A 57671-nucleotide genomic window follows, 5' to 3' on the forward strand; every position below is an offset into this window, starting at 1 on the left:
TCGGATCCGGCTCATAGCCGTCAATGGCAATACGGGGAATTTCACGCTTCAGCACGCGCTCGATATCGCGCAGGAGTTTATGTTCATCAACGCAGACCAGCGATAATGCTTCACCGGTTGCTGCCGCACGGCCGGTACGTCCGATACGGTGCACATAATCTTCCGGCACGTTAGGCAACTCATAGTTGACCACATGCGGTAACTCTTCGATATCCAGCCCACGAGCGGCAATATCGGTTGCCACCAGCACGCGAATGCCGCCTTCTTTAAAATCGCTCAGCGCACGGGTACGCGCGCCCTGGCTTTTGTTACCGTGGATCGCGGCAGCAGTTATGCCATCTTTATTCAACTGCTCTGCCAGGTGATTAGCGCCGTGTTTAGTACGGGTAAAGACCAGTACCTGCTGCCAGTTGTCACGCCCGATCAGGAATGACAACAGCTCACGCTTACGCTTTTTATCCACCATGTGGACATGCTGTGTGACCTGCTCTGAGGCAGTATTACGGCGTGCAACTTCGACCTGTTCAGGATTGGTCAGCAGCTTTTCGGCCAGCGCTTTGATTTCATCAGAGAACGTCGCGGAGAACAGCAGGTTCTGACGCTTCACGGGCAGCTTCGCCAGTACGCGGCGGATATCATGGATAAAGCCCATATCAAGCATCCGGTCGGCTTCGTCAAGCACTAAAACTTCAACCTGAGAGAGATCGACCGCATTTTGGTGTTCCAGATCGAGTAATCGACCCGGCGTCGCCACCAGAATATCCACGCCACCGCGCAGTTTCATCATCTGTGGATTAATGCTCACGCCGCCGAAAACCACCAGCGAACGGATATTTAAATATTTACTGTAATCCTGAACGTTTTCACCGACCTGTGCAGCCAATTCCCGCGTTGGCGTCAGGATTAAAGCACGCACCGGGCGACGCCCTTTCGGGTGTGGATTACTGCTGCTTAAGCGTTGCAGTAATGGCAACGTAAAACCGGCGGTTTTACCGGTACCGGTTTGCGCGCTGGCCATCAGGTCACGGCCGCTCAACACTACCGGGATAGCCTGCTGCTGGATAGGCGTAGGCTCACGATAGCCCTGCTCTTCAACCGCGCGCAAAATGTCGGCACTCAGGCCGAGAGAATCAAATGACATAAATTAGAATAACTCCGGATCCGCCTGACCGCATTCAGCGGTGTAGTTTCCAGGGGATGTCTTGACGCCAGGCGAACCTAACGTTTGAAAGGAGGCACAAACTACGGTGCGTAAGAGCAGGAGTGTAGCATTGAGTGCCGCAACACTCTAATTATTCCTGCTTTACTTTTGTAACTAAGCGCGTGATAAAATGTTCAATCGTTCAATTAGCACGGTCAAATCCGCTCCAGCACGGAGTCCCGATACTTAAACAGTTCCACATCGCTGCGAATACTCATTTTTTTCAGAGCAGACTGTTTTTGACCGCTGATCGTTTTACGGCTGCGTTTAAACTTCAGCGCAATTTCTCCCACGCTCATCCCATCAAGAAAACAGCGGATAACCTCGGATTCTCGTGCGGTAAGCTGTATCGACAGGCTGATTTCACATTTGTCATTGTCTGTATCCGGCGTGGCAGTCTGCATTTCAGCATGGTGCATGGTTTCCAGATCTGATTTTTTCAGCGACAGTTCCCAAATAATACCCTCAGAAAGGTAGTATTTATCCATCGCAATGATGCGAATAGCCTTCACCAGTTCCGCCGGATCACGACTTTTACCAATGAACCCACGGATCCCAGCCATGAGCGCCATTTTGATCACCGCACGGCTCTCTACGGAGGACATCAAAAGGATTTTTAGCCATGGAAAACGATTTCGTAGAATGCGAATCAGCGCGAGACCATCAATTTCACCCTCCTCAAGCATGTAATCCAGGAGCAGGACGTCTACGCGCTCGCCTTTTAACAACGCAATAAGTTGGTGCGAATGGCCGAAACTGCCAATCAGTTTGAAATCTCTTTCTTCTTTTAAGCATGACTCAAGGCCCCGACGTACAATGGGGTGGTCATCCAGTAGTGCAATACGAATCTGAAAATGTGAAGTCCTTGTCATGATATTTTCCTTGCTATGACAGATAAAGCGTATCCTGGGATCATTCTCCTCATCCCACCACTGCATTATAATGTTATTCACACAATAAAATTGACTGAAATAAAAAAACTACACCAACATTGCTGGCATGGTTGTACAAAAGAAAGGGAATAACCGTAAATGTTACTCTGCCGGATAACATCGGCAGCGACGTTACGCATAGAGACAAGAACGGATAAAAATGATGATATGGATATCGCTCGCACTGATTTTTTTATTGACTATGGGGTTACTTTATCGCCGTTTCCGAACAGGTTCCGGGATGACGCCCACATGCCCTTCCGCCGTTACCCAACGGGTTTGCCTGATCCCACAGTTTGAAGCATGGCTGGCAGATCTCCGGCCACTCGCGGATGAGAAAAATATTACTGTGACGCTCGAGTGTGATCTCCTCTTCGAAGAGATTGAGATCAACGCAGAAGTGCTGCATCAGATTACTCAAGAGCTATTACAGAATGTTCTTGCTGCAATGCCATCTGGCAGCCTGGATGTATTGCTTTACCAGGTTGCCGCACGGCCTGTTAAAGAGACCATCACGCTGGCCCTGGAAATCACCGATAGCGGGCCTCCCTGGATTGCCAAAGCGGCTTCCGCGTGCATCGCGCGTACGGTGTCTCGCTGCGAGCCGCTGGCCAGGCGTATGGGCGGGACAGTCCGGGGCGAAAAAGGATCGGCGCACAGTATATCTATTGGTGTTTATCTGCCGGCACACCCCTTTATATTGCCGGCACCTGATGTTGCCAAAGCGACTGAGACCACAATCCAAAGCCTTGGCGACTTACTGCTTGAAAAGGATCCCGAGGCATTCCTGCATCTAAGCCAAACCATTATCACCAGCAACCACACCGATGCACTGCAGATCAGGCGGGCAGTGGCGGAGAAAAACCGTGAAGCGCTGGCTCAGCTAGCACATCGTCAGATAGGCGGGGCCCGAATTATGGACGCCGGGTTACTCGAACAGGCTTGCCTGAATCTGCAATCCGCCGTGAAAACAGCAGTGCCAGACTGGCAACAGATAGCGCATGAAGCGGCTGATGTAGAAAAACAGATGCATTGTCTGGCCCGAAAACTTGACCAGCAAGCAGAGAAATTACGTCAGTAGCCTGCGAGTTTCCTCTTGCAAGTATTAGCTGTCCATCATCTGCCTGGCCAACTCATGCAGGGCCTGAGGCGTTTTATGGCCGATGAGCATGTAATTAAAGCCCTGCTGGCGCCAGTATGCCACGTTCATCCCGTAGCGAACTTCACTGTCCGGTTCGGTCACCTGTGCATTGTCCGCTCGGGTAATGCACAACGCCATTGGGCCGGTTTGTCGATCGAGATAAAGGATTTGTGCAATTGACTGGCGATCATACCCCAGCAGACGGACGCCCTTTAATTCACTCCCCGTAATAGCCAACTGCTGTGGTGAAAGATGCAGACCCAGTTTACTATTCGTGAACATCAGTTGCTTTTGCAATTCTGATGCCGACACATAACTTTCACTGAGCGTGTCACGGGTGTAGAGCGACATATATTGCGCCACCGAATTTCGCCAGTTGTCATCGTCATTTCCCGGCAGGAAGCGATCGGCGAAACGTCCAACCACACCCCCGACAGCCAGCGCTGCCACCGTAGCAGCCAGCAAACTCCGGCGGCTTACCCCTGGAGACAAGTGCGATGGCGTTGCACGCAATTTTTCACGTAGCATTTCTACTGGCGCATCATCAAGCATCGGTGCAAAAGCGGCGGCAAAATCCAGACTCGCCCGATCCAGTAAGGCCAATTGTTCGGCGGCTTCGGGGTCAACCTGTACACGTTTTTCTACTTGCTGTGCGACTTCAGGACTGAGTTCGCCATCAAGCCACGCCACCAAAACCTCATCAGAGAGTGGCATATCGATATTCCATTCTTTCATTGCAATCCCTCCCTCTTCCGCGTTGGCTGCGGGTCCGCGACATCTTTTGCCAGCGTACGCCGCGCATTCGCCAGGCGACTCATAATGGTACCAATCGGCACGGATAGCGTGTCGGCAGCTTCCTGGTAGGTAAATCCTTCTACATATACCAGGAACACCGCATTACGCTGCGCTTCAGGCAGTCGATTTACACGCAACATAATTTGCCGCGCCCAGAGATGGTCGGTCTCATCGTGATGCCCCGTTTCATCCGGCGAAAGCTCAACATCATCAATGCGTTGCTGCTGCATAAAATGTTGTGAACGAACATGATTAATCCAGATGGAATGGAGGATCGAAAAAAGCCAGCGGTCGAGATGACTGCCGGCCATAAACTGCGCGCTTTTTTCAATCGCCCTGACACAGGTCATCTGTACCAGATCGTCCGCAATATCACGCTTATGCGAGAGCACCATGGCATAACGCCATAGCCGCGCAAGGTATTGATCAAGCTCGGCGCGTATATCGACAATGGTAATAGGTAACACTCCTTCGGAAATCGAACCGGGCGTGACCTATCGGTGCCCGGTCAGGCTTCAGGATGTCCGGCAATAGCAGCGGAGAGATCGCGATATTCCTCACACTCTGTGCCGCACAAGTTTTTAATGATGCTTAATTGCTGCTGCGCCATCTCCGGCTGTTTCTTGATCATATAAGCTTCACCGAGATATTCACGCACTTTGGCATAATGTGGGTCAAGCGCAATCGATTTCTGATAATAGCCAATCCCCTCATCGGTACGTCCCAGTTTGCGTGTCGCATATCCGCGATAGTTCCAGGCCTTGGCGGTATCCGGCTGTTCCAGCTGATCGAGCACCTGCAATGCTTCTGCATAACGGCCTGATTTCGCCAACGCATAAGCATAATCAGTACGATCGTTATCATCAATCATACTGCTCTTATCTACCATACAGGTTTTGGTTTTCTTATCATAAATTTGCCCTTTCGGGCAGGTCGGCGACATATCACTATCGTCACCCATCGCGTGGGCAAAACCAGTCATTAACAGCGCGGTTAATGCCATCAGACGTAAAGCATTTATAAGGTATCGAATTTTCATTACATCTACTCCGAATTGACAGGTTAATTAAAGAAAGTCTACTTCAGACGCGGGATCATTCTCCTCAGCGTTCCATCGCGCAGTAGGTAGTGGTGCGCGAGTGCGGCAACCGCATGCCCACCAGCGAGAATGATGATGATCCAGGCATTATCAAAGTGCAGAGTGGCAAGCATACGTCGGGTCAGCAGGGTAAACTGCAGCAGATCGGGGATGGTAAAAAGGTCAAAGAAGCTGAGCGGCTCTTCCTGTGCCCAACGCAACAGAAAACCCAGCGCTACCTGCGCCAGAATCAGTAAATAGAGCAAACCGTGGGTAGCTTTCGCGACAATGTGCATTTTTCGCGATGTGCTGGCTGCAGGCAGACGGCGTCCTTTAGTCAGACGCCATATTAGCCTGCCAACAATCAACAAGGCTAACACGATGCCCGCCGAAACATGCAGCGACTGCAATAAATGACGAACCGGCGTACCACGCGGCAGAAAGGACCAAACCTGATAGCTGACGAACAGGAAAATAACAATAAAAGCGGTAAACCAATGCAGGGTAATCGTTAGGGGATCGTAGGTATTAGCAGGTTGGGTATTGCGCATGGTCGGTTCTCATTTCAGGTTTGATAATGAGTTAACAGCGCAGTCGTCAATTTATTCAGGTCGTTTTGATATAAGAAAAGTTTTTTTATATTAAAAAGGAGCCATTTCAGGCTCCTTTTATGTTCCCGCTTAGCTGCGTTTTTTCTGCGGCGCGTGCCGTGGCTCTTTTGCCATTAGCGATAACAGCGCTGGCCCAACCAGCATTACAATGCCAGTACACCCCACTAACAGGTTGTTGTGGATCACGCGTGATAACAAGAACAGAACTAACATCGCGGCACCAAAATAATAAGTTGTGGAAACATCTTCAAGGAAGTCTCCCACATTACGCAACCGCGCAATACGCTGCGTCAGCAGCATGGCAATAAATACCGCACCATACATCGCAAGCATGATAGCACTGACCTGGATTAATGATTGATGCTTCCATCCCCAAACCAGCGCAGCGATAAGCAACAGATGGAGGGTAATATGTACGCAGGTTTGTCCAGTGACAATCTGAATACGGTTCGACCATTTCATCTTTTTCTCCTGGCAGACTCAATCGCGGAGCCGCCCAAGCTATAACCGACAATCGTCGGTTACTCGTTCCTCAGACTAACGTAATTTTCGGATAATGCCGCAAATTACCGCTCATATCGGCACTCTTTTGTGACAAAGACTACACTTTGTCCTTAATGGTCCGAAAAGGAGAGCGCGCACAGTATGCCACAAAAAGCGCAAATTTTTTCATTTAAAGTCCTGACGATAAACACACATAAGGGTTTTACCGCTTTAAACCGCCGTTTCATCCTGCCCGAATTACGGGACGCGGTGCGGGCAACCTCGGCCGATATTGTTTTACTACAAGAGGTGATGGGAGTGCATGAAACGCATCCATTGCGCGTTGAGAACTGGCCTGATACGCCTCATTACGAATTTCTCGCCGATACCATGTGGAACGATTATGCTTATGGCCGTAACGCGGTTTATCCGGAGGGACATCATGGCAATGCAGTACTTTCACGCTTCCCTATTATCGCGTATGAAAATCGTGATATTTCAGTCGAAGGCACCGAAAAACGCGGCATGCTGCACTGTAAACTGCGCGTACCGGGGCGCGACATTATTCTGCACGTGATCTGCGTTCATCTTGGCCTGCGCGAGGCTCATCGCTCCGCGCAGTTGGCGATGCTGTGCGAGCTGATCCATGCGCTTCCTGCCGATTCACCTGTCGTGGTTGCCGGCGATTTTAATGACTGGCAACAACGCGCTAACGATATTCTAAAAAAAGGGGCCGGACTTGAAGAAGTGTTTAGCCGCAAAACGGGTAAACCGGCTCGTACCTTCCCTGCCCGCTTCCCCGTTCTCCGTCTTGATCGCATTTACGTACGTAATGCTGGTATCAGCCATCCCTATGCCCTCCCGCTGAAACCCTGGTCACACCTGTCCGATCATGCACCGCTCGCGGTGGAGATTCATTTATGAATATGGAATGGCGGGAAGGCAACCGCATCCGCTTACTGGAAAATGGTGAAGAGTTTTTCCCCCGTGTCTATGGTGCGATACGCCGTGCGCAGCGAAACTTGCTACTGGAGACCTTCATCCTGTTTGAGGATGAAGTAGGTAACGCGCTACACGCGGTGCTGCTGGAAGCCGCCGGTCGCGGCGTTAAAATTGAAATGATGGTTGACGGCTATGGTTCTCCTGACTTATCCGACGATTATGTGCATAGCCTGACCTCTGCCGGCGTACGTTTTCTTTATTACGATCCGCGTCCGCTGATATTTGGCATGCGTACTAATGTTTTCCGTCGTCTGCACCGAAAAATTGTGGTGGCTGACGATGAAATCGCCTTTGTGGGTGGCATCAACTTTTCCGATGAACATAACAGCAGCTACGGCCCCCATGCCAAACAGGACTATGCGGTGGAAGTGAAGGGGCCCATCGTTGAGGATATTTCCCGCTATGTGCAGCAGGCATTAGGAAGCGAGCAGGTAACGCGCCGCTGGTGGGGAGGCCGCTCACCCCGCCTGGCGCATAACGTCAGGCCTGGCGATGCACAGGCATTATTCGTTTACCGTGATAATGATGAACATCGTGACGATATTGAGCAACATTATATCGATATGTTACGAAACGCTGAACACAGCGTAATTATCGCGAATGCCTATTTTTTCCCGGGCTACCGGCTGCTGCGTGAAATGCGTCATGCTGCACAACGTGGCGTCAACATGAAGCTAATCGTACAGGGCGAGCCGGATATGCCGATCGCCAAAGTAGGAGCTGAACTGCTCTATAACTATCTTGTTGATGCAGGCGTAGAGATCTACGAATATACGCGCCGTCCTTTACACGGGAAGATCGCAGTTAAAGATGAGCAGTGGGCTACCGTTGGGTCCAGTAATCTGGATCCGCTGAGTCTGTCACTAAATCTTGAAGCCAACTTAATCATTCACGACCACAAATTTAATCAACAGCTACGCAATAACCTCGAGCGCTTGATCGCGCAAGATTGTCAGCGCGTCAATGGAGACTTGCTCCCCAAGCGTACCTGGTGGCAATTAACCAAAAGCGTGATCGTCTTTCATTTTCTGCGCCATTTTCCCGCTATAGCCGGCTGGTTACCTGCCCATACGCCAAAACTGACACTGGTTGAGCCACCGGTACAGCCCGAAATGGAAACGCAGGATCGCGTCGACACCGACAATCCGGGAGCAAAATCCTAATGTCAAAAACACATCCGCAATGGAAAACCGCGAAAAGGGTCCTGACCTGGCTATTTTTTATCGCCGTTATCGTGCTGCTGGTGGTGTATGCAAAAAAAGTTGACTGGTCCGATGTTTACAGCGTCATTATCCACTATAACCGCACGGCCATTCTGAGTGCCGTCGCGTTGGTGGTAGTGAGCTACATGACCTACGGGGTTTACGATCTGATCGGTCGCGCCTACTGCGGGCATAAACTGGCAAAACGGCAGGTAATGATGGTTTCTTTTATCTGCTATGCCTTTAACCTTACGCTCAGCACTTGGGTAGGCGGCGTCGCCATGCGCTACCGGCTCTATTCGCGTTTGGGCCTGTCAGGCAGCACTATCACGCGGATCTTTTCGCTCAGCATTGCTACCAACTGGCTGGGTTATATTTTACTGGCTGGCGTGGTGTTCAGCGCGGGGATGGTGCCGATCCCACGCGGCTGGTTTATTGGCGAAGGCACACTGAAGATTATCGGTAGCGTCCTGCTGGCCAGTGTAGTGGCTTACCTCGCGCTTTGTGCTTTTTCAAAACGCCGCCGCTGGACCATAAAGGGGCAGAAACTGGCTTTACCATCATTGGGAATGGCGCTGTTTCAATTCGCCGTTTCCTGCGCGAACTGGATGGTTATGGGCACAATTATTTGGCTGCTCCTCGCGCAGCAAGTGGATTATCCCATCGTGCTTGGTGTGCTACTGATTAGTAGCATTGCTGGCGTGATTATCCATATTCCTGCCGGAATTGGCGTGCTGGAAGCCGTTTTTCTTGCCTTACTGAGTGGCCAACACGCTTCACATGGAACGATTATCGCAGCGTTGCTCGCCTATCGCGTACTCTATTTTATTGCACCGCTGTTGCTGGCCCTGGTGCTCTATTTATGGCTGGAAGGGCGAGCCAGCGCCCTGCGCGAAAAAAATGCGCTGCAACAGCGCAATAGTGACTAAATTTGCTTACGCGCAGCGGCCAGGGTGGTTGCTGCAGCCTGGCTGAATGAGGTTTAACGAATGTTTCGCTCGCCAGCAGAGTTGCGGCTGAATCTGCTTTCGCGTAGGCGGACGACAAGGGCCGATTAGCGTCGGCCCTTGTTGTGCGGAGGATGAACGGAACAGCCTGCCAGGCTAAGGCAAATTAACGGCGGTTGCCAAAAATCCGCAGCAACATCAGGAACAGGTTGATGAAATCAAGGTATAAGGTCAACGCGCCCATAATCGAAAAGCGACGCATATTCTCTTTATCATCGGGATTAATTCCTTCGCCGATGTTTTTCAGCTTTTGCGTGTCATATGCCGTCAGCCCCACAAATACCACAACGCCAATATAGGTTATGGCCCACATTAATGCCGGACTTTTCAGCCAAATGTTTACCAGCGATGCCAGCACAATCCCTATCAATCCCATAAACAGCATACTACCCATACCACTGAGATCGCGTTTGGTGGTGTAACCCCAGAAGCTCATCGCCCCAAACATCCCGGCAGTAATAAAGAAGGTGCTGGCAATGGATGAATACGTGTAAACGAGGAAAATACTGGCCATGGTTAAGCCCGTTAGCGCCGAATAGAGCATAAACAACCCGGTCGCTACCGCACCACTCAGTTTGTGTACCATCGCTGACAGTGCAACGACCAGTCCGAGTTGTACGATGATCAATCCAAAAAATGTAATGCGATTAGAGAAAACCATCTCCATTACCGCCGGTGTGTTGGCGGCATACCAGGAGACAAAGGCGGTTAACAGCAAGCCGCAGGTCATCCAACCATACACCTGCGCCATATAAGTTTGCAGCCCAGCACGGGCGTGCTGGACAACAGAATCGGTAGAACGGGGATATCGATCCATGATGCGCTCCTTAGCGTGAATTAAAATAGACGATGATCAGTTTGGCACAGTTCCGGTCACTTATGCTATCCGTGCAGTTTAACAATTCATTTCCTTACTCACATTACCACGACGTTATTACACGCCTGCGCCGCGGTAGAATCAGCGTGCCATACAGGCCTGGTAACGTTCATTTACCCGCTGAGCAAACCACGCGGTTGTCAGATTACGGGTTATCTTAGGGCTTTCAAGTTTTATGCCCGGTAGCATTTCGCGCGTAACACGTTTACCCGCCATTTTATCCGCCTGAGTGAAAACCTGCTGGTACAGCTCGGTTTTCTCAAATGCCAGCGAATCGCCTTTTTCCAGGGCACGGCGGATAGCGCGATCGCTGATATCCAGACGTTTGCTTAACGTACGCACTGCCAGCTCGGTCGCGCCAGCGTGATCTGAACCATAAATAATTAAATCGCCATCCAGCGCCAGTTGCACACCACTGAGGCGTGAAATTGCAGCCTGGAATGCTGCATTACGGCTGGCATACCTGCCAGCATTGAAATCAGCAAAGCGGTATAATGGTTGTGAATAATTCGCCGGGTAGCCTAATAAATGCATCGTACCGAAATAAATCCCTCCACGCCGGCTAAACACCTCGCGACGAATCGACCCGTCGATCGGCCAGGGGTAGCCGCTGGCATGCGCTTCAGCGAAGGCAATACTGACCTGCATCGGACCACCGGTATGGATAGGATTCAAATTGCCAAAAAGCGTTTGTCCCATTGGCACCATATCAATGAAATCGTCAAAAATAGCGCTTAACTCTTTCTCGGTTCTGACATTATCAAGCCGGTCAGCATACCGTTTACCATCAGGCGATTTAATCAGCAATGCGGTACGGACCAAAAACGCTGGGATATGCAATGTTGCCGCGCGTCGGTTGATTTCACTCCAGGCTATTTTAGGTAATCCTGGCACGGCAGAGTCGGCGCTAAAAGTCGATTCTTGATCGGTAACCGCGATCACTGAACAGATATGACTCTTACTGGGCTCAATGTTCTGGGTACGAAAAGCCGTATCCATATCCGCCGCCCAGGCCGATTTATTGCTGACCTTCGTCGGTATCAGTTTCACAATTTGCGCTTTGACCGTTTCCGGATTGCTCGGTGGAGTGTTGTTCCGTTGCTCACTGCTACATCCAGCCAAAATAAGCAGCGTCAGCAGGGAAAAGTGACGCAGAGGAGAAAGTGATGGCATACATGTCCTTGCTTTTGCTTATTATCAACACCTTAACCAGGCGATCGGCGGAGATCCATCAATTATTATATTGGGGTTTAGCGCAGTGATGGACCGCTTCACAACGGAAATCCATCTCCATCGGTAATGATTATTCCCAGCGCGCAGCGGCCTGTTTATCGCTATCGCGGGAATCAACCCAACGATCGCCCTGCGGTGTGGCTTCACGCTTCCAGAACGGTGCCCGCGTTTTCAGGTAATCCATGATAAATTCGGCAGCGGCAAAGGCCGTACTGCGATGAGCTCCCGTCACGCCAACCATTACGATTTCATCCCCCGGAAACAGCTCCCCGATGCGATGAATGACCGTGACGCGCTGTAACGGCCAACGCTGACGCGCTGCTTCAACAATATCCGTCAACGCTTTTTCCGTCATGCCAGGGTAGTGTTCCAGCGTTAATGCCGAGACATTATCACCCAGGTTATGATTTCTCACTTTGCCGGTAAAAGTCACCACCGCGCCATCTTCATCGCAGGCTGCCAGCCATTGATACTCTTCACCCATGCTGAACTTTTCATGGCCAACGCGAATCCGAGTCTCCATGCTAACCTCCGGTGACCGGCGGGAAAAAAGCGACTTCATCGCCATCCGTCAGTGGGTGATGCGGTGGTACCAGTGTCTGATTCACAGCCGATAGCAATTTGCCGGATTCCAGCGCCAGCGCCCAGCGTTCGCCTCGTTCGATTAACATCAGGCGCAAGGCTTCCACGCTATCGACACCAGCCTCGACGTTCAGCCTGTCCACTCCCACCAGTTCGCGTACCTGCGCAAAAAACAGTACGTTAATCATATTTCACCGCCTGAAAGTCTCCTGATTTGCCGCCGCTTTTACTTAACAGGCGCACGTTTTCAATCACAATGTCCTTTTGTACGGCTTTGCACATATCATAAATCGTTAACGCTGCAACCGATGCGGCGGTCAATGCTTCCATTTCGACACCGGTTTTACCGGTTAAACAGCAACGGGATTCAATACGTACCCGGTGATGCTCCGGCTCAGCCGTCAGTATGATTTCTACCTTGCTTAGCATCAGCGGATGGCACAATGGGATCAGTTCCCATGTACGCTTAGCGGCCTGAATACCAGCAATGCGCGCGGTTGCAAAAACATCGCCTTTGTGGTGGCTACCTTCCAGAATCATTCGAAGCGTATCTGGATGCATCACCACCCAAGCTTCCGCTCGCGCTTCACGCAGAGTTTCCATCTTGGCAGAAACATCCACCATGTGCGCCTCACCAGAGGCATTGATATGGGTTAATTGCGACATAGTCTATGGTTTCTTTACATGCGAGATGAAATTACAAGGACGAGTGCGCGCATCAAGCTGATCGATAATGATACGTTCCCAGGCGCTCTGGCAGGCACCGGTAGAACCCGGCATCGCAAAAATCAGCGTCTGGTTCGCCATACCCGCAACCGCCCGCGACTGGAGGGTCGCACTGCCGATCTCTTCGTAAGAGATCATTCGAAACAGCTCGCCAAAACCCTCGATTTCACGATCGAATAGCGGTAGCAACGCTTCAGGCGTACTGTTTTTGTTATTAAATCCGGTACCGCCATTGATCAAAATAACCTGCACATCGTCACTGGCGATCCAACTCGATACCGCTGCACGAATACGGTAGCGATCGTCTTTAACGATTGCGCTATCGACCACCTGATGTCCGGCGGCGATAACCGCCTCACGTAAATAATCGCCAGAGCTGTCACTTGACGCATCGCGACTGTCCGATACTGTTAATACGGCGATAGCCGTAGAGATAAATTCTGAATCAGCTTTGCCCATGAATATGCTCCTGGCTGCTTAGCCACCGATATAGGAAAGGTTTTGCGTAACGCCGGTATTCCCCTGATGCAAGAAATGCGTCTGCTTTTTGGTCGCAAGGCTGGCGGTAATTCGCGCCTGAAGCTCCTGTTGCTGATCGTCTGCCGCCAGCAGATCGCGCAGGGCAATCCCACCTTCACCAAACAGACAAAGATGCAGATTTCCCGTTGCGGATACCCGCAGGCGATTACAACTGGCGCAGAAATCTTTTTCGTAGGGCATGATCAGACCGATCTCTCCCAGATAATCAGGATGGTGAAATACCTGAGCCGGACCATCGCTACGTTCGCGCGACCGGCACTGCCAACCTTCAGCGATCAAACGTTCGCGGATCACTTCTCCCGAAATATGGTGCTGCCGAAATAGCGCTCCACCGTCGCCGGTTTCCATTAATTCAATAAAACGCAGTTGAATCGGGCGTGGGCGTATCCATTCAAGGAACGTATCAAGACTATTATGGTTAAGGTTACGCATCAGTACCGTGTTCACTTTCACTTGCGTAAAACCCGCGGTAAACGCGGCATCAATACCGCGCATAACCTGATAAAATTTGTCCTGACCCGTGATGGCGTGAAACTGACGAGCATCAAGGCTATCAATACTGACGTTCAGTCCGGTAAGACCCGCAGCACGCCATGCTGCAACATCGCGCTCAAGACGGTAACCATTGGTCGTGACGGCGAGTTGACGGATGGCAGGGTTTGCACGCACCGTGCCGATGATATCGATAAAATCGCGACGTAGAGACGGCTCTCCGCCGGTTAGGCGCACTTTCTCCGTACCGGAGGCTGCAAAGGCACGGGTGACTCGTCCGATTTCATCAAGTGAAAGGAAGCTTTTGTTGGTTACCCCCTGCGGCTGGTAACCATCAGGCAGGCAATACGTGCAACGAAAATTGCACACATCAGTGATCGACAAGCGCAAGTAATAAAACTCGCGAGCGAAGCTATCTGTAAATTGTGGCACCAGCACACCTTCCAAATACGGGAGATACAGTCATTTCTTCCTGTACCCTGGCAGCGCGAAGGCTGCGGCCAGCACACCTTGTCATAAAGAGTTAGGTATAAAGGCTTGAGTGTCATTTGCAGCTTATTCTGCAAACTTGGTAACTACGGATTTTAGCGCTAATCACACAACGATGCCAGAATATGATTTCGTTGTATATATTGATATATAACGTATTTTCACCGCATTTTCGCTACAGGATAAGGTAAAATCGCTAAATTAATTTGACCCAAGTCAGGCCCCCGTCTGATTCACCCTTTGGCGATAAATGACGAATATGAGAATTTATATAACAATTACCGTCTGAGCCCTCTGATTTTCAGCCCTGACAGGAAAAATCTGCCGGTCACGCGGTGGGCGCACTCGTCATCGTTAAGGTTTCAGGGCAACGTTTAGAGCACACACGATGCACATCATAAGTTTGATGCTGACGGGCCGAAATGGCGCCCCGACAGCAAATAAGGAGAAATATGCGTAACCGCACGTTGGCCGATCTGGATCGCGTTGTTGCCCTTGGTGGTGGACACGGATTAGGACGCGTTATGTCTGCATTATCACCCTTGGGCTCGAGACTGACGGGGATCGTCACCACAACCGATAACGGTGGTTCAACCGGTCGAATCCGTCGTTCCGAGGGGGGGATCGCATGGGGCGATATGCGTAACTGCCTTAATCAATTGATCACCGAGCCTAGCGTTGCATCGGCCATGTTTGAATATCGTTTCAGTGGCAACGGTGAGCTCTCCGGGCATAATCTGGGAAATTTAATGCTAAAAGCGCTCGACCATTTGAGCGTTCGCCCGGTTGAAGCCATTAACCTGATCCGTAATCTTTTGAAAGTTGATGCTTTTTTAATTCCAATGTCGGAACAGCCGGTTGATTTGGTGGCGATGGATATCGAAGGTCATGTTATTTATGGGGAAACTGATATCGATCAAATGAAAGTGCCGCCTCATGAATTAATGCTTTCACCCGCGGTTAATGCTACCCGTGAGGCCGTGGAAGCCATTGGCGAAGCGGATCTGATCCTGATCGGACCCGGGAGTTTTTATACCAGTTTGATGCCAATACTCCTGATGAATGAGATGACTCAGGCACTACGTCGTACACCCGCAACGATGGTTTTTATCGGCAATCTGGGGCGCGAACTCAGCCCGGCAGCGGCCGGAATGACATTGTCTGACAAGCTTACTATGATGGAAAAATATATTGGGAAGAAGGTGATTGATGCGGTCGTTGTCGGCCCACAGGTGGATGTTCATGGCGTGGAAGATCGCGTATTAATTCAGGAGCCGCTTGAAGCCGCGGATATTAAATATCGCCACGATCGTCAACTGCTGCGTATTGCGCTGGAACATGCTATCCAGGCGATTAGCTGATTAATGCCATTTCAAGCGTTTTAGCTGTCAGCTGACTTAAGGATGAACCCGCAGGGCCGGTGGTCGCCTCAGTCAGGCTGACGGCCTAATGCCAACGGCGTTCCGTTCATCCTTCGAATGTTCCTGGAAAGGCGACGTCAAATTCAAAAGAAATCGGTCGTGAGGCGTGGTGAACGTCGTCCACCAGCACAGCACGAAAGCAGAAGATATTTGCCAGCCTTCTGGCAAGTGAAACATTCGCTAAACCTGTGAGGCCGTCAACTCACAACCGCTCTTGCACCTATGAAGCTGCAATAAACAGTTCTCTCGCCTCGTGTAAACGGTCACGTACCGCAGCGGCTTCTTCAAACTCCAGATTCTGTGCATGCTTCTGCATCTGCGCTTCCAGTTCGTGGATTTTCTTCTGCAGTGCCTGCGGCGTGAGTGCCAGGTAATTTGCATCGCTCTCTGCTGCCTGGGTTGCCTTACCACGTCCGCGGGTTTTGTTGGTTTTGCCCGTCCCCTGCCCTATTTGCAGAATATCAGAAATCTTTTTATTCAGGCCCTGCGGTGTAATCCCATTCTCTTTATTGTACTGCTCCTGCTTCTCGCGGCGACGTTCGGTTTCACCGATCGCCTTCGCCATTGAGGCTGTGATCTTATCGCCGTAAAGAATCGCTTTACCATTAATGTTACGTGCGGCACGACCGATAGTCTGAATCAACGAGCGTTCAGAACGTAAAAAGCCTTCTTTATCTGCATCAAGTATCGCTACCAGCGATACTTCAGGCATATCAAGACCTTCACGCAAAAGGTTAATCCCCACCAGTACATCAAACTCACCCAGGCGCAAATCACGAATAATCTCAACCCGCTCAACGGTATCAATGTCGGAGTGCAAGTAGCGCACCCGTTCACCATGCTCTTCCAGATACTCGGTCAAATCTTCCGCCATGCGTTTGGTTAACGTCGTGACCAACACACGCTCGTTAATCGCTACGCGCTTACGGATTTCTGACAGCAGATCGTCAACCTGTGTCCCAACCGGCCGAACCTCAACGATCGGATCGAGCAGGCCTGTAGGACGAACCACCTGGTCAATAATATCGTCGCCTGATTTCTCCAACTCGTAATTGCCCGGTGTCGCCGAAACATAGATGGTTTGCGGGGCCAGCGCTTCAAATTCTTCAAACTTCATCGGGCGGTTATCTAACGCGGAAGGCAGCCGAAAACCATATTCGACCAGTGTCTCTTTGCGTGCCCGGTCGCCACGATACATGCCGCCAATTTGCGGGATAGTCACGTGCGACTCATCCACCACCAGCAGGCCATCAGCAGGGAGATAATCAAACAACGTGGGTGGCGCCTCCCCGGGCCCGCGTCCGGAGAGATAGCGTGAATAGTTTTCAATACCTGAGCAGTAGCCGAGTTCGTTCATCATCTCCAGATCAAACTGCGTCCGCTGCGTCAAACGTTGCTCTTCCAGCAGTTTATTATTATTGAGCAGCACGTTGCGGCGATCCGCCAACTCAATCTTGATATCTTCCATTGCCTGCAAAATACGTTCGCGCGGCGTCACATAGTGAGTTTTTGGATAGATGGTATAGCGCTGGACGACTTCCTGGACCTGTCCTGTTAGCGGATCGAAAAGAGACAAGCGCTCAACCTCTTCATCGAACAGCTCCACGCGCAGGGCAATTTCGTCAGATTCGGCCGGAAAAATATCAATTACCTCACCGCGCACACGGAAAGTACCACGCTGAAAAGCCTGATCGTTACGTGCATATTGCAATTCGGTCAGACGGCGAAGAATTGAGCGCTGATCGATAATCATACCGCGCGTTAAGTGCAGCATCATTTTCAGATAAAGATCGGGATCACCCAAACCATAAATGGCGGACACTGACGCCACCACCACCACATCCCGCCGCTCCAGCAGCGCCTTGGTCGCTGACAGGCGCATCTGCTCGATATGCTCGTTGACCGATGCATCCTTTTCAATAAAAGTGTCTGAACTCGGGACGTAGGCTTCCGGCTGGTAGTAATCGTAGTAAGAGACAAAATACTCAACTGCATTATCCGGAAAAAATTCCTTCATCTCCCCATAGAGCTGGGCCGCTAACGTTTTGTTCGGTGCCAACACCATCGTTGGGCGATTCAGATCGGCGATCACATTCGCCACGGTGAATGTTTTGCCTGAACCTGTAACCCCCAGCAGCGTTTGATGGGCAAGACCATCTTCCAGCCCTACTTCAAGACGTCGAATCGCCTCGGGCTGATCGCCTGACGGTTTAAATGCAGAGTTAAGTTTAAAGACTTTGCTCATTAATGGGCTACCTGATGAAGAAACGCGCGGACTGGCATGTAATTCTACTCCCCCTCCACGAATTTTCCAGTAAAACACACTGGATATAATGCCAGTTATTTTGCAGGCTGCATTAATCCAGGGCAAAAGCCTGAATAAATCGGTTTCAGGTTATCCCCAGAGGCTTTTTAAGCTTTAACGTTTGTCAATAGTTTTACTGCAAAAGCGGTGGCAGTAAAAAGCTGAAAAACGCGATGCTTGATTTTAACTAACCATTTGATTTTTATCACCATCACCCGTGAGATGAGTTTAGCGCCACTTCAAGCTAAAGCCGCGTCCTTACTCGCTTGCGACATGTTGTCATTATCTAATGCACAAGGTTATCCACAGGAATAGTGGATAACTGATTTCAGCGCCCGAAAAGACTGGTGTGTATAAATCGTCGCTGCGTAGCTTCTGCCGGGTGAAATATTTTTTTTTCGCTTTTTTTACGCTTACCTTATCGCCAAATTAGCAAAGCAATGCATAACTTATATCCCGCTCTCGGCCCCTTGTTCCCTCGCTCAAAGCGCTCAGGTATTCGCTAACCGCCATTAAACAGGTCATTTGCACCATAACGGCAAGTTATTGAGCACCATTGATGTGCGCATAAATTATACCTCGGGTGATTGTTTAACATTTCTGACCAATGTAATCAGAAAAACCCCGGTACTGACGGCAGTTGTGATGTATCAACAACCTGAAATCGATTCTGGCCTGCTAATTGCAACCCAATAGAATAGCCATTTTACGCTTTCAGTGTGCCCCGGCGTTACGTACGCAGCCTGGCGGCTATATCGGGGAATTCATGGGCGTTGTTCATATAGCGCAATGCGAAAGCAGGCGAGTTCGTTATCCGAAATCATTCGAGCGGCAGGATGTCGCTCTGCGTGTTAGTTCCCGAAGCTGGCACCGTAAAGTACCCCGCGCATGCACTGCACTGACCTGCTGCCTGTGATAACGGGGATATCAAAATTGTCTGAAGGAGAGTATCAGATGCTACGTTTACGTTCGGTTAATCAGTTTTATGGTCAGAACCATATTTTATGGAATGTGGATTTGGATCTGCCTCCCGGCACCTGTACCGGCGTGCTGGGCCGCCGTGGAATGGGTAAGACCACGCTGGTCAATTGTATTATGGGAAACTTACCTATCAATAGCGGCAGTATGACGTGGCAAGAGAATGGCTTACCACCGGAGAATCTGTTGCTACAACCGATGGAAAAGCGGGCGCGTTTTGGCATTGGTTATGTCCCCCAAGGCCGCCAGATTTTTTCCCAGCTTAGCGTGGAGGACAATTTACTGATTGCTCTACTTGCAGGGCAAAGCGAAAAACATCCCGCCATTCCATCAATGGTCTATGAACTGTTCCCTGCCCTTTATTCGCTGCGACATCAACGCAGTGGCGAGCTGCCGATCGATCAGCAACAGCAGCTGGCGCTGGCCCGTGCGTTGGTGCTCCAACCAAAGCTATTGATCCTTGATGAACCCACGGAGGGAATGGCCCCCTGGCTGGAGGAGGAAATGGGCAATTTGATTCATCGGCTCAACCACGATTTTGGTATGACGATTCTGCTACTGGAGCAGCGGCTTTCATTTATACGGCGGGTAGCGGATTACTTTTTACTGCTGCACCGAGGGCGCAATGTGGCCCAGGGAAAAGTGGCCCTGCTGGATGAAAGTATGGTGAATATGTGGCTGACGGTATAGATAACATACGGGCGGTGAACCATCCCGCCCGGCAGCTAATTATCGGTTAATAGCGGGCAGCATGGTGTCAGGAAGATGGATATAGTCCCCCACCTGCGCAAATGACTGCGCGTCAGTTAAATGTGGGATTTCACCTAAAAACGGCGCGTTAATACGCTGCCTGAGCGTGCTCAGATAGGCCTGATGACGCTTGCCTGCGGGCTGTATGCCGTTGGCAATCCAGCCTATCAGCGGCAACCCCGCTGTGGCGATGGCTTGCGCGGTCAGCATCGCGTGGTTGATACATCCCAGTTTTACGCCCACGACCAAAATGACCGGTAAATGTTCATGCTGCACCCAATCCGCAAAGGTCGCCTCTTCAGACAACGGCGTGAACCAACCGCCAGCGCCTTCAGTCAATACCCATTCAGCTTTGTCACTGATTGCCGCCAGCCCGGCAGAGAGGTCGCTCAGGTTAATCGGACGCTGCTCCTCAGCACTAACGATGTGGGGAGCCGTCGGCTCCGCAAATGCCAGCGGGTTTACTTCTTCATAACGTAAGGTAACCGAGCTGTAACGCTGCAACGCCAATGCATCCTCATTCCGTAACCCGTCAGGCGTTATCTCACATCCTGAAGCCACTGGCTTATACCCTGCCGTGCGATAACCGGCTTTAGCCGCGGCCTGCAATAGCGCGCTACTGGCAACGGTTTTTCCCACTTCAGTATCAGTCCCTGTTACAAAACAGCGCATTATCACAATGAAATCACTCCAAAGACTAAATGGTAACTTAGCCGGTAGCCATGCTCATCGCGTGACCAGGCTTTTTCCAGCTGCTGTAGACGCCAGCGCGTCATCAATCCACGACCACGCCCCTGGTGTAAGTGCGTCGCACCAATGCCTTTTAACGCCCGCATCGCCGACAGCACATCGGGATAGTGCAGCGTGAGCGTCTGCTGGGTCAGCTTTACCTGCTTATCAGCGCAGGCATCGGTAATCTGTGCCATGCTGAGAAACGAATTGACGTGAGGATTGCCATCCACCTGAAGCCAGGCATCGCTCACTTCCTGCAACGAGTGTGCCGACAGTGTTGAAAAGAGTACCTTGCCGCCCGAACGCGTCACGCGACACAGCTCATTCAGTGCGTGCTGCAGATCGTCACACCACTGTATCGCCAGGTTGCTCCAGCAGAGATCAACGCTATTATCCGGCAGCGGCAGCGCATCAATATCCCCCAACAGATAGCAGTTGGCCACGTGTCGAGTCTGTGCCTGCATTAACATTTCAGCTGAAATATCCAGCGCAGTGACATCGTGCCCCTGTTCAGTCCAGCGCTGGCTGAACCAGCCGGTACCACATCCCGCATCCAGTATCGTCTGTTCGCCAGCAAGCGATACCAGCGACATCAGATGGTCACCACAGCGCCGCTGTAAATTCGCATGGTGGTTATAGGTCTGCGCGGCCCGTCCAAATGCCCGCGCGACGGCGGCTTTATTGACTTTCTGCGGCATACAGCGTCTCCAGTAATGCATCAATATCCTGCTCGCTGTGCCGGGCAGTTAACGTAATCCGCAGCCGTGCTGTATCCGGTGGTACCGTCGGTGGACGTATTGCACTTACCCAACAGCCCGCCTGGCGTAAACGATCGGCCAGGTCCAGCGCCCGCACGTTGTCACCGACGATCAGCGGCTGTATAGCCGTTTCTGAATCCCCCAGCGTAAAAGACAAATGCCGCGCGCCGTAGCGAAACCGAGCAATGTTCGCAGCCAGTTGCTGCCGTAAATAATCGCCTTGCTGAATCTCAGTTAACGCGGCCTGTAGCGCGCAGGCTTGGGCTGGCGGCATGGCAGTGCTGTAGATAAGATGACGAGCACACTGCAACAAATAATCGGCAGTTTCCTCGTTACATAGCACCGCGGCACCGCTAACGCCAAATGCCTTACCAAACGTCACGACCAGTAACTCAGGTTTGATCTGCTGCTGCCAGCAACTACCACGTCCTTCCTCACCTATCACCCCGATACCGTGTGCGTCATCCACCATCAGCCAGCCTCCGGCGGCGGCGGAAATCTGATGCAATGCTACCAACGGCGCGCGATCTCCATCCATGCTAAATATCCCCTCCGTCACCACCAGCGTCTCTCCTGATACTGCTTGAGATAACAGGTTTTTCAAGCTCTGCGGGTGATTGTGCGTGAAGCGGCGCAGTTGTGCCGGGCAGTGGAGTGCGGCCTCTAACAGTGATGCGTGTGAAAGCTTATCTGCAACGATACGATCGTCACGTTGCGATAATGCGGCAACAACCGCCTGATTAGCGGCAAAACCGGAGATAAAGAGCAGCGCGCGTGAATAACCCAGCCAGTCTGCGAGGCGAGCTTCAAGCTGCGCATGCACATCACGATAACCTGTCACATGGCCCGATCCCCCGGAACCAACACCGTAACGTTCCGCGCCCTGTTGCCAGGCGCGGATCACCTGAGGATGGTGGCTGAGCCCCAGGTAATCATTACTGGAAAAGTTGCGATAGCGCCGGCCGCTTACTTCAATTTCACGCGCGTCGCTGTATTGGTTGACGATGCGTTTTCTCAGTTGTCCCTGCTGCTGACGCAGGTCCAGTGCCGCATCAATACGTTGTTGCCAGCTCATTTACAGCGCCGCGTTGTAGTACTTGTCAGTATCAGCATTGAGCAGTTGTCCAGCCAGCACCTGCTGCTGCTCATTATCTCCTGCGGCAGTAGTCGTGTGTTCCGGATTCAATCCAAGTTTACGGAACAGTTGCAGGTCGGTATCTTCTTCAGGGTTTGGCGTGGTCAGCAATTTACAGCCATAGAAAATAGAGTTCGCTCCCGCCATAAAACACATGGCCTGAGTTTGTTCACTCATTTGCTCGCGCCCGGCAGAAAGACGAACGTGAGATGATGGCATCATGATGCGTGCCACAGCGATGGTACGTATAAAATCGAAAGGATCGACATCATCGTTTTCTGCCAGCGGCGTGCCTTTTACTTTAACTAACATGTTGATTGGAACGCTTTCGGGCGGCGTTGGCAGGTTCGCCAGTTGGACCAGCAGCCCGGCACGGTCGGTTACCGTTTCACCCAATCCAACAATACCGCCAGAGCACACTTTGATCCCGGCATCGCGGACTTTGCCTAATGTATCCAGACGTTCCTGGTAGCTGCGGGTCGTGATGATGCTGCCGTAGAACTCCGGCGAGGTATCAAGGTTATGGTTATAGAAATCGAGCCCGGCATCGGCAAGGCGAGTGGCCTGGCTTTCATCCAGCGTACCCAGCGTCATGCAGGTTTCCATACCCATCGCTTTTACGCCTTTGACCATCTGCTCCAGGTAGGGTAAATCGCGATCGTGCGGATTTTTCCAGGCCGCGCCCATACAAAAACGGCTGGAACCCGCGGCCTTGGCCTTGCGCGCAGAAGCTAAGACCTCTTCCACTTCCATCAGACGTTCGGACTCCAGCCCGGTTTTGTAACGTGCGCTTTGTGGACAATATTTACAGTCTTCCGGACACGCGCCTGTTTTAATGGATAACAGCGTGCTAACTTGCACCTGCCGTGGATCAAAGTGCTGGCGATGCACCTGCTGTGCTTCAAACATCAGTTCGAGAAAAGGCTTATCAAACAGGGCCTGTGCCTGTGCGACTGTCCAACGGTTTGCCATTGCTTGCTCCAAAAAGTCTGTCGTTTTTAATCATTGCCTGGTTATACTCGTAAACTAAATCTTTTTAATTTGGTTTACAAGCACCGCTATGACGCCATCTGACCTGACTTTTGACCGTAACCATATCTGGCATCCTTATACTTCAATGACCGACCCGCTGCCCTGCTACCCCATTGTCAGCGCGCAGGGTACACAGCTGCAATTGGATGACGGACGCAAACTGATCGATGGAATGTCCTCATGGTGGGCGGCAATACATGGTTACAACCATCCGCGCCTGAATCAGGCAATGCACGCACAAATAGAACAGATGTCACACGTGATGTTTGGAGGGATTACTCATCCTGCTGCGGTCTCGCTCTGCCGTAAGCTGATTGCGATGACCGCGGAAAAACTGGAATGCGTTTTTCTGGCCGACTCGGGTTCGGTTGCTGTCGAAGTCTCCATGAAAATGGCACTGCAATACTGGCAGGCTCGCGGTGAAAAACGGCAGCAGTTTTTAACGCTGCGCCGTGGCTATCACGGTGATACGTTTGCAGCCATGTCAGTGTGCGACCCGACGAATTCAATGCACAGCCTGTACCAGGGCTATCTGCCCTCCCACCACTTTGCCGCAGCACCGCAATGTCGTTTCGGCGAAGAGTGGGACGAAAACGACGCCGACGACTTTGAACGATTGATCGCAGAACACCATTTATCATTGGCGGCAGTGATTCTCGAACCGGTGGTACAGGGCGCGGGCGGGATGCGTTTTTATCATCCACATTATTTGCAGCGCGTGCGTGAGCTCTGCGACCGCTATGATGTATTGTTGATTGCGGATGAAATTGCCACCGGTTTCGGTCGAACAGGCAAACTTTTTGCCTGTGAACACGCCGGGATCGCTCCGGATATTTTATGCGTAGGGAAAGCATTAACCGGCGGCACCATGACGCTGTCGGCAACCTTGACGACGCGTGCCGTGGCAGACACGATCAGCAACGGTGCCGCAGGCTGTTTTATGCACGGGCCAACCTTTATGGGGAATCCTCTCGCCTGTGCGGTGGCAACAGAAAGCCTGACAATACTGGAAGAGGGTAACTGGCAACAGCAGGTTTCCGCCATTGAACAACAATTACGCGCCGCGCTTCTCCCCTTACGGGCACATGCGGCCGTCGCCGATGCGCGCGTACTGGGGGCAATTGGCGTCATTGAATGTCACCGGGCAGTCAATATGGCAGCGATTCAGCACTATTTTGTTGAAAATGGCGTATGGATCCGACCGTTCGGCAAACTCATTTATCTGATGCCGCCGTACATCATTACTCCACGAGAATTGCAGCAGCTAACGGATACCATTCGTGACGCATTGGAGCACCCTCGGCTTTTTCAATCCTCGTAATGGCCTTACCGACAGGCGATCGTCCCTGTGATGCACTACGCTTTTATCACAACGTTTGTACAGGAGCCGATCATGTCACAGCAACAAGATACCAACCGCCGTGTGGTGCTGGCATCACGCCCACACGGCGCTCCGACTGAAGATAATTTCCGCCTCGAACATCAACACGTTCCTTCGCCCACTAGCGGGGAGGTTCTACTGCGCACCATCTGGCTGTCACTTGATCCTTACATGCGAGGACGCATGAGTGACGCGCCCTCCTATGTTCCACCCGTTGCGCTCAATGAGGTGATGGGGGCGGGTACGGTGGCGATAGTGGAGCGCTCCTCGCATCCTGATTACGCCCCGGGTGATTGGGTTGTTAGCCAGAGTGGCTGGCAGGACTACGCGATTTCAAAAGGAAACGATCTGTTTAAGCTGAGTGGGCCGGTACTCAAACACCCTTCCTGGGCGCTCGGTATTCTGGGCATGACCGGTTTTACCGCTTATATGGGGCTGCTGGACATCGGTAAACCACAAGCGGGTGAAACGGTAGTGGTTGCCGCAGCCACAGGTGCAGTAGGTTCAGTGGTCGGGCAGATTGCCAAACTGAAGGGCTGCCATGTGGTTGGCATTGCCGGAAGCGCGGAGAAATGCCGCTATGCTGAAGAAGTGCTGGGATTTGATACCTGCCTCGATCACCATCAGGGCGATCTGGCAGAAAAATTAACGCGCTACTGTCCTGATGGCATAGATGTCTACTTTGAGAACGTAGGCGGTAAAGTCTTTGACGCGGTATTGCCACTGATGAACACCAAAGGCCGCATTCCGATTTGCGGGCTTATTGCCGATTATAACAGCACCGGTCTATTGTCTCATGAGAATCGTCTGCCGCTTTTCCAAAGCACCATCTTACGCAAGCGATTACATGTACAGGGCTTTATCATCGTGCAGGATTACGCCCACCGCTTTGAAGAGTTTTTCCGTCAGATGAGCCAGTGGATAGCGGAAGACCGCTTTGTATTCCGTGAAGATGTCATAGACGGACTGGATAACGCACCGGAAACTTTTATTGGCATGCTGGACGGTAAAAACTTTGGCAAGGTCATTATCCGCGTAGCGGCAGATAATCCCGGGAGTTAATAATGAAAGTGCTAATGGTGTTGACCTCCCATGACGCCTTGGGTAACACCGGTAAAAAAACAGGCTTCTGGCTGGAGGAGTTTGTCGCCCCCTGGTACATATTCAACGATGCCGGGATCAATGTCGTACTGGCATCGCCAAAAGGCGGCCTGCCGCCGATCGATCCGGTGAGTGATGAACCCAATGCGCAGACCATTGATACGCAACGCTTCCATCGGGACTCTGTGGCGCAACAGGCACTGGCCAATACGCTGCGCCTTGACACAATTGATAGCAGTAAATATGACGCAGTATTTTATCCTGGCGGCCATGGCCCTTTATGGGATTTAGCCGAGGACAAATACAGTATTACGCTGATCGAAAATTTGTATGCCAATGGCAAGCCCGTCGCCGCGGTGTGCCACGGTCCTGGCGTATTGCGTCATGCTAAAAAACCTGATGGTTCGGCTCTTGTTACTGGAAAACGTGTTACTGGTTTTACCAACCACGAAGAGCACGCCGTAGGATTAACGGATGTGGTACCTTTTCTGGTCGAAGACGAATTAACGCAGTTGGGCGCTCTCTTTGAGCACACTGACGATTGGGAAGTTTACTCACTGACCGATGGGCATTTAGTGACCGGACAGAACCCCGCGTCTTCAGCCGCTGCTGCACAAGAACTGCTTAAATTGCTCAAGTTATAGCTATCAACAGGAGACATCATGCACGTTTTTAGTCAGGATTTTAACGACGGGGAAAAAATGCCTGAACGCCACGTTTTTAATGGCATGGGCTATCAGGGCGATAATATTTCTCCACAGCTGGCATGGCGTGATGCACCGGCTGGCACCAAAAGTTTCGTCATCACCTGCTACGACCCCGATGCCCCAACAGGTTCAGGCTGGTGGCACTGGGTGGTCGCCAATATTCCCGCCTCGGTGAACGAACTCCCGCAGGGCGCGGGTTCGGGTCTGGCCGACTTACCGGAAGAGGCTATCCAGACGCGAACTGATTTTGGACAAGGCGGCTATGGCGGCGCTGCTCCACCGCAGGGTGAGACACACCGGTATATTTTTACCGTACATGCTTTAGATGTAGACAACATTGAGGTCGATGAAGGGGCTAGCGGTGCAATGGTTGGGTTTAATGTGCATTTCCACAGCCTCGCTAACGCGTCGATTACCGTTACCTATAGCTAACGGTTTCATCGAAACAGCGCTCAAAGGGCGAGCGATCGCCCTTTGAGCGGTTTGCTGCAGATATGGCGGGATCTTTAGAGCGCGTGGATTACCACCCACATTGGCCCCTGCCCGACCGCGTAACGCGCGAGCGGCGTCAGTAAACCCGCTTCGCCTGCAATCCGATAGACTTCGATATGGTGGGATTTCTGTCCTGCTGCCACCAAAAACTGCCCACTGTTATCAATATTAAACCCACGCGGCTGCGTTTCCGTTGGCTGATGCCCTTCAAGGGTCAGCAGCGCGCCATCGTCACTCACGCTGAATATCGTTATCAGACTGGCGGTACGATCGCAGGCGTACAGATGACGGCCATCCGGTGTCAGATGAATATCTGCCGCCCAGCGCGTATCGCTAAAACCAGCGGGCATCATATCCACACTTTGTACCCGTGAAACAACACCGTGCGCATCTTTTAGTTGCCAGACATCAACGGTACTGTCTAATTCATTCACACAATAAGCATACTGCTGGTTCGGATGGAACACCATATGGCGCGGTCCCGCGCCTTTTACTGTGGTGACTTGCGTCTGTGGGTCAGGCGTCAGTTGGCCCTCGCGGCTCACGTTATACAGGCAAATACGATCCTGCTTAAGCGCAGGCACAAACAGTTTCTGGTTAGCGAGATCGATGCTGGCCGAATGGCAGCCATCAAGACCGTTAATCACCTGCGTGGGCGCCAGTGGGATACCATCATCGCCGATTGGACTGATACTGACACAGGCGTCATTATAGGATCCGCAAAACAGGAAGCGTCCCTCACAATCGGTGGATATATACGTTGGGCTACCGGGCAGTGGTGCATGGCCAGCTTCGCTTAGCGTACCGTCTTCAGCAATGCGAAACGCGATAACACGGAAGTCAGGACGGGCACCAACGTAGAGGAAACCTTGAGTAGGATTCACTACCATCGGCTGCACCTGGCCCGCGACGTCAACAACCTGTAACAGCTTGAGACTTCCTTCATCATTTAATCGCCAGACGTGGATCTGTTGGCTTTCCGGGCTGGCGGTGTAGACAACTTGTTTCATGAATTCTCCTTTATGCGAACCCTGATAATACGAGCCAGAACAAAGCGTAGCTTGTTTACTCTCGCTCGTCAGATTGATTTTGCTCCGCTTTCCGGCGCATTTGGTAGATCTCTACTCTACCGACTGGGGCTTATGTTGCATTGATAGTGTCAGCTTATGCACATTACGGTTCCGGACCTTTAGCATAAGATGCACTCCGTCACCGCAGAACTGCAACTTTCATCACTTTGCGTGTAATATCTGTCATCTCTGTCTCATTCTGGCGACCCACCGGTGAGTCCCTCAATACGCGTCGTGAGATGCCACTGGATTTCCGGTTCCCCGTCTGAAGGATGATGGCCACTTTTTGTAAACCATGACAATCGGACGGATTCATGAGCTACCGCATCATTGCCCTCGACCTTGATGGCACGCTGCTAACACCGCAAAAAACCATTCTCCCCGCATCACTCGATGCGCTAGCCCAGGCACGTAAAGCGGGTGTTAAGGTCCTGATCGTCACCGGCCGTCATCATGTTGCTATACATCCTTTTTATCAGGCCCTCGCGCTGGATACACCTGCAATTTGCTGTAATGGTACTTATTTGTATGATTACCATGCAAAAAAGGTACTGGCATCCGATCCACTCAGAAAATCCCAGGCGCAGCGTGTGATCCAGATGCTGGATGAACAGGCGATTCATGGCTTGCTCTATGTTGATAACGCCATGCTTTATCAAACCCCCACAGGGCACGTTACGCGCACAATAAACTGGGCACAATCGCTGCCTGAACATCAGCGTCCAACCTTTTTGCACGTCGACAGCCTGAGCGAGGCGGCACAGCAGGCGGAGTCAATCTGGAAGTTTGCGCTTTCGCACCCTGATACGCGTGCCCTGCAAGACTTTGCAGAGAAAGTTGAAGCGGAGCTGGGCTTAGCTTGCGAGTGGTCATGGCAAGATCAGGTCGATATTGCTCAACAGGGTAACAGCAAAGGTAAACGCCTGGCTCAGTGGGTAGAACACGCCGGTTTTCAGATGAGCGATGTGTTAGCCTTTGGCGATAATTATAACGATCTCAGCATGCTGGAAGCGGCGGGCTTAGGCATTGCGATGGGCAACGCGGATGACGCCATCAAAGCGCGGGCCGATCGCGTTATTGGCACCAACCTTGAGCCCGGAATTGCGGAAACCATTTATCGGGAAATTCTGTAATCAGGACGTGATAGAAACGCTTTTTATCTGCGCATAAAGCCACATACCTGGCTCGATCGCCAGTTCATCGCGGGCCCAGGGCGTAATCCTTGCCCAAAGCTCGCGTTGACCGATTTGCAGTTTAACTTCAATCTGCTCATCGATCTCAAGCAGTTCGACAACTTGCGCAGGCAGCACGTTACGAATACTACTTTGAGCTGGCGGTTGCAGAACCAGAGAAACATCGGCCGCATTGATGCGAATACGCAGCGTTGTTTTCGGCGGTGCATCAATACGGCTAACCCACAAATGTCGATCGCCCAGCGCCAGCGCCGTCATTGCATAATGAGGATGCTGCTCCAGTATCTGTACCGATAACACGCTACTCTGCTCCGCACGCGGTAGCCACGGACGCATCGCGCTGCTGGCCCACACCTTCTCCAATGGGCCAAATGCCTTAACGTTTCCCTTATCCAGCACCAAAACGTGATCGGCAAGGTGCAGAATTTCATCCAGACTGTGGGACACATAAAGCATTGGCACTTCAATCTGCTGCGCCAGCTTTTGCAAATAGGGCAACAGTTCACGTTTACGCGGAATATCCAGCGAAGCCAGAGGTTCATCAAGTAACAGGATTTCGGGTGCGGTCAGGAGTGCACGCCCAATGGCCACCCGCTGCTTTTCACCACCGGAAAGCGACCAGGGCAAGCGATTAAGCAGCGGTTCAATCCCCAGCAAGGCCACTAAATCATCAAACTGCGGCTTCATGTGCTTCGCCATTCCGTACTGCAAATTGCCACGTACACGATAGTGCGGAAACAGACGAGCATCCTGAAAAACATAGCCTATCCGCCGCTTTTCTGGCGGGAGAAAAATTCGCTTTTGCGTATCGCTCAGCACGCGATTATTCAGGCGGATACTCCCCTGCTGCGGACGTGTTAAGCCCCCAATCGCGTTAATTAAGGAGGTTTTACCGGCACCAGAAACACCAAAAATGGCGGTAATACCGCTGGCGGGCAGTTTCGCATTCACCGAAAGCAGGTGGTCGCCTAATTGCTGACTGAAATCAAGCTCCAGCATGTTCAGCCCCTCAACCGCTTGCGGCCTGCTCTGGCTAACCATTCGGATATCAACAATGAGACCAGTGCAAGGATGATGGCGATCACACACAGTCTTGCCGCCGCATTTTCCGCACCAGGTGTTTCAATCAGCGTATACATTGCCAGCGGGATGGTACGGGTTTCGCCAGGGATATTAGAAACAAACGTGATAGTTGCGCCAAACTCACCCAGCGAACGCGCGAAGCCGAGCACCGTACCGACGATAATACCAGGCAAAGTGAGCGGTAAGGTAATCGTGAAAAAAACCCGTAAACGGCCAGCACCGAGCGTTCGCGCCGCCTGTTCCAGACGGGTATCAACGGCTTCAAGCGCTAATCGGATGGCGCGGACCGTCAGAGGGAATGCCACGACCGCCGCTGCCAGAGCTGCGCCTCGCCAGCTAAACGCGAAGCTAAAACCAAACCAGTTATATAGCCATTCACCCACTACCCCACGTCGGCCAAGGGCGATCAACAACAAATAACCCACCACCACCGGCGGCAGCACCAGCGGTAGATGAATCACGCTGTCCAATAAGGACTTGCCGGGAAAGTTACAGCGGACCAGAATCCAGGCTATAAGGATCCCAAATGGCAAGCTGCATATCACGGCAACCGTGGAAACTTTCAGGCTCAGTTCAAGGGCCTGCCATTCGAGATCGCTCAGCATCATGTCCGTGGTGTAAATCCGTAACGTTTAAATACTGCCGCCGCTTCCGGCCCTTTCAGATAGTTGTAAAAAGCCTCGACGCTGGGTGAATTGTGCTCTTTCACCACGGCCATCGGATATTCAACCGGCTTATGGCTCGATTCAGGGAAGGATCCCACCACCGTCACTTTATTGCTGGCTACCGCGTCCGAGCCATACACGATGCCATACGGTGTTTCATCACGTTCAACCAGCGCCAGCGCCGCACGAACGCTATTTGAGCGCGCCATCAGCGGTGAGAGCGTATCCCATGCACCAAGGTTTTGTAAGGCTTCTTTCGCATAAATACCCGCCGGAACATGATCGGGGTCGCCAACGGCCAGCCGCTGCCCTTTCATTAGGCTTTTCCAGTCGGTCGCTTTACTGATACTGACCGGCTGAGGCTTCACCGACGTCGGGGCCACCAGCACCAGATCGTTACCCAATAAAGTAAATCGGCTCTTTTCATCCATGGTTTTTTTGTCGATGGCATAATCCATCCACTGCTGATCGGCGGAGATAAACAGATCGGCGGGCGCGCCCTGCTCTATCTGCCGTGCCAGCGTTGATGAGGAAGCAAAAGAGGAAACAATTTTAACCTCTTTCCCTTTTTCATACTGTGTCGCGATATCAGTAAGTGCGTTAGTTAACGATGCCGCGGCAAAAACAGTAATATTTTCCGCAGCAACGGCATGACCTGTAATGGATAAGGTTAAAGCTGCACCGATAAAACAGCGGTTCCAGATGACGGACATGGCAATCTCCAGGTTACGTTATGTACGTAATAATATAACGACTATTTTCGACGTGTCATGCGCTTTATTGGTGGGAAATTTCGTAGAGTTCACAGGAAAATGCAGGCGCGGATAACAAACTTAACTGCCCGGGTAACAGCGGGGGAATGAATGGATGCCCGACGCAACCGACTATCAGAAAATCGGGATGCGCTAGCCGGGCCGGAATGCGGGCGATCAGTGGCTTTTTTTAGCAGGCTGTTCTTCCCGACGACCTACTTTAGAGAGAATGTTAAACACTTCGCCCAGTCCATAAATTAAGCCGAGAATAATCGCCATTACCACAGGAACCATGATGATCGCGAATACCAAACTTTTTAATAATTCGAACATGGATACCTCATGAGAACAGTATAAAGACGCCATTGTAACGACAGCAAAAAAAAGTGCACTGACCTTTTGTGCGTTTTACATTTCTTCAACTTAATCAAGTTTACTCGGTACCGTTAATTGACAGATGTTATTCTGCCCACTTAATAAACCTACCAGCTGTTGCGCGGCAGCCTTACCCGCATGGGCATATCCCAAATCAACCGATACCGTATCCGGAAACAGAAAGCTAAGCAGTGGCGTATGCCCTATGCTGCAAATTTTCAGCGATCCGCACGGGTTATGTTGCACATATTTTATCGCCCCTAGTGCGATGGTATCTGAAGCACAGATTACCGCGCTGGTATCCGGTTTTATCACCTGTGCCGCCAGCGTAAAACCGCTCTGATAGCTAAGATCGCCCAGTGCAAATGTCGGGACAATATTTTGCTGCTGGCAGGCGTCCAGATAAGCCTGATAGCGAATGCGCCCGGTGGTCTCATCCTTTTCAGAAACACCGATATAACTGATTTGCTGGTGCCCCTGCTGCTTTAGCCGCGCCATCAATAGTGCCACAGCCCCCGCATCATCGAAGCAGACCGACGATAGCCCGGCGTATTCGCGCACCATAACCACCATTTTACTCCGCCACTCAATCAGCATTTCGCTGCTCAGTCCGGTAAAACCAAAAAGGATCACACCGTCCACATTGCGCTGATGCAGCACACGCAAATGTTCAGCAACCAGATCCACTTTCAGCAGACTTTCCATCAGGATCGAGTCATAGCCTTGCTCATACAACAGCGGCAAGATCGCCCGGACGGCTTGGTTCTCGGACGGCGAATCCAGTCGGGAAACAATGACGCCAATAATTTTATCACTTTGGCCACGCATGGCCTGCGCAGATTTCGACGGGATAAAACCATATTCACGGATCACCGCTTCAACACGCTCGCGCGTTTGCTGGCTCACCTTCCCTTCATTATTGAGCACGCGAGAGACGGTAGACTTGCCCACGCCGCTGAGACGGGCAATATCTTTGATAGTAAGACGGGGTTGTGAAGATTCCATGTTATTGAAAAATAAGCCTGATAGAGGGCAATACTGCCATAAAACCACTGGATGTATCTAGTGTACCACCTCTGGTGTTATTCGTGGCCCGCATGATGATTTATGCCGATAATCCCGAAATTTATGTGATCCACTTCATAAATGGGAACGTTCCCACTTATCATTATTCATATAAACAGATATTTTCACGCTACACAACATTCCACCTCTTATCTTTCCGTGGTTACAGGCAGGAAAAAATGAAAAAATCGAATCCGCAGGATATTGATAGCCTGATCGCATTGGTTGGCGGTAAAGCCAATATTGCTGCTGTCACGCACTGTATTACCCGTTTACGCTTTGTACTCAATGACGTCTCGCTGGCCGATCCTAAAGCGATTGAAGCATTACCGATGGTAAAAGGCTGTTTTACCAACGCAGGTCAGTTCCAGGTCGTCATCGGCGTCGATGTTGATGATTGGTATCAGTTGCTGCTGCAGCGTGCCGCGCTGAATTCCAGCGATAAAGAGAGTGCCAAGCGCGCTGCCCGCCAGAATATGAGCTGGCACGAAATTCTTATTTCACACTTTGCCGAAATCTTTTTTCCGCTGCTACCGGTGCTAATTAGCGGCGGTTTAATCCTCGGATTCCGCAACGTTATCGGCGATGTGCCGTTATTTGGCGATCAGCCATTAACCAAGGGCCATCCATTCTGGCAAACAATCTATGATTTCTTATGGCTGATTGGCGAAGCAATTTTCTTCTATCTACCCGTGGGAATTTGCTGGTCGACGGTGAAGAAAATGGGCGGGACACCTGCCCTGGGGATTGTACTCGGCGTGACGCTGGTGTCTCCTCAGTTGATGAATGCCTATCTCATTGGTCAACAGGTCCCTGACGTATGGAACTTCGGCCTGTTTACCGTTGAAAAAGTAGGATACCAGGCGCAGGTCATTCCGTCCCTGCTCGCCGGGATGATGCTGGCGTTCATAGAATTACGCCTTAAACGTTGGGTACCCGCTTATTTGTACATGGTTGTGGTACCGGTTGTTTCGTTGCTGCTGGCAGTGTTTCTGGCGCATACCATTATCGGACCGCTCGGCCGCATGGTCGGTGACGGTGTCGCCTGGGCGGTCAAATCGTTAATGACCGGCAGCTTTGCCCCCATTGGCTCGGCGCTGTTTGGTTTTCTCTATGCGCCGCTGGTGATCACTGGCGTACATCAAACCACGCTGGCTATCGATCTGCAGCTGATTCAAAACCTCGGCGGCACACCGGTATGGCCGATCATCGCACTTTCCAACATCGCTCAGGCCTCAGCGGTACTGGCCATTATTTTGATCAGCCGTAAAGAGAATGAACGTGAGATATCGGTCCCCGCGGCTATTTCCGCCTATCTCGGCGTTACCGAACCCGCCATGTACGGTATCAATATGAAATATCGCTTCCCCATGCTGTGCGCCATGGTTGGGTCTGCTTGTGCTGGTCTGATTTGCGGGAGCTTCGGCGTTCTGGCTAATGGAATTGGCGTGGGTGGCCTGCCTGGGATCCTCTCCATTCAGCCGCAATACTGGAAAATCTACAGCATCGCCATGATGGTTGCGATTGTGGTGCCACTGGTACTCACCATTGCAGTTTACAAACGCAAAACGCGCATGAATGCCTTACCCGCGATGTGATTATTATTTTATCCGGCGGACCCGCCACCGTGTGTGTTTGGTCCGCTTCACGACAACAGGAAGTTTTTTATCATGAACAGCACACTCACGCCCTGGTGGCAAAACGGCGTCATTTATCAAATTTATCCGCGCAGTTTTCAGGACAGCAGTGGCAACGGTATCGGCGATATTAACGGCATTACGCAGCGGCTTGATTATCTTCAGTGGCTGGGCGTTGATGCGATTTGGCTGACACCGGTTTATGTTTCGCCTCAGGTCGATAATGGTTATGACGTCGCCGATTACTGCGCTATTGATACCACCTTTGGCAGCATGGAGGACTTTGAACGGCTAGTCGGGGCAGCCCACCAGCGCAATATTCGCATCGTAATGGATATGGTATTTAATCATACCTCCACTGAACATGCCTGGTTCAAAGAGGCCTGTGATCCGCAGAGCCCATTGCGCGATTATTATATCTGGCGTGATGGCGTGGAAAATGGTCCCCCGAACAACTGGCAATCCAAATTTGGTGGCTCGGCATGGCAATGGCATGAGGCCAGTGGGCAGTATTATTTGCACTCCTTTGCCCCTGAACAGGCCGATCTTAACTGGGAAAACCCTGCCGTTCGGGATGAACTGAAAAAAGTGTGTCACTTTTGGGCCGATAAAGGCGTTGATGGCCTGCGTCTGGACGTGATTAATCTGGTGTCAAAGCATCCTGATTTCCCTGACGATCACCAGGGGGATGGTCGGCGTTTCTATACCGATGGCCCCAATATTCATCAATTCCTGCATGAGATGAGCCGTGATGTTTTTCAGCCACGCGGTTTAATGACGGTTGGCGAAATGTCCTCTACTCAGCTTGAACATTGTCGCCGTTACGCCCGGCTTGACGGGCAAGAACTGTCGATGACCTTCAACTTCCACCATCTGAAAATTGACTATCCTGGCGGCGTGAAATGGACACAGGCCAAACCCGATCTGTTGATGCTTAAACGTCTGTTCTCAGAATGGCAGCAAGGTATGCACGGTTACGCCTGGAACGCGCTATTCTGGTGTAATCACGATCAGCCACGCATCGTATCGCGTCTGGGTAACGAAGACGAACACCGTACGGTTTCCGCAAAAATGCTGGCGATGGTGCTACACGGCATGCAGGGCACACCCTATATCTATCAGGGTGAAGAGATTGGTATGACCAACCCGCATTTTACCGAGATCAGCCAATACCGTGATGTTGAAAGCCTGAATATGTACCAAACGCTGAGCTCGCAAGGCGTTGCGTCCGACAAACTGCTGGCGATTTTGCAGCAAAAATCCCGTGATAATGGTCGTACGCCGATGCAGTGGAATCGCACTCGCAACGCAGGATTTACCGACGGCGACAGTTGGATTGGACTTGCTGACAACGCGCAATTCATCAATGTTGAACAGGCGCAGGCCGATCCACATTCGGTATTGCACACCTACCAGCATCTGATCGCCCTGCGTAAAAACTTACCGGTGATCACGTGGGGAGATTACCAGGATCTGGCCCCCTCTCATCCGCAGCTATGGTGCTATCAGCGTGAATGGCAGGGTTCAAAACTGCTGGTTATCGCCAATTTATCGGCAACACCACTGGCGCTGGAGCAGGACTTGCCAGGAGAAAAATCCCGCTGGAAATTGCTGTACAGCAATTACGGCAACATCTATCAGTCCATGAATGCCAACACGCTCAAGCCCTATGAAGCTGCATGGTGGCTGCTGGAAGAGTAAACGCTGTATTTCCGGGGCGAATTCCTTCTCGCCCCTACAACAATTCGTGCCTGTGCTTTACACTCTTCCAATCATTAACCGCAGGGAAGAACCATGCAGGCCGACATTTCACTGATTATCAAACTGCAGCAGAAGCTGTTTGCCGACCCGCGTCGCATTGCGCTTCTGAAGCAAATTCAGCATACCGGTTCGATCAGTCAGGGTGCAAAGCTGGCCGGGGTCAGCTATAAAAGCGCCTGGGATGCCATTAATGACATGAATCAGCTAGCCGACCGCACCCTGGTTGAACGCGCAACGGGCGGTAAAGGCGGCGGTGGCGCGCAGGTCACATTATATGGCGAGCGGCTGATTCAGCTGTTTCAGCTGCTGGAGCAAATCCAACAAAAAGCCTTTGATGTATTGCAGGACGATCGCCTGCCACTGGACAGTCTGCTCGCCGCTATATCGCGTTTTTCACTGCAAACCAGCGCGCGCAACCAATTATTCGGCACCATCACGCATCGTACGCATTTGCAGGTGCAGCAGCATGTCGAAGTGCTATTGGCTGATGGCGAAACCTGTCTTAAAGCCGCGCTGACGGAACAGAGCGCCAATCGCCTGCAGCTCTCCCCGGGTAAAGAAGTGCTGATCTTAATCAAAGCGCCGTGGATTGATGTCTCAACCCAGCCGTCCAGCGCCGACAATCAGTTAGCGGGTACGGTTAAACATATTGAAAGCGGCGAGCAGCAAAGCGAAGTCTTAATCACATTGGGCAGCGGCGAGACATTATGCGCGACAGTCCCGAATGTCACGGTAGAGCAGCAAAAACTACAGCCTGGTTTGGCAGTAACAGCACATTTTAATGCCGATCGGGTCATCATCGCGACGCTACTCTGAAACCACGCTCCCCGTTTGACTTTGCGCGACGCAGCCGTTTAAATCATCCCTTACGATGCATAAAATGGAATGTAAAATGGCTGTATTGCAAATTTCGCAAGGCACGTTTCATCTTAGTGATACCCGAATATTAACCCTCAACGATCTTACCCTGACCCAAGGCGAAAGCTGGGCGTTTGTTGGCGCAAACGGCAGTGGTAAATCCTCACTGGCACGAGCCCTATCCGGCGAATTGAGGCAGTTACAAGGTAGCCGACGCTGCGATTTTCTTAAACCGACGCGCCTGTCTCTGGAGCAATTGCAAACGTTAGTTTCCGAAGAGTGGCAGCGGAACAATACCGATATGCTCAGCCCGGGAGAAGAGGATACCGGACGTACCACCGCCGAAATTATTCAGGATGACGTCAAGGACAGCGCCCGCTGCCAGCAGTTGGCCATGCAGTTTGGTATCACCTCGTTGCTGCAGCGCCGCTTTAAATACCTTTCCACCGGGGAAACGCGCAAAACTCTGTTATGCCAGGCCTTGATGGCACAGCCAGACCTGTTAATCCTCGATGAGCCTTTTGACGGCCTGGATGTCGAATCACGCGCTAATCTTGCTGCGGTTCTGGGCGAACTGCATCAACAGGGTATTACGCTGGTACTGGTACTTAACCGTTTTGATGATATTCCTGATTTTGTGGAAAAAGTGGGTGTACTGGCAGAATGCACGCTAACCCACGTTGGCGAGCGGGCCGCCATTTTGGCCGAAGCATTGGTCGCGCAGTTGGCACATAGCGAACGTCTGGCAGGCATGGCGTTACCGGAAGCCGATAACGCGAGCGCAAAACCGCCATTAGTCCCGGATAATTCACTCATTGTGTTAAAAAATGGTGTCGTCTCTTATAACGACCGCCCTATCCTGCACAACCTGAGCTGGGAAGTAAAACCGCGCCAGCACTGGCAAATTGTGGGACCAAACGGTGCGGGAAAATCGACGCTGCTGAGCCTGGTTACCGGCGATCAACCTCAGGGATACAGCAACGATTTAACGCTTTTTGGTATTCGCCGCGGCAGTGGCGAAACCATTTGGGATATTAAACAGCATATTGGCTATGTCAGCAGCAGCCTGCATCTCGACTATCGCGTCAGCACCAGCGTGCGTAATGTCATTATCTCCGGGTTTTTCGATTCAATTGGTATCTATCAGGCGGTATCTGACCGCCAGCAAGCGCTGGCCAGCCAGTGGCTGGCGCTGCTTGGCATGAATAATGTCATGGCAGACTCGCCTTTTCATAGTCTTTCATGGGGGCAACAACGGCTGGTGCTGATTGCCCGGGCACTGGTCAAACATCCGGCATTACTCATCCTTGATGAACCTTTACAGGGGCTGGATCCGATCAATCGTTTACTGGTACGTCGCTTTGTCGATGTGCTGATCGGTGAAGGGCAAACGCAGTTGCTGTTTGTCTCACATCATGCGGAAGATGCGCCGCAATGCATTACCCACCGGCTCACTTTTATCCCGGATGGCGAAATATATCGTTATCATCAGGAAACGCTCGCCTGACCCCTCTTTTTTCGGCCAGCATGACGCTGGCCAATTTCCTCCTGAATACATATCCCGCAACACTTGTGGACAGCAGATCGCAGCCAATTTTTTATCATTATCATGGACCGTTTTTATTCTGGAGAAGCTATGACTGCTGCGCTCGTTATCGTGAATTTAATTGAGGATCTCGCGGGTATTAAAGGCCGCGCAAACGCCTGCTACTCACAGGTGGTGGAACGTAACATCGTCACGCGCGTTAACGCAGCTACCGCCTATGCACGTGTACGTAAAATTCCAGTAATCTGGAGCAGGATACAGTTCGGTGACGATTATCAGGCGATGCCCGCGCATTCACTGCTATTTACACAGATGAAATTAATCGGTGCGCTCCGCGCTGGCTCAGCCGGTAGCCACTGGCTGGAAAATGTGAATGTACAGCAGCATGATGAGGTCTTTGAACATCGTGGTCTGAGTGCCTTTACTGGTAACAATTTATTAGCCTGGTTACACCAGCACAAGCGTCAACACCTGCTAATTGCCGGTATTAGTTCCTGTCTGACCATCGAAAGTACGGTACGTGAAGCCCATGAGCGCGGCATCGACGTCACCGTGCTTGAAGACATCTGTGCAGCCGAAAGCCTGCTCGCCCATCAGCAAAGTATGGAGAATCTGCAGCGCTTCGCGAACATCTCTTCCACTCGACTTTGGACCAATGGTTAAAGTAGCAATGTAATCGCTACCAAAAGATTGGCATATTTAGAAGATGAAAAAATAAAAAATCACTATTACCACAGAAAAAACAAGAATAACTCCTTGTGTAACCGATTCCATTTATTCAAACTCGATCACGCTTCCTGCCTCACCAATATGCTACGTTTAAGTCAGCCCTTGCGCTTTATCAGGATACCAGGAAAAAAGATGCCAACATTTAATCCGGTTGATCATCCTCATCGCCGCTACAACCCTTTATCAGATCAGTGGGTTTTAGTCTCTCCGCACCGGGCCAAACGCCCGTGGCAAGGTGCACAGGAAACTCCGTCACCGGAAACACTACCGCCTCACGATCCCGACTGTTTTTTATGTCCCGGTAATACCCGCGCATCGGGTGATAAAAATCCCGACTATAGCGGAACTTACGTCTTTACCAATGATTTTGCCGCGCTGATGGCGGATACGCCTGCGGCACCCGTCAGTGATGATTTACTCATGCGTTGTGAAAGCGCGCGCGGCACCAGCAGAGTGATCTGTTTCTCCCCTGACCACAGTAAAACGCTGCCGGAACTCCCCTTAACCGCGCTGGTGCAAATCATCGACACCTGGCAGGCACAAACCGCAGAACTGGGCCAACGCTATCCATGGGTGCAGGTTTTCGAAAATAAGGGCGCAGCGATGGGGTGCTCTAATCCACATCCGCACGGACAGGTCTGGGCAAATAGCTTTCTGCCCAATGAAGTCAAACGCGAGGATGACACGCAGCGCGACTATTTTTCCCGAAACGGCTCGCCGATGCTGGTGGATTACGGCGAACGCGAATTGAAGGATGGCAGCCGTACCGTGGTAGAAACCCGGCACTGGCTGGCGGTGGTGCCATGGTGGGCCGCATGGCCGTTTGAAACATTGCTGCTGCCAAAAGCACATATTCAGCGCCTCATTGATGTGAACGATGAGCAGCGCGAGGATTTAGCACTGGCGCTGAAACAGCTGACCAGCCGCTACGATAATCTGTTTCAGTGCGCTTTCCCCTATTCTATGGGCTGGCACGGCGCACCGTTCAATGGCGCAGATAATCAGCACTGGCAGTTACATGCCCACTTTTATCCGCCGCTGCTACGCTCCGCAACCGTTCGTAAATTTATGGTGGGTTACGAAATGCTGGCTGAAACCCAGCGCGATTTAACGGCGGAACAGGCGGCAGAACGGCTGCGTTCTGTCAGCGATATTCATTTTCGCCAGACGGGGACATCACAATGAGTTTAAAAACGAAGACCCAACACATTTTTAGTGAAAAATTCGGCTATCCGCCAACCCACACTATCCAGGCTCCGGGGCGCGTTAATCTGATCGGAGAACATACCGATTATAACGACGGTTTTGTCCTGCCCTGTGCCATTAATTATCAAACGGTCATCAGTTGTGCCAAACGTGACGATCGCCAGATCCGCGTGATCGCCGCCGATTATGATAATCAGGAAGACGTTTTTTCACTTGATACGCCGATCATGAGCCATAAGGATCAGATGTGGGCCAACTATGTGCGAGGCGTGGTGAAACACCTGCAAAAACGTAATAAAAATTTTGCTGGTGTGGATATGGTCATCAGCGGCGATGTACCGCAGGGCGCCGGGTTAAGCTCCTCCGCGTCGCTTGAGGTCGCGGTGGGCACCGCCATCCAGCAGTTGTACCATTTACCCGTCGATGCCGCGGAAATTGCCGTCAACGGCCAGGAAGCGGAAAACCAGTTTGTTGGCTGCAATTGCGGCATTATGGATCAGATGATTTCTGCGCTGGGTAAAAAAGATCATGCCATGCTGCTGGACTGCCGTACTTTGGGTACACGTCCAGTCCCGATGCCGGAAGGAATCGCCGTGGTGATTATCAACTCAAATTTCCGCCGTAGCCTGGTGGGCAGCGAATATAATACTCGCCGTCAACAGTGTGAAACCGGTGCGAGATTCTTTGCCCAGCCTTCGCTCCGCGATGTGGATATCAAACAGTTTAAGGCCGTTGAACAGGCGCTCGACCCGCTGGTCGCCAGGCGCGTACGTCATGTTTTGACGGAGAATGCCCGTACGCTGGAAGCGGCCGATGCCCTGAGCAAAGGCGATCTGACGCGTATGGGCGTGCTGATGGCAGAATCTCATGCCTCGATGCGGGACGATTTTGAGATTACCGTTCCTCCCATCGACCTGCTGGTCGACATCGTGAAAGGAGTGATCGGCGAGCAAGGTGGCGTACGCATGACTGGCGGCGGTTTTGGCGGCTGCATCGTAGCACTTATGCCACAAGATAAAGTCGATAGTGTTAAAGCCGCGGTTGCTGCGCACTATGAAGCAAAGTCCGGCATTAAAGAGACCTTCTATGTCTGTAAAGCCGCGGCGGGGGCGGGACAATGCTAACGCCAAATTCACACGCGCCGGATGGCCAACCCTGGCGCATCACCGTACTGCGTAATCGTAACGGCATGGTCGCCACTTTTATGGATTGGGGAGCAACCTGGCTTTCCGCACGCGTCCCCATGAAAGATGGAAGCGTCAGGGACGCCCTGCTGGGCTGCACAACCCCATCTGATTATCTGCATCAGTCAGCTTATCTGGGCGCCACCATAGGCCGCTATGCCAATCGCATTGCTAACGCGACCTTGTGCGAGGGCAAACTCCCCCTGGTGGCGAATCAGGGCGTGCATCAATTGCATGGCGGGCCTGAAGGTTTCGATAAGCGACGCTGGCAGATCGTGAGTCAGAGTGAAAGCGAAGTGCACTATCACATCGATTCACCTGATGGCGATCAGGGCTTTCCTGGCAACCTGCTGGCCTCGGTACGCTATCACCTTGATGATGACAACACCGTGTCCATCACTTATCAGGCAACGGTCGATCGTCCCTGCCCGGTCAACCTGACCAACCATGCTTATTTCAACCTTGATGCGCATCAGGGCGATGCCAGGCAGCACCGCCTGCAACTGCTGGCTAACCGCTATCTGCCGGTCGACAGCAACGGTATCCCACGCGCTGGTCTGAAAAACGTTGAGCAGACCAGTTTTGACTTCCGTCAGCCACACTGTGTTGCAGAGAGGTTCCTGCAGGATGAGGATCAGTTAGCGGTAAAGGGGTACGACCACGCCTTTTTGCTGGATGCCAGGGGCGACGACTCGCAGCCTGCAGCGCAGCTCTGGTCTGCCGATAATAAGCTGCGCCTGACGGTCGCAACCAGCGCGCCAGCGCTACAGTTCTACGCCGGAAACTATCTCAACGGTACGCCAGCCCGTGGACAGGGTAATTATGCGGATTACCAGGGGATCGCGCTGGAGAGCGGTTTTTTACCTGACTCGCCCAACCGCGCCGACTGGCCTCAGCCTGATTGCTGGTTGCACCCTGACGAAACCTGGCGTTCCGTGACGCGCTATACGCTAACCGCATGCTGATGCTGCGTGAGAAATGAGCAGAAGGTAGCCGGAGTAACGCACAGTGAGTTACGCGGCTGGTGCGCTGCCCGCTTCAGCAGTATACTGTGAGATATTATCCTTGAAACATCAGATTATTAAGGAGTTAAGCGATGGCTGTCACTAAACTGGTTCTGGTACGTCACGGTGAAAGCCAGTGGAACAATGAAAACCGTTTCACTGGTTGGTACGATGTTGATTTGTCCGATAAAGGCCGTACTGAAGCCAAAGCAGCGGGCGCACTGCTGAAAAAAGAAGGCTTTACCTTCGATTTCGCCTATACCTCGGTGCTGAAGCGTGCAATCCATACGTTATGGAACATTCTGGACGAAGTGGATCAGGTCTGGCTGCCGGTTGAAAAATCATGGCGTCTGAACGAGCGCCACTACGGTGCGCTGCAGGGACTGGATAAAGCCGAAACCGCGCAGAAATACGGTGACGAGCAGGTAAAACAGTGGCGCCGCGGCTTTGCGGTCACGCCACCGGAGCTGGATCGTGCAGACGAGCGCTTCCCGGGACACGACCCACGCTATGCGGCACTGACCGCTGAGCAGCTGCCCACCACGGAAAGCCTGGCGCTGACTATCGATCGCGTATTGCCATACTGGGAAGAGTCTATCCTTCCTCGCATGAAAAGCGGTGAGAAAGTGATTATCGCCGCCCACGGCAACTCGCTGCGTGCGCTGGTAAAATACCTGGATAACATGAGTGAAGAAGAGATCCTCGAACTGAATATCCCAACGGGCGTGCCGCTGGTTTATGAGTTCGACGAAAACTTCAAACCCATTAAACACTACTATCTGGGTGATGCTGACGAGATTGCCGCGAAAGCCGCAGCCGTTGCTAACCAGGGTAAAGCGAAGTAAAAGCCCCCGCAGAAGGTGACAATCCGTCCTCTTCACTCATTGATAAAGCCCTGGCGATAAAGCCGGGGCTTTTATTTTATCCAGCCTGAGTCGCTACCCGATGTATCATCGGGATGAAAGTCCTTCCCCCGACAACGCCCGATAGCGGTGCATGTTTCACAGATACCTTCCTGAACCCCGACACTGCAGACGCTGTCAGGTCGTGCTACGAGTGACTATGGCAACACACTTTCAATCATGCTGAAAAACATCTCCTCATCGAATACCGTGACGGGGCCAGCGGGCGTTTCCGCAGGGCGACAGCACCAGTCGTTATGGCTGCCTGCACGCATAAACAGACGATACAAGGGCGTCTGTTTTCTTTCGACACAGAGACTCACTTCAACGCATCCCGTTACGCCCTGTCCGTACAAATAAAGTGGCGTAAACTTTATCGCCTTTTTATCGTAGTAAAGTCGCAGCGCCGGAAGATCGAACGCCTGGTTATCCACCAGTAAATCAGTGAGTGAAACGGTTGACGTTTCCGTTTCGATACCCGTATCCGTCAGCCATTGCGCGATACATTCCTGAAGCTCGCTCATGCGCAGACGGAACGCTGCAATGTCCGCCTGACTTTTACGTTCAAAAGAACAGGAAGCAGGCTGCAATGCCTGAATTTTTTTAAGAAACCGTGCTTTTGCCGACATACTTGACCTGCTGCTCCCACTCCGGGAGATAAAAATGGCCTGAGTGCCTGATTAATTGTTGAGGTACTGCTGTTGCCTGAGATGACGCAGCAGGACTTTCCCTTGCGGCATAAATCCCGTGCCGTAGCGAACCAGTCCAACCCCTTTCAGCTCGGCATCAATGGCGTAGCGCAATTCACCGGGGATTTTCTGCAAATTATTGTCACTTCCGGGGTTCCATCCAGCGCACTGAAAAATATCCGTCATTAATGCCTTCAGCACGCTGCACATCATGCACGAACCACGCATAAAGCACCGATGCGTCCACGCACCATCTAACCGGTGGAGATTTTCCATCGTGCCCTGCCACACCACATGCGAGAAAATGCTCAGCACGATCACGTGCAGGCATAAGGATATTGTCCAGATAAAGCTGCGGGGGGTAATGATACTCCCGGGTCAGCAGAAGATGGGCCGCATTTGCGACATCAGACAGCCAGCTCCAGTGTTTTTTCAGCGTCAGAATATCATCCATTACCTCATCCCTTGCCTGACGGGCCTGAAGTGAAACCCCCACCAGCCCCGCCATTGACGACGGCGATAACAGTATTCCGTCCCGGATACCTTCCAGCCGGCGCAGCTCACTTTTGTATTCGTAAAACTGCCGACCCAACCACTCAAAATAACCGTCAAGGTGCCGGTTCATCGCCCGATAGCTCAGTTCGCTGGCACTGACTGCGCGCTGATATGACGTGACCCAGCGATCAACCGACTGACTTTCCACGCTGTCACGAATGTCAAAATAAGACCATACCAACCGGTCGGTATCATACAGCGAGCTGAAATCAGGGAAAGGAACCCCTGCCTTCATCGCCTCTTTGTACATCTGCCGTAGCGACACTCGGCACAGCTCAGCGCTCGGTTTCTGCACATCGGGTTTTAAGCCGCCACCGATATCTTCGCTGCATCCCGGCATTAATATCTCCTGATGCCCGGCATCGTCCCGACCGGTGCGATAAACGCACCGCCAGCGTCGGCGCTCATGCGCCGCCACCAGGTGCAGCGATTTTTTGACCGGCTCGGGTAACGGTGACTGATGGTCAAGATACTTGCGCCCGAACAGCGAGATAATTTGCCCCGCTGTCTCCACGCGTTTTTCCGGCACCCATTCCAGGATGCTGCTGGCATAGTCCAGACCGTTATCGCTACTCATTGGCGTATCACGCGAACAGTCAAACAGTCCAGTAAACACCATATCAAGCGGCACACCGCGGAAGGTCGGCTTTCCCTCCTTATCCTGCCCGCACATTTCATTCAGCAACAGATCAATAAACTGCCGGGCCTGGGTTCCCCCCATATCAAAACCAAACACCGATAGCGAAATCAGCCGCACGGGAACCTCGCCGCTCTTCATCGCATCGTCAAAGGTGCGTTCAAAGCGGATCCGGGTACTGTTCAGGCGCGTGTCGGCCCCGCTCACCATACTGTAGGCCATAAACTCGTTGTCGCGTAGCCAGGGTGTGGCCTCGATACCTGCCCGAATCACGCCTTTCAGGGTGGCGTCCCTCAGCATTTTTAGCTGACCTTTAGGCGTCAGCAGCTTTTGCCTTAACTCGTTGCTGGCCTCCTGGCTGCTGGCGCCACCCATTTTCGCTTTGATAATATCCCTCAGCGCATCGGCAGGCTGGTTTTTCAGGCTTTCCTGCACCGCGTGACCGGTGCCATCCATAATCTGCTGAAGTGCTTCACCTTCCATTTCCAGGAAGGGAGTACCCAGACCGGATATGTAGTGCTTTTTATATGACACTGCGTCCGTTTTATTTTCTTCTTCCGGATATGCTCTGAACAACCGGGCAATATTGCTCAGCCGGTTTTCCAGCGCGTCCTGCTCGATATTGCGCCCCACGCCGTCAAAGAAAAAACCGATATGCAGTATCCGTGAACAGTTACCGACCTGGTAATCATCAGCCTGCTGCGCCCGGTGCGCCGCCGCAATGAGGGTATCCAAATCCATTTCCATAGCTATTTTCCTTCCAGAAGCGCAGACGGCGTATAGTTCGGGCTACGGGGATCATAGGGCGAGAAGGCGTTATCACTCCATCCCAGCAATACGTTGTCCCCGGGCAAAAAGTAGACATGCAGATCGTTCTCACCCCGCTTGCGCTCTGGCAGCGGCATCACCACCCGCCGCTGTTCCGGCCGCATTCCTGTATCATACTGCGGCCCGGTGACGCTGAGTGTCCAGATCACCTCGGCGGTCTTTCCCCTGACACTGCCGCAGCAGGTTGTCGCACCTCCACTTTCATTCGTATACTTATTGTTCGGATTATGGGCGCTGGCATTCCCCCCCGCCACGCCATTCACGCTGAATCCCAGAATGGGTCGGTCAATTTTGCTGTGAATTATCAGCGTCACGCCGCCCATCGGCGGTGCCCAGAACATCACCCAGACCATCCAGCCCAGTACAAACAGCACCGGCAGCGATATCACGCCCCAGATCCACACTTTGCGCCGGGCATAAAACCGGTTTACCGCACCATCTACCCGCTCCAGGCGTTCAAAAAATCCCATTGTCTCTCCCTGCCATTTATTCAGTCCCTGACCGGCATCCCCGGCATTCATAAAAATATTACGCCCGGGGACGTAAGCTGCCGCCTTCTTATCAGCGGCTAACCGGCACGCCCTGCCCGATATTGCGCCCCACGCCGTCAGAAAAGAACCCGATGCCGTATCCGTGGGCCGTTACCGGGCCGGTGATCACCGGCCGGTGCGCCGCCGCAATGAGGGCATCCAAATCCATTTGCATAGCTATTTTCCTTCCAGAAGCGCAGACGGCGTATAGTTCGGGCTACGGGGATCATAAGGCGAGAAGGCGTTATCACTCCATCCCAGCAATACGTTGTCCCCGGGTAAAAAGTAGACGTGCAGATCGTTCTCACCCCGCTTGCGCTCAGGCAGCGGCATCACTACCCGCCGCTGTTCCGGTCGCATTCCTGTATCATACTGTGGCCCGGTGACATCCAGCGTCCAGATCACCTCGGCGGTCTTTCCCCTGATACTGCCGCAGCAGGTTGTTTTTCCATTTTCACCCGCATACTTATTATTAGGGTTAAACGCCCCCGCGTTACCGCCCGCCACGCCATTCACGCTGAATCCCAGAATGGGGCGGTCAAGCCGGGTATGAATTATCAGCGTCACGCCGCCCATCGGCGGTGCCCAGAACATCACCCAGACCATCCAGCCCAGTACAAACAGCACCGGCAGCGATATCACGCCCCAGATCCACACTTTGCGCCGGGCATAAAACCGGTTTACCGCACCATCTACCCGCTCCAGGCGTTCAAAAAATCCCATTGTCTCTCCCTGCCATTTATTCAGTCCCTGACCGGCATCCCCGGCATTCATAAAAATATTACGCCCGGGGACGTAAGCTGCCGCCTTCTTATCAGCGGCTAACCGGCACGCCCTGCCTGATATTGCGCCCCACGCCGTCAAAGAAAAAACCGATATGCAGTATCCGTGGGCCGTTACCGGGCCGGCGATCACCGGCCTGCTGCGCCCGGTGCGCCGCCGCAATGAGGATATCCAAATCCATTTCCATTTCCATTTCCATAACTATTTTCCTTCCAGAAGCGCAGACGGCGTATAGTTCGGGCTACGGGGATCATAGGGCGAGAAGGCGTTATCACTCCACCCCAGCAATACGTTGTCCCCCGGCAAAAAGTAGACGTGTAGATCGTTCTCACCCCGTTTTCGTTCAGGCAGCGGCATAATGACCTTATGAATCTCGGTGCGTAACCCGGCATTGTACTGTGCTCTTGTATAGTCAACGGTCCAGATCACCTCGGCGGTCTTTCCCCTGATACTGCCGCAGCAGGTTGATGCCCCATTTTCCCCCGCATACTTATTATTAGGGTTAAACGCCCCGGCGTTACCCCCCGCCACGCCGTTCACGCTGAATCCCCTTATCGGACGGTCAATTTTGCTGTGAATTATCAGCGTCACGCCGCCCATCGGCGGTGCCCAGAACATCACCCAGACCATCCAGCCCAGTACAAACAGCACCGGCAGCGATATCACGCCCCAGATCCACACTTTGCGCCGGGCATAAAACCGGTTTACCGCGCCATCTACCCGCTCCAGGCGTTCAACAAATCCCATTGTCTCTCCCTGCCGTTTATTCAGTCCCTGACCGGCATCCCCGGCATTCATAAAAATATTACGCCCGGGGAGGTGAGCTGCCGCCTTCTTATCAGCGGCTAACCGGCACGCCTTACTCAATATTTCAGATTTTCAGTCTGTGTATCTGCAAGGTTAACCAACACTTCTGCCAGCGATAGCGTTCCATTCACTACGTTCGGTAATGCGCCCCTCAGTGCATCTGATTCCAGCTGTTGCCTTCCGCCATTGAGGTAACAGAGCGCGAAAACTTTCTGATCCGTCGGGGATAACAACCCCGTCTCTTTACTTTTATTCAGCGCCTTTATCACCATCAACCGCTGTGCACACGGTGGAAACACCTTACTGGTCGGCATCCTCTGCCACTCATTCAATACGCTGGTCACTTCTGGCTTATCCGCGATCTGCTGCCATGTAGTTTTATCCAGCCTGATGATATGATCTCCTGGATGTTCAATTGCAGAGTCAGAAATGCTGAGTCGCTGCCATTGCGTCTCACCGGGGAACCACCATTGCGTGATGCCGTTGAACAGATAAGCATGCCAGTCATGCTCTGCACGGCCAGCCAGCACCTCAACAACATGGCTGGCATAGAAGCGCGTCAGAACTGCCGCGCCTTCGGGTGGCACGATGGTACATCCACGGGACAACTGCACGGCCAGCGAGGGCGGATAGCGGGTTGAGACAATCACCGCAACACAACCAGGTAATGTATTCAGATAATCTGTTAGCTGTTCTCTATCATCTACTGCCAGCAGCCAGGGGCCATAGTCCTTAAATTCCGTTAACTGCGGGTGGAGATACAGCGAATGAAGCCTGTCTTCATGTTGCGATTTAACCTCCTGAAAATCCCTTACCGACTGTGCGCCAGCTTCAAACAGCAGGCAGATATTTTCTTCCGTTTTCACCGGGAATGCCGCCAACAGCTCACTGGAATCCATCATTATGCTCCCTGCACAATACCGTCATTTGCCTGGATGGCTTTTAACAGACATGGAATACAGATTTTGTCCTGTATCACCGGGTGAATTTCCGGGAAGTCAATCGGCTGTGATGTGGGCACCGTATGATGCGTGCGCTTAATCTTCCGCGTATAGGTCGTGTCCGTGCCGTACTCTATCTTTCCGCCTTCAATTTTCAGATAGCTGCCGCCGCCAATCAGCGTCACCTTCCTTTTGCCCGCAAACAGCATATCGCTCGCCGATATCAGGCTCAGCTTTTGTTCTGCGGATAAGTGCATCGCGCCGTTCTGCGCCTGGATTTGCACCGGGCCTTCGCTGGCGTTCAGCGTCAGCGACCCCGTACGCGCGAACAGACCGACGCGTTCTCCGGCCAGAATCGCTGTGTTACCTATCGATCCGCTGCTGAAATCTCCACCCGCATTTATCGCCGCGTTCTGGCTGGCGGCAAGCTGCATATGCTCCCCGCTGCTGAACGCCACGCCCTGCGGGCCGTGGAAATGGATTATTTCGTTCAGCGGTTTCAGGCGCTGGTCGAACATGGCTATCTGACTGGCAATATCCGCCTCCAGCGCCTGCGCCTGTTCTGCGGCCACGGCTAACTGCTGGAGCTGATTACGGCACACTTCAATTTCCCTGAGCGCCGTCGCCATATCCAGCACCTCACCTGCGGCTTTGGCCTGTCCGTCAGCGGTGATAAACAGCCCTTTCGCCACGCGGATAACGCCGTACTCATCGGTGCGCAGCTCGAAGCCTGAACCCCGTTGCTTATTCTGCCCATCGACGATATGCCCCTGATTCAGTTGCGTGCCGCCGAATGGCGTGGTGAGCGCGATATGCTCCTGCCCCCGCTGATCTTCCATCCGCAGTTCGTTCTGGCCCGCCGTGCGCAGAATATTCTGACTTCGGTTGTCGCGGGTCACGATATCGACGTGTTCAGAGTCATGGAAAGCATGAGCGATATACGGCCGGTCGATATCGCCGTCGTCATACGCAATGCCCACTTCGGTACCATCGATAAGCGGTGTATGCCAACCGTATGTGTCGCCCGAGTACGGCTTCGCCTGACGTATCCACAAGAAGTGGTAACCGGGCTCCGCCTCTTCGCGGCTGAAGTCCATCTTCACCCGATAGCGGCCCAGGTTATCAAGATGGGCATAGGTGTCGTGTTTCTCCCGGCTTTCAATACGCGCCGGCAGCGTGCCATGTATCTTCGGGCGGACTTCTTCTTTCGGGCGGAAGCAGAACTGTTCGCTGTACGGCATGCCCCACGCCGATACGTGCAGACGGCTGTCACGCGCGGCGCTGTAGGTGGTGAGGGTTATCACCACGCCTTCCTTCAGGTCGTTAAGGTTGCTGCCGTCCGCTTCCAGTACCATGCCCGGCATCAGCCCGGCCGCGTTGCTGAACAGGTGCAGTCTGGCCGATTTATTCAGCTCGCGCTCGTGGTGAAGCCGGGCGTAAAATGCCCCGCTCTCCGTTTCCGGCTCAGAGGTGCTGTCGTCCCCCGCGTCAAGAAACGGGGCCGCGTAGCAGTAGTGCTCTCCCGTTGTGGTGGCACTGTTTCTGACGCTAACGGCAGAATCCATCGGCGTGGTCGCCGTGCGGTAGTTGTAATCACGGCTTCTTACCCGCCCGGCCACCGTGTTATGCCAGGTGCGCAGGCCCCATACCGATTCCGCCGCACCATCATAAAGGTCTGACGGCTCCTGATACGGCAGATGCTCACCAAACTGATAAAATTGCTGACCGTCGGCAAAGATCACCGTGTCCAGTCCGGTGACGTCGTTCACTCCGGTACGGAACCAGATGCCGACCTCTGAAAGAATGCGCTGAATAAACTGCAGGTCGCTTTCACGCCACTGGGTGATGAGATCACGCTGTGGGTAGCGCTTTTCCAGACGAAACTCAAAATCCGCCCCTTCCAGACCATGCTTACGCAGCACCTGCTCCACCAGCTCCGGCACGGAAAGATTCTGGTACACCGCGCAGCGCCGGGTATGCGAAAGCAGCGACAGCCGGGAGGAGAGCGTTACGCTGTAGTGCGTCTGGTCGGCGGTTGAGCCCAACCATTCAAACGCCGTAACCACACCGTGGATTTCGCGACCACTGAGCATCCGTAGCGTGGCATATGTCAGCAGCACCTCTTCCGCCGCCACATCGCTTTGCTGCGTGGTGAACTCAATGCGCCACTTCGATGGCGCACTCAGCGCTTCGCGCCCGTAAAAGTTCAGCACATCCGGTTTTACCCGGCTGTCGTTTATCTCAAGCGTGTAGCGCGTTTGCCCGTCAAACAGGGCCAGCCAGTTGTCCATTGCCATACTCGTCACTCCTTAACGGGAACCAGCGTCAGGGAACCCTTCCCAAGCTCAATGGTGCGAGGTTTGTCCGGATCGAGGTCATCACGGCTCAACACCAGTCGCCAGGTATTGTTCTTCATCTCCGGCCTGTTAAACAGCCCGATGATCGCGACATACTTCGCGTCTTCATCCATCGGCATATTAAGAGAGACACTGCCTTTGGGCATCACCAACAGGGATTTGCTCGCCACCATGTCCTCTTTCAGCGTGCTGTCGGCATCACGCAGCAGTTTCTGGTAGTCGGCGGCCTCCACTTTCTGACGGTCTTTTAACTGATATACCCGGACCATGGTCGCCAGCGGCGTCTGAGCTTCATCGGCATTGGCCGCCGCGCGTGGTTCAAAGTCAAGATGCAGCACCTTTATCTTTTTGTAGAAAATGGCTTTGGTCATGCTGACGGTACCCTCAGTGACGGTCTGCGTCAGTCCGCAACCCGCCAGTAAACTGCAGAGAGCGAGCAGGACAACCTGTCGCAGGGAAATAGATGTCATTCAGAGATTCCTTCCAGAATAAACAGCAGAATTAATCGAAGCGGTAATCGCCATCCTGTGCCGGAGACAGCGGCCTGCAGTCCAGTCCTTCGTAACAGCCCAGGCTGACGGTCAGATGGGCACATTTCCCAGGCTTGCCATTTTTCAGTCCCAGCACGCCAGTGCGGCCAAGCTGGATACAGCGCTTTTGCCCTAAACGCGGTTCAGGCAGCGAACTCACCGGGACGGTCAGCCGTAGTCGCACGTCTGAACGATAACCCAGGTAGACCCGCAGCAGCACCAGCAGGTCAGTGTGGAGTTGCCCGCCGGGCAACCAGCCTTCAGCTTCTTCCGGGTTATTCGTCGCCAACATCAGCAATACGCGGCTACAGGCTTCTTTCCCGGTTTTGCCGAGCGTCGCCCGCTGTGACAGGGCGACGCGGCTGCCTTTCCCCAGACCGCTGCGCTGCGACACCCGGACCTTTACCGGATCAGGGGTGATAATGGTCGCCGTGGTGTCCGGCGCCAGCAGGCCAACCAGTTGGCGAATCCCCTCGGCATTACGGGTCGGCAGGCGCATGGTGCCCAGCAGCGCCAGAAAACGTGAGACCGGAGTGGCCACATTATCCGCCGTGCCGGGAATGCCCAGCCCGACCAGACCTAACAGGCACTGTGAAGTCGCATCCGTACCACCTGATTCAAACGTCGCCGGGTAGGCGTACTTACGCCAGATACGGTAGTACTGGGTGGTAATGCGGTGGCTGAAAATATCAAGAAATGATGCCGTAGCTTCATATCCTTCGCGGCGTTGGGCAATATCATCCAGGTAGGCCGTCGGCAGCGGCGAGTCCACGCCGTACATCCCCAGAAAGGTGGTGCGCACCGTCGGTGGCAGCTCCGGATGGTCTTCGTCTGTTTCTACGGCACGCAACTCACTTGCCGGAAAGCCCATCCCAGGCCAGGGACGGAAACGCACAGGATCGGCGGTCGGCTTATTGGCAGTACCGAGCAACGGCGCACCGGGATTGTCCTGCTCAAGCAGTTGGCAGAACCGGTAGAAGTTAACCCGCCAGATATCCTTTTTAAGTTGCTCGGTCAGCCCGGCACGTGCTGGCTGTGATTCTCTTTCCATCGCAGTCGTTTCCCTGTCGGTTGCAGTACCAGCGTCAGCTGATTGAAAAGGTGAACATCGGCATACAGCGCAAAGAAGCGATGCAGCATTTCACCAAACAGATTTACATCACCCTCGCCCGCGAAGTTGTCGGCGTTCAACGTCACCTCAATATCCACGCCGCGCAACATGTAGCCACGCTCAAACCGGCGGATCAGCGTATGCTTCACCGCTACAATGGCCTCCAGCCGGCGACGGTTCATTTCATCATCTGTCCAGTCATACAGTGCCAGCGTACCGCGCAGTACTTCAGGGTTATCCATCATACTTAAGAAGCTGGAGCCCAGGTGGCTCATGACGCGCCAGTGAAAGCGATCATTCGCAGGCGGATACAGTGGCAAGGTGGGCGCATTAAGGTTCATTACCTTCACAGGCACTTTTCCCGCTTTCACGACCCTATCAAGCAGCGTACTTTCCAGCGCCTTACGCGGCATCTGTCCGTTGGTCCCGGTGATGCGCATCGATAACGACTCGGGTTTTTCCGTCAGTTGCTCCATCTCAAACGAACGCCCCCCGAGAATAAGCCAGGTGTCATACAGCCCGGACGGGCCACGCTTCACGCGGGTATGGAAATAACGCTCCGGCGCATCGTAGCGCATCATACCGCCACGATGGCGAAAACTGGTGAACGGCACGTAAGGGTGTTTGCCATTTTTCACCGCGCCGTGAATGTTATCAACGCTGTAGATCTCGGTATGTCCGTCCTGCACGCGCAGCGGGCGCAGCAGGTATTCGTTTTCCAACGGATCGAGGGTCAGCGGGTCCGCTTCCAGGGTAAAGAGGTTAATCACCGGGGCACAGTGCAGACGAAAATTTTCGGTTTCAAACGGCATATCAGATGGCCAGCCGCCGTCGAGCACAATATCGGTTTCAAACCAGGTCGTGTCCTGATTCAGCCCGGTCAACTCCAGCCCGCGCAGCTCAACAAACATAAATTTCTGGCGGAAACTGAAGTACTCCAGCAGTAGCTGGTAACCGCTAAAGGTCGAATCACCTTTTGGCCACAGACGTTCGTTGTCTTCAAAACCCATTGGTTTGCACCAGCCGTTAAAGCGGATGCGTTCAGTACGCGTTGCCGCATGGCGGGTATACATCGCATGAACCCGGCGGGTCAGCGCCAGATGCAGAGCCGAAGCCACCGGACTTTCAGCGTCCAGGTAAATAGCGACATGACCGATCCCGCTTTTCGCCCAGTCCACCCTGGCGGCGCACTCAAAGCGCAGCCGAATAGCCGCACGTCCGTCCGGCTCTGTCTGTAGGCACGCATCAGCCAGATGAAGGGGCTGCAGAGTGATATCACGGGTGGTACGGTACTGGCAGACGGTTTTATCCGGCCCAACCGGACGAGACAACACCGGAAACCCCTCAGACAGGATTTCAGCCTGCTTTAGTTGTTGCCATTCCGGATCGAACGCCACGACGGAGAGTGATGGAATAGTGCGCATATAGTGCGGCCAGAGCAGGCTTACCAGCCCTTCGGTCAGCTCCGGCAGGTCATCATCCAGCTTTTCGCGCAGGCGTCCCATCAGGAAGGCGAAACCTTCAAGCAGGCGCTCCACATATGGGTCACGGGCACCGGTTTTATCCAGATTGAGCATCGCTGCGCGGTCGGGGTGAGCACGGGCAAATTCTTTACCGGCTTCGCGCAAATAGCGCATCTCGGCCTCGTAATAGCGCAGGGTTAAATCATCCATGTACGCGATTCCTGAATAGTGTGGTAGTCAAAAAAGAAAGTCAGGTAGGCATCTGCTGCCCCGCATCTTCTGCGCGAGGCGGCAGCCAGCAGTCCTAATACGTCAGGCCATTGGGTATTCGGATGAGAGCCTCAGACTCTGCTGCCTCGTGCGAAACACAGAGCACCAGGAGCGACGTGCTGCCCCCATGTTATTGTCCCTCCGAGGAAGCCAAAGTGGTATTCACATCGTCAGGATCGACTGAAAAAATTGATTCAGGCAAACGAAAACCCTGAAGTTTCAGAAGCGCCAATGGCCCGTCACCCAGCTCACTACGCATAATAAATTTCAACGGGTTGCCGTCCGGCGTGATCCAAACCAGTTGGGTTCGGCTGCTATCCAGTGGAGTAATCAAAGCCTTATCCAGCAACCGGATAAAGCCCCAGTTTCCCTGATTATGAGCATACAACTGCATTTCGGTACTCACGGAACGCCAGCTGAGGTCCACGCCCGGATAGTAAGTATTCCCCGGCCAGGTAAAGCTCTGCCAGCTTTCCATCTGGTTAAAGTAATCCAGGTTCTGACCGTCCAGCGCCAGCTGCATCTGAGCAACATCACGCGATGGGCGTGCCATCAGCTCAAAATGAATACCGGCATCACCCTGCGAGAAAACAATATCTGCGATATTCGCCAGTTGATTAATGGCGTTCAGAAATGTCGGATTTACCGTCATGCCCTGGCTTGCTGAAGGATCAACCACCCAGCGGCTTCCTTCCTGATGCAGGATCCCACCAAGATTGGTTTTCAGGAACGCGGCAATGCGACCGGAGTCGCCACGCAGGAACTGCGCCAGCAACGGCAGCGAGGCATCACTTCCCGTGGCCTTAAACGGGTAGCGTCCGGCAAATGCAGTGTTCCACTGCGACACGATGGTACTCTGCCAGCGGGCATTGAGACTCCCTGCAGCCGGAGCCAGCACCTGGCGCCACGCCAGGTCCAGCGGCTGAACAAACAACGCCTGACCAAAACCATTCCACTCCTGACCGAGGCTTGCGGCGACCAGGCTACCGTAATCCCGGGTATCGGTCAGATCTATCGCTTTGCCCTGGAAGACTGTCTGAGCCAACATCTGTGCCATCGCCTGCGGATCCGGCGCACTGGTAACCTGTTGCAGCTTGAGGCGCACCTGTGTCACACGCGCCAGCCAGGACTGGAAACTCAGGTTGCCGTTGCTACCCGTGCCGTCTTTCCCGGCCATCAGGCCATTTAGCGGACCAAATACCGCATCCAGAGGACCTTTCGGCCCCTGAGCCTGCTCAATAAACCGCTGCGCATTTTTTTTACGCCCCACCAGTTTCTTCGCGGAATTCACCAGTGAATCGGCCAACGCCTCACCTTTGGCCCCGGTCTGCCCCTGCCAGGCCAACGTGTTCATCAGCGCCACCAGCGGCGACTGGCGCACATCCGCCAGCAGGTTGAGCTGAGCAATGGCTTCAGACAATGAGCCCGCTTCATTCCACTGGATGCTGTTGGCCATATTCAACCAGGCATTACCGAAATCGGTGAAGTAACGTTCTGTCAGGCGCTGCTTCAGCGCTTCTGGCAAGATATCGTTGCTCGCCTGATGGGTCTTATCCGTCAGCACCCAGTCAATTTCCGAACGGCGGGTTTTCACGACCTCATCAATGGCGTTTTCAACCTGCTCTTCCCACGCCTGCCGGGTGAACATTCCCGGTACCACCTCGGAGGTCGAGAAAAGGGTCGATGCATCGGTATCGCCGGTTATATCCCCCAGCGTTAAATCCGGCCAGTTGCGGGCGATACGCTGTAGCATCTCCTGATACAGACCTGACTCCGCATTACGCTGCCCAATCTGCTTGAGCAGGATCTGACGCACGGTTCCCACCAGCTCCACATCCGGTTTGATTTTCCATTCCGGATGGGACGGCAGATTCTGAGCGTAAAAGCCGAGCAATTTCGGCGCCTGGGTCTGCCAGACACTGTTGGCAACGCCCGTGCGGGACGGCCAGGCTTTCAG

At 52.8% G+C, this 57671-nt stretch carries 58 protein-coding genes, 1 pseudogene and 1 riboswitch (2 of these 60 only partly in view); of the genes and pseudogenes, 20 read left to right on the forward strand and 39 right to left on the reverse strand.

The window, feature by feature from the left end; all coding sequences use genetic code 11:
• On the reverse strand, nt 1–1141 hold the 5' portion of the coding sequence (gene rhlE, locus J1C60_RS11945) for an ATP-dependent RNA helicase RhlE (RefSeq protein ID WP_128177871.1). The gene continues 245 nt to the left of window position 1, outside the view; the window shows 1141 of its 1386 coding nt (coding positions 1–1141); the start codon lies at nt 1139–1141; its stop codon lies off the left edge, out of view.
• Nucleotides 1142–1356: 215 nt separating this feature from the next.
• Nucleotides 1357–2073: a response regulator transcription factor gene (locus tag J1C60_RS11950; RefSeq protein WP_128177872.1), complete on the reverse strand. Its 717-nt coding sequence runs from the start codon at nt 2071–2073 to the stop codon at nt 1357–1359.
• A gap of 301 nt (nt 2074–2374) precedes the next feature.
• Here J1C60_RS11950 and J1C60_RS11955 point away from each other — a divergent pair, with 301 nt between their 5' ends.
• Nucleotides 2375–3214 (forward strand): Hpt domain-containing protein, encoded by an 840-nt coding sequence (locus J1C60_RS11955; RefSeq protein ID WP_128177874.1) that lies wholly within the window; start codon nt 2375–2377, stop codon nt 3212–3214.
• Between the two features lie 24 nt (nt 3215–3238).
• Here J1C60_RS11955 and J1C60_RS11960 read toward each other — a convergent pair whose 3' ends face one another.
• From J1C60_RS11960 to J1C60_RS11980, 5 genes are all read right to left on the reverse strand, one after another.
• Complete coding sequence (locus J1C60_RS11960) at nt 3239–4009, reverse strand: anti-sigma factor family protein (RefSeq protein WP_128177876.1); 771 nt, start codon at nt 4007–4009, stop codon at nt 3239–3241.
• Complete coding sequence (locus J1C60_RS11965) at nt 4006–4464, reverse strand: RNA polymerase sigma factor (RefSeq protein ID WP_220485617.1); 459 nt, start codon at nt 4462–4464, stop codon at nt 4006–4008. Before J1C60_RS11965 ends, J1C60_RS11960 begins: the two co-directional genes overlap by 4 nt.
• Nucleotides 4465–4577: 113 nt before the next feature.
• Nucleotides 4578–5108, reverse strand: a complete 531-nt coding sequence (locus tag J1C60_RS11970; protein ID WP_128177878.1) for a tetratricopeptide repeat protein — start codon at nt 5106–5108, stop codon at nt 4578–4580.
• Nucleotides 5109–5146: 38 nt separating this feature from the next.
• Entirely contained in the window at nt 5147–5698 is a 552-nt protein-coding gene (locus J1C60_RS11975; protein ID WP_128177880.1) for a cytochrome b, read from the reverse strand.
• A 129-nt stretch (nt 5699–5827) separates the two neighbouring features.
• Complete coding sequence (locus J1C60_RS11980) at nt 5828–6220, reverse strand: YbhQ family protein (RefSeq protein WP_128177882.1); 393 nt, start codon at nt 6218–6220, stop codon at nt 5828–5830.
• A 183-nt stretch (nt 6221–6403) separates the two neighbouring features.
• Between J1C60_RS11980 and J1C60_RS11985 the strand changes: the two genes are divergently transcribed.
• From J1C60_RS11985 to J1C60_RS11995, 3 genes are read left to right on the forward strand one after another with little or no spacing between them, the layout of a single operon-like run.
• Nucleotides 6404–7165, forward strand: coding sequence for an endonuclease/exonuclease/phosphatase family protein (locus J1C60_RS11985; protein WP_128177884.1), 762 nt, complete (start codon nt 6404–6406; stop codon nt 7163–7165).
• Nucleotides 7162–8406, forward strand: coding sequence for a cardiolipin synthase ClsB (gene clsB / locus J1C60_RS11990; RefSeq protein WP_128177886.1), 1245 nt, complete (start codon nt 7162–7164; stop codon nt 8404–8406). Before J1C60_RS11985 ends, clsB begins: the two co-directional genes overlap by 4 nt.
• Entirely contained in the window at nt 8406–9374 is a 969-nt protein-coding gene (locus J1C60_RS11995; RefSeq protein ID WP_128177888.1) for a lysylphosphatidylglycerol synthase domain-containing protein, read from the forward strand. Before clsB ends, J1C60_RS11995 begins: the two co-directional genes overlap by 1 nt.
• Nucleotides 9375–9558: 184 nt before the next feature.
• On the opposite strand, the gene J1C60_RS12000 is transcribed toward J1C60_RS11995, so the two are convergent.
• The 7 genes from J1C60_RS12000 to moaA all read right to left on the reverse strand — a co-directional run bounded on the left by J1C60_RS12000 (nt 9559) and on the right by moaA (nt 14337).
• A complete protein-coding gene (locus J1C60_RS12000; RefSeq protein WP_128177890.1) occupies nt 9559–10269 on the reverse strand; it encodes a Bax inhibitor-1/YccA family protein in 711 nt (236 codons plus the stop codon).
• 141 nt (nt 10270–10410) lie between these two features.
• A complete protein-coding gene (locus J1C60_RS12005; protein WP_128177892.1) occupies nt 10411–11502 on the reverse strand; it encodes a DUF1615 family protein in 1092 nt (363 codons plus the stop codon).
• 130 nt (nt 11503–11632) lie between these two features.
• A complete protein-coding gene (moaE, locus tag J1C60_RS12010) occupies nt 11633–12085 on the reverse strand; it encodes a molybdopterin synthase catalytic subunit MoaE (protein WP_128177894.1) in 453 nt (150 codons plus the stop codon).
• Nucleotide 12086: 1 nt separating this feature from the next.
• On the reverse strand, nt 12087–12332 hold the full coding sequence (gene moaD / locus J1C60_RS12015; RefSeq protein ID WP_128177896.1) for a molybdopterin synthase sulfur carrier subunit: 246 nt from the start codon (nt 12330–12332) through the stop codon (nt 12087–12089).
• Nucleotides 12325–12810 (reverse strand): cyclic pyranopterin monophosphate synthase MoaC, encoded by a 486-nt coding sequence (moaC, locus tag J1C60_RS12020; protein WP_128177898.1) that lies wholly within the window; start codon nt 12808–12810, stop codon nt 12325–12327. The genes moaD and moaC overlap by 8 nt, the downstream gene beginning before the upstream one ends.
• Before the next feature lie 3 nt (nt 12811–12813).
• Nucleotides 12814–13329, reverse strand: a complete 516-nt coding sequence (gene moaB, locus J1C60_RS12025; protein WP_128177900.1) for a molybdenum cofactor biosynthesis protein B — start codon at nt 13327–13329, stop codon at nt 12814–12816.
• A gap of 18 nt (nt 13330–13347) precedes the next feature.
• Nucleotides 13348–14337, reverse strand: a complete 990-nt coding sequence (gene moaA / locus J1C60_RS12030) for a GTP 3',8-cyclase MoaA (RefSeq protein WP_164877292.1) — start codon at nt 14335–14337, stop codon at nt 13348–13350.
• A riboswitch (molybdenum cofactor riboswitch) is annotated at nt 14324–14456 on the reverse strand. It overlaps the preceding gene by 14 nt.
• Nucleotides 14457–14843: 387 nt before the next feature.
• On the opposite strand from moaA, the gene yvcK reads away from it, so the two are divergent.
• Complete coding sequence (gene yvcK, locus J1C60_RS12035; RefSeq protein ID WP_128177904.1) at nt 14844–15752, forward strand: uridine diphosphate-N-acetylglucosamine-binding protein YvcK; 909 nt, start codon at nt 14844–14846, stop codon at nt 15750–15752.
• A 280-nt stretch (nt 15753–16032) separates the two neighbouring features.
• Here the strand turns inward: yvcK and uvrB are convergent, their stop codons facing one another.
• Nucleotides 16033–18057, reverse strand: a complete 2025-nt coding sequence (gene uvrB / locus J1C60_RS12040) for an excinuclease ABC subunit UvrB (protein ID WP_128177906.1) — start codon at nt 18055–18057, stop codon at nt 16033–16035.
• A 1014-nt stretch (nt 18058–19071) separates the two neighbouring features.
• On the opposite strand from uvrB, the gene J1C60_RS12045 reads away from it, so the two are divergent.
• On the forward strand, nt 19072–19785 hold the full coding sequence (locus J1C60_RS12045; RefSeq protein WP_128177908.1) for an ATP-binding cassette domain-containing protein: 714 nt from the start codon (nt 19072–19074) through the stop codon (nt 19783–19785).
• A 39-nt stretch (nt 19786–19824) separates the two neighbouring features.
• Here the strand turns inward: J1C60_RS12045 and bioD are convergent, their stop codons facing one another.
• Genes bioD through bioB form a run of 4 tightly spaced genes read right to left on the reverse strand, consistent with a single transcriptional unit; the run spans nt 19825 to nt 23442 of the window.
• A complete protein-coding gene (gene bioD, locus J1C60_RS12050; protein WP_182611414.1) occupies nt 19825–20523 on the reverse strand; it encodes a dethiobiotin synthase in 699 nt (232 codons plus the stop codon).
• Nucleotides 20520–21275: a malonyl-ACP O-methyltransferase BioC gene (gene bioC / locus J1C60_RS12055; protein WP_128177910.1), complete on the reverse strand. Its 756-nt coding sequence runs from the start codon at nt 21273–21275 to the stop codon at nt 20520–20522. Before bioC ends, bioD begins: the two co-directional genes overlap by 4 nt.
• Entirely contained in the window at nt 21256–22410 is a 1155-nt protein-coding gene (bioF, locus tag J1C60_RS12060; RefSeq protein WP_128177912.1) for an 8-amino-7-oxononanoate synthase, read from the reverse strand. Before bioF ends, bioC begins: the two co-directional genes overlap by 20 nt.
• Nucleotides 22411–23442, reverse strand: coding sequence for a biotin synthase BioB (gene bioB, locus J1C60_RS12065; RefSeq protein WP_128177914.1), 1032 nt, complete (start codon nt 23440–23442; stop codon nt 22411–22413).
• A gap of 88 nt (nt 23443–23530) precedes the next feature.
• Between bioB and bioA the strand changes: the two genes are divergently transcribed.
• From bioA to J1C60_RS12085, 4 genes are all read left to right on the forward strand, one after another.
• Nucleotides 23531–24823, forward strand: a complete 1293-nt coding sequence (gene bioA / locus J1C60_RS12070) for an adenosylmethionine--8-amino-7-oxononanoate transaminase (protein WP_128177916.1) — start codon at nt 23531–23533, stop codon at nt 24821–24823.
• A gap of 72 nt (nt 24824–24895) precedes the next feature.
• Nucleotides 24896–25945 (forward strand): NADP-dependent oxidoreductase, encoded by a 1050-nt coding sequence (locus J1C60_RS12075; protein ID WP_128177918.1) that lies wholly within the window; start codon nt 24896–24898, stop codon nt 25943–25945.
• 2 nt (nt 25946–25947) lie between these two features.
• On the forward strand, nt 25948–26628 hold the full coding sequence (locus J1C60_RS12080) for a type 1 glutamine amidotransferase domain-containing protein (protein ID WP_128177920.1): 681 nt from the start codon (nt 25948–25950) through the stop codon (nt 26626–26628).
• A gap of 18 nt (nt 26629–26646) precedes the next feature.
• Nucleotides 26647–27123 carry a kinase inhibitor gene (locus J1C60_RS12085; RefSeq protein ID WP_128177922.1) on the forward strand — a complete coding sequence of 159 codons (477 nt, stop codon included), beginning with the start codon at nt 26647–26649 and terminating at the stop codon, nt 27121–27123.
• A 74-nt stretch (nt 27124–27197) separates the two neighbouring features.
• Here the strand turns inward: J1C60_RS12085 and pgl are convergent, their stop codons facing one another.
• On the reverse strand, nt 27198–28193 hold the full coding sequence (pgl, locus tag J1C60_RS12090; protein WP_128177924.1) for a 6-phosphogluconolactonase: 996 nt from the start codon (nt 28191–28193) through the stop codon (nt 27198–27200).
• Nucleotides 28194–28567: 374 nt separating this feature from the next.
• Between pgl and J1C60_RS12095 the strand changes: the two genes are divergently transcribed.
• Entirely contained in the window at nt 28568–29386 is an 819-nt protein-coding gene (locus tag J1C60_RS12095; RefSeq protein ID WP_128177926.1) for a pyridoxal phosphatase, read from the forward strand.
• Here J1C60_RS12095 and modC read toward each other — a convergent pair whose 3' ends face one another.
• The 5 genes from modC to treR form a co-directional block, all read right to left on the reverse strand.
• Nucleotides 29387–30445, reverse strand: a complete 1059-nt coding sequence (gene modC, locus J1C60_RS12100; protein WP_128177928.1) for a molybdenum ABC transporter ATP-binding protein ModC — start codon at nt 30443–30445, stop codon at nt 29387–29389. It lies immediately after the preceding gene.
• Between the two features lie 2 nt (nt 30446–30447).
• Complete coding sequence (modB, locus tag J1C60_RS12105; protein WP_128177930.1) at nt 30448–31137, reverse strand: molybdate ABC transporter permease subunit; 690 nt, start codon at nt 31135–31137, stop codon at nt 30448–30450.
• The gene (gene modA / locus J1C60_RS12110) at nt 31134–31907 is read right to left on the reverse strand and encodes a molybdate ABC transporter substrate-binding protein (RefSeq protein ID WP_128177932.1); all 774 of its coding nucleotides are present in this window, start codon (nt 31905–31907) and stop codon (nt 31134–31136) included. Before modA ends, modB begins: the two co-directional genes overlap by 4 nt.
• Nucleotides 31908–32123: 216 nt before the next feature.
• Nucleotides 32124–32279 (reverse strand): AcrZ family multidrug efflux pump-associated protein, encoded by a 156-nt coding sequence (locus J1C60_RS12115; RefSeq protein WP_128177934.1) that lies wholly within the window; start codon nt 32277–32279, stop codon nt 32124–32126.
• A 90-nt stretch (nt 32280–32369) separates the two neighbouring features.
• Nucleotides 32370–33326: a trehalose operon repressor TreR gene (treR, locus tag J1C60_RS12120; RefSeq protein WP_128177936.1), complete on the reverse strand. Its 957-nt coding sequence runs from the start codon at nt 33324–33326 to the stop codon at nt 32370–32372.
• A 239-nt stretch (nt 33327–33565) separates the two neighbouring features.
• Between treR and treB the strand changes: the two genes are divergently transcribed.
• From treB to gpmA, 9 genes are all read left to right on the forward strand, one after another.
• A complete protein-coding gene (treB, locus tag J1C60_RS12125) occupies nt 33566–34984 on the forward strand; it encodes a PTS trehalose transporter subunit IIBC (protein ID WP_128177938.1) in 1419 nt (472 codons plus the stop codon).
• 72 nt (nt 34985–35056) lie between these two features.
• Nucleotides 35057–36724 (forward strand): alpha,alpha-phosphotrehalase, encoded by a 1668-nt coding sequence (gene treC / locus J1C60_RS12130; protein ID WP_128177940.1) that lies wholly within the window; start codon nt 35057–35059, stop codon nt 36722–36724.
• A gap of 93 nt (nt 36725–36817) precedes the next feature.
• Nucleotides 36818–37600 (forward strand): molybdenum-dependent transcriptional regulator, encoded by a 783-nt coding sequence (modE, locus tag J1C60_RS12135; RefSeq protein WP_128177942.1) that lies wholly within the window; start codon nt 36818–36820, stop codon nt 37598–37600.
• 76 nt (nt 37601–37676) lie between these two features.
• A complete protein-coding gene (modF, locus tag J1C60_RS12140) occupies nt 37677–39149 on the forward strand; it encodes a molybdate ABC transporter ATP-binding protein ModF (RefSeq protein WP_128177944.1) in 1473 nt (490 codons plus the stop codon).
• Between the two features lie 129 nt (nt 39150–39278).
• The gene (locus J1C60_RS12145) at nt 39279–39851 is read left to right on the forward strand and encodes a cysteine hydrolase family protein (RefSeq protein ID WP_128177945.1); all 573 of its coding nucleotides are present in this window, start codon (nt 39279–39281) and stop codon (nt 39849–39851) included.
• A 198-nt stretch (nt 39852–40049) separates the two neighbouring features.
• Nucleotides 40050–41102, forward strand: coding sequence for a galactose-1-phosphate uridylyltransferase (galT, locus tag J1C60_RS12150; RefSeq protein WP_128177947.1), 1053 nt, complete (start codon nt 40050–40052; stop codon nt 41100–41102).
• Nucleotides 41099–42247, forward strand: coding sequence for a galactokinase (gene galK, locus J1C60_RS12155; protein ID WP_128177949.1), 1149 nt, complete (start codon nt 41099–41101; stop codon nt 42245–42247). The genes galT and galK overlap by 4 nt, the downstream gene beginning before the upstream one ends.
• Nucleotides 42241–43272, forward strand: a complete 1032-nt coding sequence (galM, locus tag J1C60_RS12160; protein WP_128177951.1) for a galactose-1-epimerase — start codon at nt 42241–42243, stop codon at nt 43270–43272. Before galK ends, galM begins: the two co-directional genes overlap by 7 nt.
• Before the next feature lie 131 nt (nt 43273–43403).
• On the forward strand, nt 43404–44156 hold the full coding sequence (gene gpmA, locus J1C60_RS12165; protein WP_128177953.1) for a 2,3-diphosphoglycerate-dependent phosphoglycerate mutase: 753 nt from the start codon (nt 43404–43406) through the stop codon (nt 44154–44156).
• A gap of 215 nt (nt 44157–44371) precedes the next feature.
• Here gpmA and J1C60_RS12170 read toward each other — a convergent pair whose 3' ends face one another.
• From J1C60_RS12170 to J1C60_RS12235, 14 genes and pseudogenes are all read right to left on the reverse strand, one after another.
• Nucleotides 44372–44842, reverse strand: a complete 471-nt coding sequence (locus J1C60_RS12170) for a hypothetical protein (RefSeq protein ID WP_128177954.1) — start codon at nt 44840–44842, stop codon at nt 44372–44374.
• 51 nt (nt 44843–44893) lie between these two features.
• Nucleotides 44894–45034 (reverse strand): annotated as a pseudogene (locus J1C60_RS12175) (type VI secretion system baseplate subunit TssE); the annotation flags it as partial.
• Nucleotides 45035–45044: 10 nt separating this feature from the next.
• On the reverse strand, nt 45045–46841 hold the full coding sequence (locus tag J1C60_RS12180; protein WP_128177956.1) for a DUF2235 domain-containing protein: 1797 nt from the start codon (nt 46839–46841) through the stop codon (nt 45045–45047).
• Between the two features lie 2 nt (nt 46842–46843).
• Nucleotides 46844–47392 carry a hypothetical protein gene (locus J1C60_RS12185; RefSeq protein ID WP_242080475.1) on the reverse strand — a complete coding sequence of 183 codons (549 nt, stop codon included), beginning with the start codon at nt 47390–47392 and terminating at the stop codon, nt 46844–46846.
• Nucleotides 47393–47483: 91 nt separating this feature from the next.
• The gene (locus J1C60_RS12190; protein WP_164877279.1) at nt 47484–47627 is read right to left on the reverse strand and encodes a hypothetical protein; all 144 of its coding nucleotides are present in this window, start codon (nt 47625–47627) and stop codon (nt 47484–47486) included.
• Between the two features lie 2 nt (nt 47628–47629).
• The gene (locus tag J1C60_RS12195; RefSeq protein WP_242080476.1) at nt 47630–48175 is read right to left on the reverse strand and encodes a DUF3304 domain-containing protein; all 546 of its coding nucleotides are present in this window, start codon (nt 48173–48175) and stop codon (nt 47630–47632) included.
• Nucleotides 48176–48266: 91 nt separating this feature from the next.
• The gene (locus J1C60_RS12200) at nt 48267–48434 is read right to left on the reverse strand and encodes a hypothetical protein (RefSeq protein ID WP_242080462.1); all 168 of its coding nucleotides are present in this window, start codon (nt 48432–48434) and stop codon (nt 48267–48269) included.
• A 2-nt stretch (nt 48435–48436) separates the two neighbouring features.
• Complete coding sequence (locus tag J1C60_RS12205; protein ID WP_242080477.1) at nt 48437–48982, reverse strand: DUF3304 domain-containing protein; 546 nt, start codon at nt 48980–48982, stop codon at nt 48437–48439.
• 116 nt (nt 48983–49098) lie between these two features.
• A complete protein-coding gene (locus tag J1C60_RS12210) occupies nt 49099–49944 on the reverse strand; it encodes a DUF4123 domain-containing protein (protein WP_235859170.1) in 846 nt (281 codons plus the stop codon).
• Complete coding sequence (locus J1C60_RS12215; RefSeq protein ID WP_128178018.1) at nt 49944–52274, reverse strand: type VI secretion system Vgr family protein; 2331 nt, start codon at nt 52272–52274, stop codon at nt 49944–49946. Before J1C60_RS12215 ends, J1C60_RS12210 begins: the two co-directional genes overlap by 1 nt.
• Nucleotides 52275–52285: 11 nt before the next feature.
• A complete protein-coding gene (gene tssJ, locus J1C60_RS12220; RefSeq protein ID WP_128177958.1) occupies nt 52286–52810 on the reverse strand; it encodes a type VI secretion system lipoprotein TssJ in 525 nt (174 codons plus the stop codon).
• A 31-nt stretch (nt 52811–52841) separates the two neighbouring features.
• Entirely contained in the window at nt 52842–53921 is a 1080-nt protein-coding gene (gene tssG / locus J1C60_RS12225; protein ID WP_128177960.1) for a type VI secretion system baseplate subunit TssG, read from the reverse strand.
• Complete coding sequence (gene tssF / locus J1C60_RS12230) at nt 53885–55654, reverse strand: type VI secretion system baseplate subunit TssF (protein WP_128177962.1); 1770 nt, start codon at nt 55652–55654, stop codon at nt 53885–53887. Before tssF ends, tssG begins: the two co-directional genes overlap by 37 nt.
• 190 nt (nt 55655–55844) lie before the next feature.
• Nucleotides 55845–57671, reverse strand: the 3' portion of a protein-coding gene (locus tag J1C60_RS12235; protein ID WP_128177964.1) for an ImcF-related family protein. It continues 1590 nt past the right edge of the window; the window shows 1827 of its 3417 coding nt (coding positions 1591–3417); its start codon lies off the right edge, out of view; it ends in the stop codon at nt 55845–55847.

This window comes from [Pantoea] beijingensis, from assembly GCF_022647505.1.
GTDB lineage: Bacteria > Pseudomonadota > Gammaproteobacteria > Enterobacterales > Enterobacteriaceae > Erwinia > Erwinia beijingensis.

Coding starts and splice junctions, on each gene's coding strand:
- J1C60_RS11950 (WP_128177872.1), bottom strand. CDS start 2,073: ATGACAAGGACTTCACATTTTCAGATTCGTATTGCACTACTGGATGAC.
- J1C60_RS11955 (WP_128177874.1), top strand. CDS start 2,375: ATGACGCCCACATGCCCTTCCGCCGTTACCCAACGGGTTTGCCTGATC.
- J1C60_RS11960 (WP_128177876.1), bottom strand. CDS start 4,009: ATGAAAGAATGGAATATCGATATGCCACTCTCTGATGAGGTTTTGGTG.
- J1C60_RS11965 (WP_220485617.1), bottom strand. CDS start 4,464: ATGGTGCTCTCGCATAAGCGTGATATTGCGGACGATCTGGTACAGATG.
- J1C60_RS11970 (WP_128177878.1), bottom strand. CDS start 5,108: ATGAAAATTCGATACCTTATAAATGCTTTACGTCTGATGGCATTAACC.
- J1C60_RS11975 (WP_128177880.1), bottom strand. CDS start 5,698: ATGCGCAATACCCAACCTGCTAATACCTACGATCCCCTAACGATTACC.
- J1C60_RS11980 (WP_128177882.1), bottom strand. CDS start 6,220: ATGAAATGGTCGAACCGTATTCAGATTGTCACTGGACAAACCTGCGTA.
- J1C60_RS11985 (WP_128177884.1), top strand. CDS start 6,404: ATGCCACAAAAAGCGCAAATTTTTTCATTTAAAGTCCTGACGATAAAC.
- clsB (WP_128177886.1), top strand. CDS start 7,162: ATGAATATGGAATGGCGGGAAGGCAACCGCATCCGCTTACTGGAAAAT.
- J1C60_RS11995 (WP_128177888.1), top strand. CDS start 8,406: ATGTCAAAAACACATCCGCAATGGAAAACCGCGAAAAGGGTCCTGACC.
- J1C60_RS12000 (WP_128177890.1), bottom strand. CDS start 10,269: ATGGATCGATATCCCCGTTCTACCGATTCTGTTGTCCAGCACGCCCGT.
- J1C60_RS12005 (WP_128177892.1), bottom strand. CDS start 11,502: ATGCCATCACTTTCTCCTCTGCGTCACTTTTCCCTGCTGACGCTGCTT.
- moaE (WP_128177894.1), bottom strand. CDS start 12,085: ATGGAGACTCGGATTCGCGTTGGCCATGAAAAGTTCAGCATGGGTGAA.
- moaD (WP_128177896.1), bottom strand. CDS start 12,332: ATGATTAACGTACTGTTTTTTGCGCAGGTACGCGAACTGGTGGGAGTG.
- moaC (WP_128177898.1), bottom strand. CDS start 12,810: ATGTCGCAATTAACCCATATCAATGCCTCTGGTGAGGCGCACATGGTG.
- moaB (WP_128177900.1), bottom strand. CDS start 13,329: ATGGGCAAAGCTGATTCAGAATTTATCTCTACGGCTATCGCCGTATTA.
- yvcK (WP_128177904.1), top strand. CDS start 14,844: ATGCGTAACCGCACGTTGGCCGATCTGGATCGCGTTGTTGCCCTTGGT.
- uvrB (WP_128177906.1), bottom strand. CDS start 18,057: ATGAGCAAAGTCTTTAAACTTAACTCTGCATTTAAACCGTCAGGCGAT.
- J1C60_RS12045 (WP_128177908.1), top strand. CDS start 19,072: ATGCTACGTTTACGTTCGGTTAATCAGTTTTATGGTCAGAACCATATT.
- bioC (WP_128177910.1), bottom strand. CDS start 21,275: ATGCCGCAGAAAGTCAATAAAGCCGCCGTCGCGCGGGCATTTGGACGG.
- bioF (WP_128177912.1), bottom strand. CDS start 22,410: ATGAGCTGGCAACAACGTATTGATGCGGCACTGGACCTGCGTCAGCAG.
- bioB (WP_128177914.1), bottom strand. CDS start 23,442: ATGGCAAACCGTTGGACAGTCGCACAGGCACAGGCCCTGTTTGATAAG.
- bioA (WP_128177916.1), top strand. CDS start 23,531: ATGACGCCATCTGACCTGACTTTTGACCGTAACCATATCTGGCATCCT.
- J1C60_RS12075 (WP_128177918.1), top strand. CDS start 24,896: ATGTCACAGCAACAAGATACCAACCGCCGTGTGGTGCTGGCATCACGC.
- J1C60_RS12080 (WP_128177920.1), top strand. CDS start 25,948: ATGAAAGTGCTAATGGTGTTGACCTCCCATGACGCCTTGGGTAACACC.
- J1C60_RS12085 (WP_128177922.1), top strand. CDS start 26,647: ATGCACGTTTTTAGTCAGGATTTTAACGACGGGGAAAAAATGCCTGAA.
- pgl (WP_128177924.1), bottom strand. CDS start 28,193: ATGAAACAAGTTGTCTACACCGCCAGCCCGGAAAGCCAACAGATCCAC.
- J1C60_RS12095 (WP_128177926.1), top strand. CDS start 28,568: ATGAGCTACCGCATCATTGCCCTCGACCTTGATGGCACGCTGCTAACA.
- modC (WP_128177928.1), bottom strand. CDS start 30,445: ATGCTGGAGCTTGATTTCAGTCAGCAATTAGGCGACCACCTGCTTTCG.
- modB (WP_128177930.1), bottom strand. CDS start 31,137: ATGATGCTGAGCGATCTCGAATGGCAGGCCCTTGAACTGAGCCTGAAA.
- modA (WP_128177932.1), bottom strand. CDS start 31,907: ATGTCCGTCATCTGGAACCGCTGTTTTATCGGTGCAGCTTTAACCTTA.
- J1C60_RS12115 (WP_128177934.1), bottom strand. CDS start 32,279: ATGTTCGAATTATTAAAAAGTTTGGTATTCGCGATCATCATGGTTCCT.
- treR (WP_128177936.1), bottom strand. CDS start 33,326: ATGGAATCTTCACAACCCCGTCTTACTATCAAAGATATTGCCCGTCTC.
- treB (WP_128177938.1), top strand. CDS start 33,566: ATGAAAAAATCGAATCCGCAGGATATTGATAGCCTGATCGCATTGGTT.
- treC (WP_128177940.1), top strand. CDS start 35,057: ATGAACAGCACACTCACGCCCTGGTGGCAAAACGGCGTCATTTATCAA.
- modE (WP_128177942.1), top strand. CDS start 36,818: ATGCAGGCCGACATTTCACTGATTATCAAACTGCAGCAGAAGCTGTTT.
- modF (WP_128177944.1), top strand. CDS start 37,677: ATGGCTGTATTGCAAATTTCGCAAGGCACGTTTCATCTTAGTGATACC.
- J1C60_RS12145 (WP_128177945.1), top strand. CDS start 39,279: ATGACTGCTGCGCTCGTTATCGTGAATTTAATTGAGGATCTCGCGGGT.
- galT (WP_128177947.1), top strand. CDS start 40,050: ATGCCAACATTTAATCCGGTTGATCATCCTCATCGCCGCTACAACCCT.
- galK (WP_128177949.1), top strand. CDS start 41,099: ATGAGTTTAAAAACGAAGACCCAACACATTTTTAGTGAAAAATTCGGC.
- galM (WP_128177951.1), top strand. CDS start 42,241: ATGCTAACGCCAAATTCACACGCGCCGGATGGCCAACCCTGGCGCATC.
- gpmA (WP_128177953.1), top strand. CDS start 43,404: ATGGCTGTCACTAAACTGGTTCTGGTACGTCACGGTGAAAGCCAGTGG.
- J1C60_RS12170 (WP_128177954.1), bottom strand. CDS start 44,842: ATGTCGGCAAAAGCACGGTTTCTTAAAAAAATTCAGGCATTGCAGCCT.
- J1C60_RS12180 (WP_128177956.1), bottom strand. CDS start 46,841: ATGGAAATGGATTTGGATACCCTCATTGCGGCGGCGCACCGGGCGCAG.
- J1C60_RS12185 (WP_242080475.1), bottom strand. CDS start 47,392: ATGGGATTTTTTGAACGCCTGGAGCGGGTAGATGGTGCGGTAAACCGG.
- J1C60_RS12190 (WP_164877279.1), bottom strand. CDS start 47,627: ATGCAAATGGATTTGGATGCCCTCATTGCGGCGGCGCACCGGCCGGTG.
- J1C60_RS12195 (WP_242080476.1), bottom strand. CDS start 48,175: ATGGGATTTTTTGAACGCCTGGAGCGGGTAGATGGTGCGGTAAACCGG.
- J1C60_RS12200 (WP_242080462.1), bottom strand. CDS start 48,434: ATGGAAATGGAAATGGAAATGGATTTGGATATCCTCATTGCGGCGGCG.
- J1C60_RS12205 (WP_242080477.1), bottom strand. CDS start 48,982: ATGGGATTTGTTGAACGCCTGGAGCGGGTAGATGGCGCGGTAAACCGG.
- J1C60_RS12210 (WP_235859170.1), bottom strand. CDS start 49,944: ATGATGGATTCCAGTGAGCTGTTGGCGGCATTCCCGGTGAAAACGGAA.
- J1C60_RS12215 (WP_128178018.1), bottom strand. CDS start 52,274: ATGGACAACTGGCTGGCCCTGTTTGACGGGCAAACGCGCTACACGCTT.
- tssJ (WP_128177958.1), bottom strand. CDS start 52,810: ATGACATCTATTTCCCTGCGACAGGTTGTCCTGCTCGCTCTCTGCAGT.
- tssG (WP_128177960.1), bottom strand. CDS start 53,921: ATGGAAAGAGAATCACAGCCAGCACGTGCCGGGCTGACCGAGCAACTT.
- tssF (WP_128177962.1), bottom strand. CDS start 55,654: ATGGATGATTTAACCCTGCGCTATTACGAGGCCGAGATGCGCTATTTG.